The sequence below is a fragment of the Mesorhizobium sp. ES1-1 genome, from assembly GCF_020164785.1.
Classification (GTDB): Bacteria; Pseudomonadota; Alphaproteobacteria; order Rhizobiales; family Rhizobiaceae; genus Mesorhizobium.
On the sequence record NZ_JAIUGX010000001.1, the window covers coordinates 288,358 to 346,028 of the forward strand.

At 61.5% G+C, this 57,671-nt stretch carries 49 protein-coding genes (2 of these 49 only partly in view); 21 read left to right on the forward strand and 28 right to left on the reverse strand.

From position 1 onward, the window contains the following. Positions 1 to 1,184 carry the 5' portion of a nucleotide sugar dehydrogenase gene (locus LB513_RS01250; RefSeq protein ID WP_224661627.1) on the reverse strand. 130 nt of this gene lie to the left of the window's left edge, so the window shows 1,184 of its 1,314 coding nt (coding positions 1-1,184); it begins with the start codon at positions 1,182 to 1,184; its stop codon lies beyond the left edge, outside the window. A gap of 91 nt (positions 1,185 to 1,275) precedes the next feature. After that, complete coding sequence (locus LB513_RS01255; RefSeq protein ID WP_224661628.1) at positions 1,276 to 3,240, reverse strand: heparinase II/III family protein; 1,965 nt, start codon at positions 3,238 to 3,240, stop codon at positions 1,276 to 1,278. Positions 3,241 to 3,543: 303 nt separating this feature from the next. On the opposite strand from LB513_RS01255, the gene LB513_RS01260 reads away from it, so the two are divergent. Further along, positions 3,544 to 4,686: a glycoside hydrolase family 5 protein gene (locus tag LB513_RS01260; RefSeq protein ID WP_224661629.1), complete on the forward strand. Its 1,143-nt coding sequence runs from the start codon at positions 3,544 to 3,546 to the stop codon at positions 4,684 to 4,686. A gap of 46 nt (positions 4,687 to 4,732) precedes the next feature. Here LB513_RS01260 and LB513_RS01265 read toward each other — a convergent pair whose 3' ends face one another. Then, positions 4,733 to 5,953 carry a GNAT family N-acetyltransferase gene (locus LB513_RS01265; protein ID WP_224661630.1) on the reverse strand — a complete coding sequence of 407 codons (1,221 nt, stop codon included), beginning with the start codon at positions 5,951 to 5,953 and terminating at the stop codon, positions 4,733 to 4,735. A gap of 338 nt (positions 5,954 to 6,291) precedes the next feature. Here LB513_RS01265 and LB513_RS01270 point away from each other — a divergent pair, with 338 nt between their 5' ends. Together LB513_RS01270 and LB513_RS01275 are read left to right on the forward strand one after the other, a co-directional pair. Then, on the forward strand, positions 6,292 to 8,274 hold the full coding sequence (locus LB513_RS01270; RefSeq protein ID WP_224661631.1) for an acyltransferase family protein: 1,983 nt from the start codon (positions 6,292 to 6,294) through the stop codon (positions 8,272 to 8,274). 569 nt (positions 8,275 to 8,843) lie between these two features. Then, entirely contained in the window at positions 8,844 to 11,189 is a 2,346-nt protein-coding gene (locus LB513_RS01275; RefSeq protein ID WP_224661632.1) for a DUF2793 domain-containing protein, read from the forward strand. Between the two features lie 209 nt (positions 11,190 to 11,398). Here the strand turns inward: LB513_RS01275 and LB513_RS01280 are convergent, their stop codons facing one another. After that, entirely contained in the window at positions 11,399 to 12,481 is a 1,083-nt protein-coding gene (locus LB513_RS01280; protein ID WP_318011138.1) for an acyltransferase, read from the reverse strand. 141 nt (positions 12,482 to 12,622) lie between these two features. Then, positions 12,623 to 14,014, reverse strand: coding sequence for a VpsF family polysaccharide biosynthesis protein (locus LB513_RS01285; protein WP_224661634.1), 1,392 nt, complete (start codon positions 14,012 to 14,014; stop codon positions 12,623 to 12,625). Between the two features lie 141 nt (positions 14,015 to 14,155). On the opposite strand from LB513_RS01285, the gene LB513_RS01290 reads away from it, so the two are divergent. The 11 genes from LB513_RS01290 (at position 14,156) to LB513_RS01340 (ending at position 29,058) form a co-directional block, all read left to right on the forward strand. Beyond that, the gene (locus LB513_RS01290; RefSeq protein WP_224661635.1) at positions 14,156 to 15,481 is read left to right on the forward strand and encodes an oligosaccharide flippase family protein; all 1,326 of its coding nucleotides are present in this window, start codon (positions 14,156 to 14,158) and stop codon (positions 15,479 to 15,481) included. A 243-nt stretch (positions 15,482 to 15,724) separates the two neighbouring features. Continuing rightward, entirely contained in the window at positions 15,725 to 16,894 is a 1,170-nt protein-coding gene (locus tag LB513_RS01295; protein ID WP_224661636.1) for a GNAT family N-acetyltransferase, read from the forward strand. A 16-nt stretch (positions 16,895 to 16,910) separates the two neighbouring features. After that, positions 16,911 to 18,242 (forward strand): glycosyltransferase, encoded by a 1,332-nt coding sequence (locus tag LB513_RS01300; protein WP_224661637.1) that lies wholly within the window; start codon positions 16,911 to 16,913, stop codon positions 18,240 to 18,242. 166 nt (positions 18,243 to 18,408) lie between these two features. Next, positions 18,409 to 18,654 carry an acyl carrier protein gene (locus LB513_RS01305; RefSeq protein WP_224661638.1) on the forward strand — a complete coding sequence of 82 codons (246 nt, stop codon included), beginning with the start codon at positions 18,409 to 18,411 and terminating at the stop codon, positions 18,652 to 18,654. 1 nt (position 18,655) lies between these two features. Continuing rightward, positions 18,656 to 19,852 carry an acyl-CoA dehydrogenase family protein gene (locus tag LB513_RS01310; RefSeq protein ID WP_224661639.1) on the forward strand — a complete coding sequence of 399 codons (1,197 nt, stop codon included), beginning with the start codon at positions 18,656 to 18,658 and terminating at the stop codon, positions 19,850 to 19,852. 2 nt (positions 19,853 to 19,854) lie between these two features. After that, positions 19,855 to 20,778: an amino acid--[acyl-carrier-protein] ligase gene (locus tag LB513_RS01315; protein ID WP_224661640.1), complete on the forward strand. Its 924-nt coding sequence runs from the start codon at positions 19,855 to 19,857 to the stop codon at positions 20,776 to 20,778. Between the two features lies 1 nt (position 20,779). After that, positions 20,780 to 21,775, forward strand: a complete 996-nt coding sequence (locus LB513_RS01320; RefSeq protein ID WP_224661641.1) for a DUF1839 family protein — start codon at positions 20,780 to 20,782, stop codon at positions 21,773 to 21,775. A 25-nt stretch (positions 21,776 to 21,800) separates the two neighbouring features. Beyond that, entirely contained in the window at positions 21,801 to 24,314 is a 2,514-nt protein-coding gene (locus LB513_RS01325) for a glycoside hydrolase family 2 protein (protein WP_224661642.1), read from the forward strand. Further along, the gene (locus LB513_RS25210; RefSeq protein ID WP_224661643.1) at positions 24,311 to 26,041 is read left to right on the forward strand and encodes an alpha/beta fold hydrolase; all 1,731 of its coding nucleotides are present in this window, start codon (positions 24,311 to 24,313) and stop codon (positions 26,039 to 26,041) included. The genes LB513_RS01325 and LB513_RS25210 overlap by 4 nt, the downstream gene beginning before the upstream one ends. A 298-nt stretch (positions 26,042 to 26,339) precedes the next feature. Continuing rightward, positions 26,340 to 26,888 carry a hypothetical protein gene (locus tag LB513_RS01335; RefSeq protein WP_224661644.1) on the forward strand — a complete coding sequence of 183 codons (549 nt, stop codon included), beginning with the start codon at positions 26,340 to 26,342 and terminating at the stop codon, positions 26,886 to 26,888. 244 nt (positions 26,889 to 27,132) lie between these two features. Next, positions 27,133 to 29,058, forward strand: a complete 1,926-nt coding sequence (locus LB513_RS01340; protein ID WP_224661645.1) for a GumC family protein — start codon at positions 27,133 to 27,135, stop codon at positions 29,056 to 29,058. 75 nt (positions 29,059 to 29,133) lie between these two features. On the opposite strand, the gene LB513_RS01345 is transcribed toward LB513_RS01340, so the two are convergent. The 9 genes from LB513_RS01345 to LB513_RS01385 all read right to left on the reverse strand — a co-directional run bounded on the left by LB513_RS01345 (position 29,134) and on the right by LB513_RS01385 (position 38,025). Beyond that, positions 29,134 to 29,658 (reverse strand): GNAT family N-acetyltransferase, encoded by a 525-nt coding sequence (locus tag LB513_RS01345; protein WP_224661646.1) that lies wholly within the window; start codon positions 29,656 to 29,658, stop codon positions 29,134 to 29,136. Positions 29,659 to 29,668: 10 nt separating this feature from the next. Then, positions 29,669 to 30,223, reverse strand: a complete 555-nt coding sequence (locus LB513_RS01350; RefSeq protein WP_224661647.1) for a helix-turn-helix domain-containing protein — start codon at positions 30,221 to 30,223, stop codon at positions 29,669 to 29,671. A 308-nt stretch (positions 30,224 to 30,531) separates the two neighbouring features. After that, a complete protein-coding gene (gene pldH / locus LB513_RS01355; protein ID WP_224661648.1) occupies positions 30,532 to 31,278 on the reverse strand; it encodes a pyridoxal 4-dehydrogenase, SDR-type in 747 nt (248 codons plus the stop codon). A 43-nt stretch (positions 31,279 to 31,321) separates the two neighbouring features. After that, a complete protein-coding gene (gene ppaT, locus LB513_RS01360; RefSeq protein ID WP_224661649.1) occupies positions 31,322 to 32,500 on the reverse strand; it encodes a pyridoxamine--pyruvate transaminase in 1,179 nt (392 codons plus the stop codon). Positions 32,501 to 32,525: 25 nt separating this feature from the next. Then, positions 32,526 to 33,332, reverse strand: coding sequence for a 4-pyridoxolactonase (pldA, locus tag LB513_RS01365; RefSeq protein WP_224661650.1), 807 nt, complete (start codon positions 33,330 to 33,332; stop codon positions 32,526 to 32,528). 44 nt (positions 33,333 to 33,376) lie between these two features. Then, positions 33,377 to 34,312, reverse strand: coding sequence for a putative B6 ABC transporter permease subunit 1 (locus LB513_RS01370; RefSeq protein ID WP_224661651.1), 936 nt, complete (start codon positions 34,310 to 34,312; stop codon positions 33,377 to 33,379). Positions 34,313 to 34,315: 3 nt separating this feature from the next. Then, positions 34,316 to 35,413, reverse strand: a complete 1,098-nt coding sequence (locus tag LB513_RS01375) for a putative B6 ABC transporter permease subunit 2 (RefSeq protein WP_224661652.1) — start codon at positions 35,411 to 35,413, stop codon at positions 34,316 to 34,318. Further along, positions 35,410 to 36,978, reverse strand: a complete 1,569-nt coding sequence (locus tag LB513_RS01380; protein ID WP_224661653.1) for a putative B6 ABC transporter ATP-binding protein — start codon at positions 36,976 to 36,978, stop codon at positions 35,410 to 35,412. The genes LB513_RS01375 and LB513_RS01380 overlap by 4 nt, the downstream gene beginning before the upstream one ends. Before the next feature lie 72 nt (positions 36,979 to 37,050). Next, positions 37,051 to 38,025: a putative B6 ABC transporter substrate-binding protein gene (locus LB513_RS01385; protein ID WP_224661654.1), complete on the reverse strand. Its 975-nt coding sequence runs from the start codon at positions 38,023 to 38,025 to the stop codon at positions 37,051 to 37,053. A 151-nt stretch (positions 38,026 to 38,176) separates the two neighbouring features. Here LB513_RS01385 and LB513_RS01390 point away from each other — a divergent pair, with 151 nt between their 5' ends. Then, the gene (locus LB513_RS01390) at positions 38,177 to 38,602 is read left to right on the forward strand and encodes a hypothetical protein (protein ID WP_224661655.1); all 426 of its coding nucleotides are present in this window, start codon (positions 38,177 to 38,179) and stop codon (positions 38,600 to 38,602) included. Between the two features lie 37 nt (positions 38,603 to 38,639). Here LB513_RS01390 and LB513_RS01395 read toward each other — a convergent pair whose 3' ends face one another. The 10 genes from LB513_RS01395 to LB513_RS01440 all read right to left on the reverse strand — a co-directional run bounded on the left by LB513_RS01395 (position 38,640) and on the right by LB513_RS01440 (position 48,088). Beyond that, positions 38,640 to 39,650, reverse strand: a complete 1,011-nt coding sequence (locus LB513_RS01395) for an ABC transporter substrate-binding protein (RefSeq protein WP_224661656.1) — start codon at positions 39,648 to 39,650, stop codon at positions 38,640 to 38,642. A gap of 37 nt (positions 39,651 to 39,687) precedes the next feature. Next, positions 39,688 to 40,503: an ABC transporter permease gene (locus LB513_RS01400; protein WP_224661657.1), complete on the reverse strand. Its 816-nt coding sequence runs from the start codon at positions 40,501 to 40,503 to the stop codon at positions 39,688 to 39,690. Then, positions 40,500 to 41,330, reverse strand: coding sequence for an ABC transporter ATP-binding protein (locus LB513_RS01405; RefSeq protein ID WP_224661658.1), 831 nt, complete (start codon positions 41,328 to 41,330; stop codon positions 40,500 to 40,502). Before LB513_RS01405 ends, LB513_RS01400 begins: the two co-directional genes overlap by 4 nt. 112 nt (positions 41,331 to 41,442) lie before the next feature. Next, positions 41,443 to 42,372 (reverse strand): 5-formyl-3-hydroxy-2-methylpyridine 4-carboxylate 5-dehydrogenase, encoded by a 930-nt coding sequence (gene fhmpcd1, locus LB513_RS01410; protein ID WP_224661659.1) that lies wholly within the window; start codon positions 42,370 to 42,372, stop codon positions 41,443 to 41,445. Next, positions 42,369 to 43,997: a GMC family oxidoreductase gene (locus LB513_RS01415; protein WP_224661660.1), complete on the reverse strand. Its 1,629-nt coding sequence runs from the start codon at positions 43,995 to 43,997 to the stop codon at positions 42,369 to 42,371. Before LB513_RS01415 ends, fhmpcd1 begins: the two co-directional genes overlap by 4 nt. A 111-nt stretch (positions 43,998 to 44,108) precedes the next feature. After that, positions 44,109 to 44,831, reverse strand: coding sequence for a class II aldolase/adducin family protein (locus LB513_RS01420; RefSeq protein ID WP_224661661.1), 723 nt, complete (start codon positions 44,829 to 44,831; stop codon positions 44,109 to 44,111). Positions 44,832 to 44,904: 73 nt separating this feature from the next. Beyond that, on the reverse strand, positions 44,905 to 45,363 hold the full coding sequence (locus LB513_RS01425) for a YbhB/YbcL family Raf kinase inhibitor-like protein (RefSeq protein ID WP_224661662.1): 459 nt from the start codon (positions 45,361 to 45,363) through the stop codon (positions 44,905 to 44,907). A gap of 28 nt (positions 45,364 to 45,391) precedes the next feature. Beyond that, positions 45,392 to 46,021, reverse strand: coding sequence for an amino acid synthesis family protein (locus tag LB513_RS01430; protein ID WP_224661663.1), 630 nt, complete (start codon positions 46,019 to 46,021; stop codon positions 45,392 to 45,394). Between the two features lie 31 nt (positions 46,022 to 46,052). Beyond that, positions 46,053 to 47,192 carry an FAD-dependent oxidoreductase gene (locus tag LB513_RS01435; RefSeq protein ID WP_224661664.1) on the reverse strand — a complete coding sequence of 380 codons (1,140 nt, stop codon included), beginning with the start codon at positions 47,190 to 47,192 and terminating at the stop codon, positions 46,053 to 46,055. 71 nt (positions 47,193 to 47,263) lie between these two features. Further along, positions 47,264 to 48,088 (reverse strand): alpha/beta fold hydrolase, encoded by an 825-nt coding sequence (locus LB513_RS01440; RefSeq protein ID WP_224661665.1) that lies wholly within the window; start codon positions 48,086 to 48,088, stop codon positions 47,264 to 47,266. Positions 48,089 to 48,298: 210 nt separating this feature from the next. Here LB513_RS01440 and LB513_RS01445 point away from each other — a divergent pair, with 210 nt between their 5' ends. From LB513_RS01445 to LB513_RS01470, 6 genes are all read left to right on the forward strand, one after another. Continuing rightward, positions 48,299 to 48,931, forward strand: coding sequence for a GntR family transcriptional regulator (locus LB513_RS01445; protein WP_224661666.1), 633 nt, complete (start codon positions 48,299 to 48,301; stop codon positions 48,929 to 48,931). 113 nt (positions 48,932 to 49,044) lie between these two features. Continuing rightward, positions 49,045 to 50,619 (forward strand): GMC family oxidoreductase, encoded by a 1,575-nt coding sequence (locus LB513_RS01450; RefSeq protein WP_224661667.1) that lies wholly within the window; start codon positions 49,045 to 49,047, stop codon positions 50,617 to 50,619. Positions 50,620 to 51,031: 412 nt separating this feature from the next. Continuing rightward, positions 51,032 to 52,081, forward strand: coding sequence for a glycosyltransferase family 2 protein (locus LB513_RS01455; RefSeq protein ID WP_224661668.1), 1,050 nt, complete (start codon positions 51,032 to 51,034; stop codon positions 52,079 to 52,081). Next, a complete protein-coding gene (locus LB513_RS01460) occupies positions 52,068 to 52,499 on the forward strand; it encodes a GtrA family protein (protein ID WP_224661669.1) in 432 nt (143 codons plus the stop codon). The genes LB513_RS01455 and LB513_RS01460 overlap by 14 nt, the downstream gene beginning before the upstream one ends. A 247-nt stretch (positions 52,500 to 52,746) precedes the next feature. Continuing rightward, positions 52,747 to 53,721, forward strand: a complete 975-nt coding sequence (locus LB513_RS01465) for a sulfotransferase family protein (RefSeq protein ID WP_224661670.1) — start codon at positions 52,747 to 52,749, stop codon at positions 53,719 to 53,721. Further along, positions 53,718 to 54,503 carry a sulfotransferase family protein gene (locus LB513_RS01470; protein WP_224661671.1) on the forward strand — a complete coding sequence of 262 codons (786 nt, stop codon included), beginning with the start codon at positions 53,718 to 53,720 and terminating at the stop codon, positions 54,501 to 54,503. The genes LB513_RS01465 and LB513_RS01470 overlap by 4 nt, the downstream gene beginning before the upstream one ends. Here LB513_RS01470 and LB513_RS01475 read toward each other — a convergent pair. The 4 genes from LB513_RS01475 to LB513_RS01490 all read right to left on the reverse strand — a co-directional run. After that, the gene (locus tag LB513_RS01475; RefSeq protein ID WP_224661672.1) at positions 54,449 to 55,693 is read right to left on the reverse strand and encodes a hypothetical protein; all 1,245 of its coding nucleotides are present in this window, start codon (positions 55,691 to 55,693) and stop codon (positions 54,449 to 54,451) included. The genes LB513_RS01470 and LB513_RS01475 overlap by 55 nt on opposite strands. Before the next feature lie 379 nt (positions 55,694 to 56,072). Next, positions 56,073 to 56,408: a DUF6270 domain-containing protein gene (locus tag LB513_RS01480; protein WP_224661673.1), complete on the reverse strand. Its 336-nt coding sequence runs from the start codon at positions 56,406 to 56,408 to the stop codon at positions 56,073 to 56,075. A 158-nt stretch (positions 56,409 to 56,566) separates the two neighbouring features. Then, on the reverse strand, positions 56,567 to 57,595 hold the full coding sequence (locus LB513_RS01485; protein WP_224661674.1) for a hypothetical protein: 1,029 nt from the start codon (positions 57,593 to 57,595) through the stop codon (positions 56,567 to 56,569). Beyond that, positions 57,588 to 57,671: the end of a rhamnan synthesis F family protein gene (locus LB513_RS01490; protein WP_224661675.1), read on the reverse strand. Its footprint extends 2,481 nt past the window's final position; only the last 84 of its 2,565 coding nucleotides appear in the window; its start codon lies beyond the right edge, outside the window; the stop codon is at positions 57,588 to 57,590. The genes LB513_RS01485 and LB513_RS01490 overlap by 8 nt, the downstream gene beginning before the upstream one ends.

The following is a 57,671-nucleotide window of genomic DNA, read 5'->3' on the forward strand; positions in this document are numbered from 1 at the left end:
ACGACAACTTCGGAATGCTCTATCAGGTCCTCGATCGCCGGGACCATCAGTTGCGTGACATGCGGTATGGCGTTCATCAAATACTGCTTGTTCGCGCCGACGAGCCTGGCCAGCGAGACGTTCTGATCGAACACGCGGATATCGCAGCCTTTGCCGATGAGACGCTCGATCAACTCCAGATATGGGCTTTCGCGCAAATCGTCGGTGCCGGCCTTGAAGGAGAAGCCGAGAAACCCGATGCTGCGCTTGTTTTGCGACAGAACCCAGTCGAGAGCGCGTTCGATCTGCTGCTTGTTCGAGGGTATCAGGGATTTGAGCAGCGGCGCCTCGACGTCGTTGAGAGCCGCATAGGCATTGATGGCCCGCACGTCCTTGGGCAGGCACGAACCACCGAACGCATAGCCGGGAAGCAGATAGGCTTCGGAAATATTCAACTTGGTGTCGGCGAAAAAGACCCGCATCAGCTCATGGCTGTCGACGCCGGCGGCCTTGCAGATGTTGCCGATCTCGTTGCCGAAAGCGACCTTGAGAGCATGCCAGGTGTTGTCGGTATACTTGACCAGTTCGGACAGCCTTGGCTCGGTCACGATCAATCGCCCGGGCAGGCCCCTGTAGAGTTCGATCAGGCGCTCGCGGGTCAAATCGTCATTGGTCCCGATAACCGTTTTGGCTGGACTGTTATAGTCGGCGACGGCCGAGCCTTCGCGCATGAATTCCGGATTGGAAGCCGTCCCGAAGCCCTCGCCGGCCTTTTTGCCCGAGGTTTCCTGCAATGCCGGCACGACGATATCCGAGAGAGTGCCCGGAAGCACCGTCGAGCGCAGGACCACAGAATGGAAACTGTTCTTGGCCGCAAGCGCGGCGCCGATCTGGCGCGCCACGGCTTCCACCGCCGACAGGTCGAGCGAGCCGTTTGGACGCGATGGCGTGCCGACGCACAGAAGCGATACATCGCTGCCCATCACCGCCTCTTCGGTCGAAAGCGTGGCTTTCAAGCGGCCCGATGCCACATTGGCGGCAATGAGTTCGGCGATGTCTTTCTCGACGATCGGGCTCTTGCCCGAATTGATCAGATCGACCTTGGACGCGTTGACGTCGCAGCCGATGACCTCATGGCCGGACTCGGCCAGACAGGCCGCGCAGACGGCGCCAACATACCCAAGTCCGAAAACGGAAACCCTCATGACCGATCAACCGCCCTGTTGCGTTGTTCGCCAGATAACCGAGGTTTCCGGCTTTATGATTGGGGGGCAACCTAGGCGTGACAGGTAAAGTTCAGGTTAGCGGATTGATGAGGATTGAGCTTCGCCAAAGCGTCTCGCTGGCCGGCGCGCGAAACACCACGGTCGTGGTTTCCTGCAGAACCCCAAAGCCCGGCGAATGCAAGCCGCGTCCCGTTACGGCATCCGCCCGCACAGCTTCGATCCGGGCGCCGTTCGGGGCAAGGAGGGTGACCACCGGCCGATCCTGCCGGCACACGACCGCGCTTTGGCCCTCGATGGTTACAGTGAGGTCCGGGGCAAGCAGGAAGGCGATCTCGACGTTGCCCGAAGGGGATGCTCCCTTCAGACTATCCGTGATCTCGAAGCCATTGGATGTTTCGGTCAAGGCTCGATGATGCACGACGCCGAAGCGACGCGCATACCCATCGTGCGACGCCGCAACATTCAACTGTGGCGAGGCCGAGGCGGACTCCAGCGTCGCGCGGGCGCGCCTCGGCATCCAGTTGAAGGCGCCCGACGGTTCACTCTGGCTGACGCCGTCGATCGTGAGCGTGTTGTGAACGGCGCTGACGCGGAAGCGTCCCCGGTTTGCGCCCTCGCCATTGTAAAGATAGGTTCCTGCGTCGACGATGACCGGCAACCCGTCGAGCGACAGCCAGATGGCAAGCGCGTCGGCATGGCCATGCGCGGCCAGGGCGCCAAAGCCCAATGGTCCGTGATCGAAGACCATGTGCACGGTGCGGCCGGCGATCGCACCCCGCCTGACGCTATAGCCGCCATGAGGGAATGTGACGGTGCCTTCAGCCGGCGTTTTGCCGTTGGCCGGCGAGGCAAACACCACGTCACGCCAATGCGGATCGCGTATCGGCGGCGACAGGTCCGGCCGGTCCACGGCACCGGCCACGGCCGCGGCGATCGAGGCCGTGTAACGCGGCTCCTCGGAACCGAACGCCAACAGAACCCGGCTTTGATCGTCGTCTCCGATCGATGGCGTGTTGCCTTCCTTGTCCAGAAAGGCACAGAGCGCCTCGGCCGCCTTTGCCAGGCGGTCGCGTATTTCTGGTCCGAGCGAGTCTTGTCCCAGGGCGCCGAACCCGACAAGCAGCATTTCCAGCGTGAAGGCGCTGTAGGCGGGGGACTGCTCGCGTCCAATGCCATCTTCGTGGAAGAGAGCGAGGGCCCGGTCCTCCAGGTGCATCTTGCCGCTGGCAAGCCACGCAGATGCATCGGCATGACCGGGCAGCATCCGAGCGGCCAGAACGAGTCCCATGGCCTCCGCGACAAGATGATTGTTGGCCGAGGAATAAAGCGACGGAAACCGCGCCAGCCAGGTGGCGTGGAAATTGACGAAAGCTCCCAGCCGCTCGGCTGTCGTCGCATCGACCCATGGATCGAGAGCCGCGACGATGCACGAGAGCGACGCCAGCCTGTATCCCAGCTCGATGCCGGAATACCAGTTTATGCCTCGGCCGGGCAGGTTTGCATCCATCCATGAATGGAGTGAACCGATGATGTTGGCGGCGAGCTCCGCGTCGAGCGTCCTGCGGGCATTGATCGCGGGAGCGACAAGGAAATGCAGCCGGTTTGCCTCGGCCACGTATTTGAAGTCCCCTTTCGCGGTGTCGAACCGAAAATCGGTATCGAATGCCGATCGCTCCGTGCCCGGCCAGTTTGCGCCGGATACGGGATCGAGGCGCCAGATCACCGGATCCACGGACCCCGAAGCATCCAGCATGGATGCCGGCCATTGACGGTTCAGCAGGGTCAGCTTGCCGGAACGGAACGTGTCCGCGGCGACCTGAAGCTGGCGCGCGATGGCCGGGGGCAAATCCGCCTGGAACAGCGGCTCGAACATTGGCAGCACCGCGGGTCGCGTCCCGGCCATGACAAAATCAGGCCAGCCGCGATGCTCCCGGCCGGCGCGCATGCGCGCCAGTTGCTCGCGAATTCGATGCCGGATCTCGCCGCGTTCCATCACGGCGAGCCGTCGCGCATACCAGACTAATCGGTCCAACATGCCAGCGCTTTAGCAAGACGCCATTTCGTTGTGATTAACGGCGATGCCGATCAAAACGCGCTCCTCGATCTATCCGCCGCTAACCTTAATGCGCATCTCCGCGCGCGTCTGGTCGTCGCCAGGCAGGCCGTGCCCTATGCTATGAAGCATACTATCGATGTTGAAAGCTCGCCCGTCATGCCTCTATCGCGCCGTCAATTTCTCGCAGCCTCGGCCACGGTGCTCGGGACAGCCCCAGCCCGCGCCGCGGCTCTACCGGCGCCGAACGCGCCGGCGTTTCGCCGCGGCGGAGCCATACACAGAATGATGAATTGGGGCGCGCTGCGCGAGGATGATCCGCAGCGCTATCTGTCGCGCCCTTTCGAACAGCCGCGCAACGCTTTTCCCGCCGCGCTGATGCGCGATTTCGCTGCATCCGGTTTCGACTTCGTCCGCCTCACTTTGGATGTCGGTCCTTTCATCCAGTTGCAAGGCGGCGACAAGCAGGCGCTCGAGCAGAAACTGCTCGACAATATCGGCCTGTTTCACGAACTGGGGCTCGGCGTGATTGTGGATTGCCACCCCGTGGAACAGGTGCCGCTCTATTCGGCGCAGTCGATCCTTGAGAACCTGGAATCTCCGCTGTTTGACCAATACACCGCCATGATCTCGCGGCTGGCATCCCTGCTTGCAGGCGTCCGCTCAGGCCGGGTGGCCTTGGAGCTGATGAACGAGCCGGTGGTGAGGGACGCCAGCCACCGAACCCAGGTCTTCGTATGGGGAGCAGCGCAGTTGGTGCTCCACGACGCGGCGCGGCGGGCGGCCGCGGATCTTCCTCTCCTTCTGACGGGCGCCGATTATGGCGGGGTCAGCGGGCTAGACGATCTCGATCCCTCGCCTTTCCTTGACAGCAACACACTGTTTTCTTTCCACTATTATTTGCCGCTCGCCTTCACGCATCAGGGTCTCGACCTCGGCATGGAGGACGCTCCGGCCGCGCCCTATGTGGTGGACCTTCCCTATCCCTATGACGCGGTTCCACCCGACGAACTTGCCGCGAGGATAGATGCCCGCATCGCTTCCGACACCGCTCTCGATGCCTCCGCCAGGGCGAAAGCCCGTGCCCACGCGCATCGCATCCTGGATGGCTTCCTATCGGATGGCTGGGACCGCGACCTGGTTCAACGGGACATGGATCGGGTGGCAGGCTGGGCCGACAGCAACAAGATCGACCGACATCGCATCGTAATGGGCGAATGCGGTGCGACCGGGCGAAACGCTCGCTTCACCGGTGCGGAACCCGTCTACCGCCGCCGCTGGCTGTCCGATGTGACAGGACTGGCGCAGGCGCGGGGCTTCGGCTGGTCGGTCTGGGAGATCAACACTCCCGAATTCGGAATCCAGCGTTCCGACGACCCGGATCGGATCGATCCCGAGATTGCAACGGCATTGGGAATGTCGGCCTGACCGTCGACCTTTCCGGATTCGGCAACATCCGGTCAAAATCAGGAGTTCACTCGGCGCTCACGGGCACACGGCGCGACAGTGTGTCTTGCGCCGCTTTCAGGTGCCGCCAAAGCGCCGGGTTCTGGCGCGCCAGGTCCATTGTGGCCCTGCACAGCCGGATCGCTGCGACCGTGGCGGTCCCAAGCGGCGACAGCGCCAGGTAAGAATCCTGCAGCTCATGCACGACATCACACCAGCGCGATTTGAAATCTTCCCGGCCCACTCCCAAATCGTAGGCGGTCATGCCACGCTCGCAGCTCTCCTCGACATGACGGTAGGTGAGCAACTGACCGGGGCTGAATTGCGCCAGTTCGTCCTTGGCGAAGGTGATGAAATAGACATTCATGCGGCCGCGATAAATGGCCGAGCCCGCAACCGCGCGCGTCTTGCCGCCGACGGAAAGCTCGGCCAGCTCCAGCAGGGGCTCAGGCATGTGCCTTGAGCGCTTCAGCAGTTCGCGGAAGAAATCCCTAACGCCGGGCGCGGCGAAGCTGTTGGGACGGCCCTGCTCGGCGAGCCGCAAGGCTTTCTGCTCGGCAAAGAAATCGAGCGCGGCTTCGGCGCGGACGGGATCGCTGAGTGTCCCGGATTGCAGGACGCCAGCCTCGCTCATTTTGCGCTGTTTGGACTTGAGCTTGCGCCGGCATGCGCTACGCGTGCTGCGATCCAGGACAGGTTCGAAGCCGTTTGCGAGGCTGAACGAGTACCCCTCCGTGGGCGAAGGGCTGTGCGTCAGCGCCGCCAATGGCTGGCCCACGCCGTCGTGGCATTTCGGCATTCTTCTCAGCACTGCGCAATCCGCGCCGCCGAGGGCCGGGCGAAGCAGGTTTTCGATCCCGGCGCGGCCCAGGCCGGCCACCACCGCGGCGGCTTCATGGCTCCACAGGCCGAAATTGTAGGCGGAGTGCTTTCCACCGATCCAGGTTGCAACACGCACAAGTCCGATCGTCCTGACCGCCAGGGGCAGGATGAAGGCAGGAGCGCCCCCGAGCCGGCCCAGCACGAGGACCGGCGAGGCTTTCTCATGCGGCAGGACATGCTGGATATAGGCATCGACCCAGTCGAAGCGCTGAAACACCGTTCCCACGCCGCTCGCCTCGAGATGGCGCCATTCCGCCTCGATATCCGCAGCTCTGGCGAACGCCTTGACCTCGAAACACGCAGCCGGCAGTTCGAACCGGACCGGCTGCGACATTGCACCGGTCGCGATGTTGGGCTGTGAGTTCATTCAACTGGCCTTCGGGGGCTCACACGGAATGTAGCAAGGAAATCTGGTGCGTGATGAAGCGGCTTCCTGATCGAACTTAATTCAACATGGCTTAAGGAAAGGTCTAGCGATCCCTTACAATTGGAATCTGACGCATCATAAGGGCCGAGAAGAGACCCTCATGGATCGGTCTCTGCATGTCACACTGCCGTGGTGTGTCGCCAATGGCGCACGATTGCTTTTCCGCAGAACTCTACAGGGCACATCTAACGTGAGGCGCTCCTTGTTCTGACCGGATGGCACGTATTTTGCGTAACCTGCCTCGGACCAGCCAATTCAATCATAACGAGGCTCACGCCGTGAATTTCCGCGAAGATATCAACGGCCTGCGCGCGATTGCAGTACTTTTTGTATTGTTGTTCCATTTTGGTGCACCGGGTTTCGGCGCGGGGTTCATAGGGGTCGACATCTTCTTCGTCATCTCAGGTTTCCTGATGACGCGGATAATCGTATCGGGCCTTGAGGCGGGAAGCTTCTCGATCCTGGGTTTTTATCGCGCGCGGCTCGTCCGTCTCTATCCTGCCCTCCTCGCAGTCGTCGTCGCCACCCTGGCGTTCGCTCTGGTGTTCGTCGAACCGAACGCGCTGGAAGGCATTGCGCGGGATGGCATTTCAGCCCTGCTCTTCGTTTCGAACATCGTCTTCTGGAAACAAGCCGGCTATTTCGGCGCGCCGGCCAGCACCATGTGGATGCTGCACACATGGTCGCTCTCGGTCGAATGGCAGTTCTACCTGATATACCCAATCGTGCTCGCGCTGGTTTTTCGCTTCGTGCCGAGCCGCGGAGGCCGTTTCGCAGTTCTGCTCGCCGGCTTCCTCCTCTCTCTGGTGTGTTCGGCAGCGCTGGGCATGTTCTTTCCCAACGACCGCCTGGTCTCCGCCGGATTTTACATGCTGCCGCCACGGGCTTGGGAAATGCTGGCAGGCGGGCTCATCCTGCTTTGGCCTGCGCGCATTGCTCAACACTCGGCCGGCGCAGCCAGGATCTTGGAGATCACCGGCATTGCCGCAGTCTTTTCGGGTCTCCTGTTGTTTTCGAAAGACACTCCGTGGCCTTCTTGTGCTGCATTGCTGCCCGTCACGGGTACCATGCTCGTGCTGATTGCCCGCACGCCTCGCTCCATTCTCGCCTTTGCGCCGCTGCAGTGGATCGGAACCTGGTCCTATTCGGTCTATCTCTGGCATTGGCCGATCGTCGCGGCCGTGGCTTACTTCGAAGCGTCGAGCTCGATGGTCGCTGCGACAGCGTTCATTCTCTCCCTGGTGGCCGGCTGGCTCTCCTATCGATGGATAGAACAACCTTGCCGCGCCTGGCTAAGTCGCCCGAACGGCGCGGCCCCAAAGCTCGGGAGGCCGATGGCTGCATTGGGTGCGGTCGCATTCGCTGTCATCGCTGCCGCGGCCGTGGTGATGGTCGACCATGGCATCCCGCAACGGGCAAATGTCGCGGCTGCCGCATACCAGGAGACATTGGCTGCGGCCGCCGACACCAAATTTCCCCGCGGCTGCGACGGGACCACGATCTTCGGAACCGCGTTGCGTCAATGCGAGTTGGGCAAGGCATCAGACCATTCCGACGTGCTGGTCATGGGCGATTCCTTCGCCCAGCCCTGGTATTCGCACGTGCTCATGTTGGATGCGGAACTCACCGACCATGCGGTGGTGTTTGTTACCAAGGGCGGATGCCCGCCAATCGCCGGCCTTGACCGCAAATCTCCGGGCTTCGGATGCTCGTCCTTCCATCGTCTGGCAATGGAGCAGGCACGCAGCAACCGGTATCACACTATCATCCTCGCAGGCATGTGGACTGCATATTTCACCAGGAGCGAGCCGAACTCGGTGATCTGCGGCAAGGACGGACGATGCCTGTCGACAGGTACCGACCCTGGCCTGTCGGCTGCGCTTGGCAGCATGGCGGATGAGATCGATGGCTTGCGTGCCTTGGGCAAGACGGTGGTCGTCTTGACGACAAGCCCCTACCCGAATTTCGACGTCCCTGTGGGACTGCGCCGGCGCATCTTCGCGGGAAACCCTCCTGCCGGCGACTGGCCGTTCAATTTCGGCGCCATCGTGGCCGGGTCGGAACCGGTCGACGCGGGTTTGCAGACATTTTCCAAGCTGGGCGCGAAAGTTGTCAACCTGGCAGACCTGCTTTGCCGCAACATGATCTGTCCAGCAATACGAGAAGGGGCGCCTTTATACAGAGATGCTGCCCACCTGCGCTCTAACTACACCGCCCTCGTCGGCGGCTTTCTCGATCCGCTGATCGGTGTCGCGCAGTAGATACGTCCTCTACTGGCGGGTTACGATCAAAGCCGACTTGAGGCCCCGGTCCTCCACAATGGCGAGGATCATAATCCCTGCAACGCCGAGCATGGTGGTTTGCCGCAGGGCCGAGACTGGCCAAGTGGAAGGATAGCCTCTTTCCAGGCCTCACGCACATGGCCTGTCCGAGACACTGCGTTGGCCGGCGTCCGCAAGATCCGCGAACGCAGAAGCCAGTTTGCAAAGGTCTATGAGAGCTCATTGATAGGAATTTATTCTTAGCTGGGTTGACTCCACACGGCTGCGGATGAGAATATATGCCTATGGCGCGCTGATTTGCGCCAACAACACCCGCCACTCCTTGGGGGTGTCCGACGATGGCCAATAGCGACTGTGAAGCCGCGAGCGCGTCATTAGCCATCGGCGGAATCGAAGGTGCCGCGGCGAAGCTACGGCACTGGATTTCCATCTCGCGGCTGACAGCCGACCACATACCGAAGCACTCTTGCCCCTCCACGAGGGTTGCTTGGTGCTTCGTGATCCTTCGCGACTACCACTGTTGAAACCCCTTTCGGAGATATCCCAACATGGCCACTCTCGCTTTCGCCAATCCGGCAATTTCGGTGATTTCCTCGCCGCCCGGGTCGCCCGTGGACGGCAATCGCTATCTGATCGCTCATTCCGGCACGAGCGGCGTTTTCGTCGGCAAGGAAGATCAGGTCGTCGAGCGTACGGCCGGTGCCTGGGTCTATTCCGGCCTGCCCGCCGCCGGGCAGCAGCTCGTGGTGGCGCAGCTCCTGCTGCAGTACAATGCAGGTTGGAAGCTGGCGCCGGCCAATGTGTTCGACACGGTGACGGCGCTGCTTGCCGCGACGGCGGTCTATGGCCTCACCGACGGCGCGTCCTGGCGCACCGCCGGGCGGACGAACGCCAAGGATGGCGGCGGCTGTATTTTCCAGTTCGATTCATCCGACACGACATCAGCCGACAATGGCGGCACCGTCCGGGTTGACGGCGCCGGCCACCGTCTCAAGGCCAAGGCTCCCGATCCCGTGCAACTGCCAGCGATTTTCGGCATGGTGGCTAACGGCACCACAGACGACAAGGCCGCCCTCGAGTCGATGCTGACATGGGCCTATGGCCAGAAAATCCGCGATGTCTATCTGCCGGCCGGCGATATTGCGCTGGGATCTTCCGTCTTCATTCCTTACGGCATCATGGTGCATGGACAGTTGAGCGGCACAGATCCGTCGCGGCCGGGCACGCGCATCGTCACCAGGCCAGGCGCATCCTACCTCAATGGCTTCATGATTGGATTCAATACGCAGAACAATTCCACCCAAGACCAGAACGCCAATTACTACGGCGGTGGGGTAGAAAACATCCAGTTCAGCGACGAAAATGCAGGCCTGAATACCGCCAAGGGAATTCTTGCCTTCGGCAACAATCTTGAATTCAAGAATGTCGGCGGACGTTTCATGCTACAGATTCTGAAACGTGCAGACAGTCCTGCATACAGCGATAACCTGCATATCTTCAATCCATACTACAGTAATTCTGTCAATCCAACGGTGGCCCAATTCGAGATTTCTGGCTCGGGCGATGGCCTCATCATTGAGGGAGGCAACTTTCCGCCGGACCAGTCCTTAGCTATCTCGCTTGTCTTCTACACACAAGGCGCTTGTTTCGGTGGCGTCATAAGACAATGCATCAATGGTTCGATGTACATAGACGCCCGCAATATCACCATCGAGAATTGGCACGCAGAGAACTCGACACTCAAAGTTGGAGCAGATGCCGATGTCAAGATAATCAACTCAAACATCGGCGAGGATATTCAATTAACTAAGCCGGTGATCCAAATGGTCGATAGCATTGAAGGGGGTAATTCGGGCTGCTTAGAGTTGGACTATGTCTCTTTTAGATGGGCTGGGGTAGATCAATTTACCTCTACATGCCCATTCGACATCTCTATCGGTCAACAGAGCCGTCTGGTAATTCGTAATAGTCGTCGAGTGGTCAACGGCGTATATGGCCTCACCACTGACTGCGGTCTACGCATTGGCCAAGATGATAATATTACCCCGATTCCTGGCTGGGCGAGCTATGCCGACTTGTTAAGTCGCGATGGCGAGATCATGCCGGGCTATAACATAGTGCTCGACCATGTCATTCCAGCGGCTGCAAATACCTATCTCGGCCTTTTTAGTGCTGAGACGAGCGCGGCCTCGGCGGGAGTATGGAAACTCGCGACCGGCACCTATTACTATCGGGCAGTTCGTATGTACGATGTCACCAAGCGTATCGGGAAGACCGGAACTACTGGCGAGGTAAGCGTGACTGTAGCCAACACGTCTTCCTTTGTGATCATTTCGGCGTATAGCGCGCAGCGCAGCGCCGGTGCTGGGCCTGTCCAAGGCATGACGCGTTTCTATCGCGGCACGGCTAGTGGTTCCTACAATGCTTATGCCGACGTACCGATGATAGCGCCTGATCCGGCTCTTGTGATGGACGATGGCGTATATATTGGAGGCGTGCCATGGATCAGCCGGTCAGCCTCAGGGATAGATACGATCTATCCACCGGATATGACGGTGCCGTGGCGCGTACAGGGTGTCGGGCTACTGACCAACAGTGCGCTCGTTACCACCCAACCAGGCAATGCCGCAGCGGTTTTGGGTGTCGCATCCGATCAGCAGGTCACCTACAGCGCGGCGCTCACGGCGGCGCGATCTGTTACGCTTCCGGCCCTTGGCCGAAAAGGTGACCGGGTTCGGGTTACCCGCGCGGCCACCGCAACGGGCGCCTTCAACGTGACGATTGCTTACGGTTCCGGTTCGACTGCGACACTCGCCGCCCCGTCGACGGTCGCTTTCGCGGATTTCGAGTATAACGGAACCCTTTGGGATCTGGTGGCCAAATCCACGATTTGAAGCGCAAAGATGGGCAGGCGCCTCAAATCAGGAGCGCGCTTGCCTGCCTTGGCGAACATGTTGGCAAGACCCCCAAAGCTGGCCGGCGTAGGAAAACGACAGCCTCAGGCGGCCAGAAAGGAATTGGCGGCCCGTCAGCGGGACTCGCGGGTGGAGTTCAAGGCAAGCAATCCGTAGCCGTCAGCCTAAAAGCGTGGCGCTGCCGGCGATCACCCCGCCTTCGAGGTCATGAAAGAGGGCTTGGGTCTGCCACCCAGGCACTTGCGGCAGGCCGCGATAAGCGGGCGCTCGACGAACAGGTGAAGCAGGCAACCGCAGGCGATCGTGCCAGCAAAGACTACGGCATAGACAAGCTCCGGAGGCAACGGAACGTACCCAGCAAGCTTTATCATGATCTTGGCCAGCAGGCCGAGAAAGGCCAGATGCGTCAAGTAGATGGAATAGGACGCATCGCCAATCAAATTCAGTAGCCGTGCGTTGGAGGGCCATTGTCCCGCTGATTCAAGCGCAGCGGCGCCAGTGATGATCATACCAAAAGCGACTGCATAGGGAATCTGCAGCAAATTGTAGGATATGCCCCTGCTTTCGAGCCCATAAACGGTCGCCAGCAGCGTAAGGCCGATTGGGAAGGCGAGTTTGACGACAATTGGCTTGCCGTGCATCCACGCGTAGAAGGCCAGCATGCCGACAAGAAAGTTGAGATTGAGCGGCGAGAAGTAAGTCGTCCATGCCGAAAAGTTATCGTAGTCGGGATATTGATGCATCAGCAGGCAGGCCAGCATCCAGAGTCCAAAGACCGCGATGCCTACGCGCTTTTCAACGATCAAGAGCGCGAAAACGACATAGAAGGCCAGTTCATGAACAAGAGTCCACGCCGGCGCGATGGGAAAGATGAAACCGTCGAGGCGAATAAGGAATACCGTCGAAATCCAATGCCCGACCGTGTCCGGTAACGTAACCGCCGTTCCAACGCCCATTGCCACCAGTGCGCAGAAGACGGCCAGACAGACCCAATAGACCGGAAACAGCCGGATAAAGCGGCGCACCAGATAGTTGCCCAGGCGATCAGGCCTGCCAACATCACGACTGTGGGCGAAGGCGATAATGAAGCCCGAAAGCACGAAAAAGAAGTCGACTCCCAGATTGCCGCGCCGCGTGAAGTCGACGAACACATCCTGTCCGAGATAGCGCGGTAGCGAAAGGGTGATCGAAAGATGAAAGGCCGCCACGGCCATTGCAGCAAGGCCTCTGCCTTGCTGCAATGCTTGCAATTGCACCTGCCCACGCATCATCCGCCCCTGATCGCGCTGCCAGAAAGGCTGCTGCTTTTCGCGACAGTGCCCTAGGGCGGCGACCGATCGCGCAAAGCTTGCCGACAGTTACCGCAGTCTGCACTTGGTCCGCAGTAATGATGAGGAATTGCTAAGTTCGACTTAATAAGGATCCGGGGCTTGGATGGCGCCTGGCCCCGCAACCCTGATTCTGCGCTCGATGCAATCCAACGCATTGGAGCGCTCCGACCGAACGGCTTGCGATCCTGCCCCGTTCTTCTTGATGACAAGAGCCAAAATCAAGATGGAAGGGATGCTGATCATGGTGGTCTTACCGCTGATGCCGACACTTGTGGAGATCACCAAAAATACAAAAGCGAGCGGTAGAATGCCACCCTTCCCGGCGGTGCGCAGCATGTCGACGAACCAGCCCGCAATGCCAAACCACAGCACCACCGACATGACGACGCCATAGCGCAGCACATGGCCGGGCCAAGAGCTCTCGATGCCTTCCTCTAGGCCACTCAGCCGCACATTCGTATCCAGGCGCAGGCTGCTCTCTCCCATAAAGAAATCGGCAAGGCCAAAATCCTTGAACAGGCTGAAGAGCTTGACGCGTGACTGGGCGCTTCCGCTGTCATTGCTGAAGCGGTCGAGGAAATTGTCAAACAGGCCGAATTGAAACATTGCTGCAATCACAACAATGCCGAAGGGGACAGCCACCATCAACCAGACCAGCGTCCGGACGCTGCTGGTGCCGCCGCGCAGGAAGCGCAACGCCCCCAACCCTGCCACCGCTGCAGCTGTTGCGTAGACGACGGTGAAGGATGTCCTCGAGCCAAGAGACGGCATGGTCGCCATGCACAGAAGCACGATCGGCAACCGCCAGCGTTCGTTCAGCCCTCGCAGGTCACGAACTGTCATCAAAATGACGGCGTAGACACCGGTGACGAGGGAACCGATCAGGGGATGGCCAAGCAGCGCGGTCGCCCGATATTCCCACGTTTGTTGGCGACCGTCATTGATAAATGGAAACAGGCGCCAGCCGGTCTGGCCCTCGACTATGGCGATGAAGCAATTGAGCACCATGATGATATGCACCAGTCGAGCAATCATCAGACGTGTACGGTCGTCCGCATCACGGAAGAGCATAAAAATCAGGCCCGCGGCCATTATGGAATCGATAAGGAAAGAGGCTGCGTAATCCGGCTTGTAGCGAGAGATGAAGTACCACAGAAGCAAGCACGAAATGAGAAGGAACGTTGATCCCAGGCACCGCAGGAGCAAGCTTGTCAGATAGACTACCGGATTACGGTTGGCGATCACAGCAATGCATAGCGCCAAGGAAAACAGGTAGGTGGCGGGATGGATTTTTGTCAGAATGGAGCCGCCCAGAGTGCTGTAGGAATAGCCGAGAAAATCGAGCGCATAGCTCGACAGCCCCATCAGGGCGACCACCCCGATTGTAAGCAATAGATCGACGATGCCACGCGTTTTCGCGCGCGGCAGAACCGACGCGGGATACGGTTGTTCGTCAGTGATATTTGCAGCCATCGTAACTCCGCGCAGGGGCCGTCGCGCTCGGCGCCATGCTAAGCCGTTAACCTTTCCAAGGAATGAAACGCCTGGTAATCGCCCACTCATGATTTGCTGCTAGGCAGGCTGCGAATAGCCCTATCGGCAGGAATGACAGCGATGCGGTCCCTCAGGACATTGATCAACCAGTCGGCGGACCTGCGGATCTTCGGCCTTGGCCTGATCTGGTCGACATTCGGCACGGTGATCCTGCGGCTCACCCCCATGCTCACCACGATCCTCATCTCGCACTGGTTCGGCATCGAATCCGTCGGTAGGTTCGGCGTCGTCTACAGCACGCTGGTCTCGGCCAGCTTCCTCGCCGCCACCGGGCTGAGCCTCATGGCGACGCGCAACATCGCCGCCTATGCCACGACGGATCCGGCTACGGCGGGGCGCCTGGCCGGCATGGCGCTGTTTCTGACGGCTTGTGCCAGCACCCTGATCGGCCTTGCGGTCTACTCTTTCTCCGATGCGATTGCCGTCCGGCTTCTGAAGCAGCCCGAACTCGCCTTCTATCTCAGGGTCATCTCGCCGATCATCGTCGTCAGCGCGCTCAACAACGTCCAGGTCGCCATCCTCAACGGCCTGCAGCAATTCAAGACGATCGCGCGGCTCAACATGGCCATGGGCAGCCTGATGATCGCCTCCGTGCCCGTCGGGCTTTATTTTCATGGCCTCACCGGCAGCTTCGCCGCGCTCGGCTGCGCCTATCTTGGCGGCTGCCTGATCGCCCTGCCCGCCATGCTGAGCGCCCTGAAGGCGCGCGGCGTTCCGCTGGCGTTTCGCGGCACGCTGTCGCAATGGCCGATGATTACCCGCTATGCCATACCGGCGCTGCTGGCCAGCCTTCTGTATGAACCGGTCAACTGGATCTGCACGGCTATCGTCGTCAACCACCCCGACGGGCTCCAGCAGGTGGGTCTGTACTTCATCGCCATGCAGTTGGAGACGCTGCTGCTTTTCGTGCCGCAGATCGTCGTTCAAGTGACAATCCCGATGTTGTCGACGGGCTTCGGCGAGGCCGATCGCCGCCGCGTCCTGAACGTGCTGGGCATGGGCATCGGCACCAACATAGCCATAGCGATAGGCTTCGTGGCGGTGATGATGCTGTTCGGAAACTGGTTCCTGCTACTATTCAAGCTAGAGCCGGTGCGGGACTGGCCGATCTTCCTGGTGGTCGTTCTGGCCTCGGCAATGATGGCTGCCGCCCTGCCGCTTGGGCAAGTCCCGGTTTCGTCCGGCCATATGTGGACCGGGCTATCGATCACTGCCGGCTGGGCGCTCACATTCATCGTCGGAACATGGTTCCTGCAGGATCTCGGGGCTTTCGGAATGGTTGTCGCCCGCGCGATTGCATGGGGGCTGCAGACATTGGTGTATATCGGCTTCACCCGCTTCGTGATCGCCCGCGCGCGCCCTGCACCGGTGCCGCTGCCCATGTGACGGGAAGGCGATCGACAACTCCGCCCGATGGGCATCCGGGCCAGGATGGTCCACCTGAACCGTGAACTCTTCCAGCGCGCATCGACCGAAAGCAAGGTGAAGCTCCATCTTTCATTAAGTCGCCCGGGCTATGGTCCAAGCCGATCATGGCGCGCGGCGCACAGCTCGCCAGGCATGATCCATTCTTCCATGTCGGGGTCAGGGAGCCCTGGAGTGATGCAGTTCAAGGCGGTTTGAAGCACGATGGCGCCATCCGCTCCCTTGGACCAAGGCTCTAGCCGTTTCGACGTGAAGACAGTCGAGCGACCGTCCGACGTCGAGCAGGAATGGCGTCAGCTGGAGGGGAACGGCGTCACAACCGTCTTCCAGCGCTACGACTGGATCGATGCCTATATCAGACACGTCCTGCCGCATGAGAAGGCGAGGCCCGCCATAGTGCTGGGCCGCCTTCATGGCCGTCCGGCCTTCATCCTGCCGCTCGCGATTTCAAGGACGGGGCCGGTGCGCATCGCCACATGGATAGGTGGCAAGCATTCCGGCTACAATTTCGGCCTTTGGAGCGCGGAAGCGATAGCGGCCATGGCGCCCCTGACGCGCCGCGACGTCGAAACGATGCTGGCCTCCGCGCTCGATGCGGACTGCGCGGTGCTGACGAGAACGCCGCAGCTCCATGACGGCGTGGCCCATCCGCTCGGCAGGCTGCCGCGCAGCCCTTCGTCCACGGAAGGCTACGCGTTTGAACTCACCGGCGGCTTTCAGGCCGTACTGAAAAGAACCGACGGCGCCGGCCGCAGGCGCGGTGTGCGCACCAAGGAGCGCAGGTTGGGCGAGGCCGGCGGCGTGGAATATCTGACCTCGCTGGACCCGGCGCATGGTCATGCCGCGCTCGAATTCTTCTTTGAACAGAAGGCGCTGAGGCTTGCCGAGCAAGGCAAACCCAACAGTTTCGACGAGCCGGGCGTGAAAGACTTCTTCCGAGACCTGGTCGGGCGCTCCCAGGCCATGGACGAACCGCTTCTGGAAATGACGGCGCTCTCCGTCGGCGGCAAGATGCGGGCCGTCCGCGGCGCCGGCATTCATCGCGGCCGCCTGAACGGCTATTTCATGACCTTCGCCAGGGACGAACTCGTTTCCCATAGTCCAGGCCATGTGCTGCTGTTCAGGCATATCGAGGCGTGTTGCGAGCGCGGCATGGCGGTCTACGATTGTGGAGTGGGCTATGAAGACTACAAGATGTCGTGGTGTGACATCGTCATCGAGCTGGATGACGCCTATGCCGCCTTTACGCCCCTCGGTTCGGCCATGATCGCGACGATCCGGCTCAGCCATGCGATGAAGGCACGCGCGCGGCAAAACAACTTCCTGTGGCGGCGGCTGAAAACGATGCAGGCCCTGTTGCGCCGTTCCGCGTGAGGTTTCGATGGTGAGCATGGCCGCAAGGGAACCGCAGACGAATCCGAGCCCGGTGCCGGCGCAGAAATCGCTGGCCGGCGTGCGGGTGCTCTTTGTGGCTCCGGATGATTATCCGGCCTTCCGCGTCGACCTCACCGAGCTGTTTTCCAATCATCTCGTCGCCCGCGGGTTGGAGATCGATTGGAGCCTGCGCCCCTATCAAGACGGGCCGGCCCGCATCGACCACCATGGCGCTGAACGGTTCTATGTCGCGCACCGTGACCGGTCGGCGAGATTCGGCGGGCTTCGCTACAGGATGGCGGAAAATTGGCTCCGGCTGAAGCTCGCATGGAAGGCTGCCCGCGGGCGGTATGATCTCATCCAGGTTCGCGACCAGCCGCTCTGGGCGATCACATACGCCGTGGCCGGCAAGATTTCCGGTACGCCTTGCCTGTTCTGGATGAGCTATCCCGTGCTCGAGGCAAGACTGCGAAACGCCCTGCGCAACCTGGTTCCGATGAGCTGGCCCAGCCGGCTGATCCGCATGGGTTACGCCATCGTCGGCAGCTTTCTCTTCTACAAAGTAGCGTTGCCGCTCTGCGGCCACGTCATCGTGCAGTCGAAGCGGATGCGCGACCGGGTCGGCTTCCACGGCATACCGATGGAGAAGATGACGCCGGTGCCCATGGGGGTATCGACCGAGCGCTTCAATCCCGACCTTGTCCAACCCGTCGACGACCCCCGCCTGGCCGGCAAGAAAAGTATGGCCTATATGGCGGCCGATGTCCTGAGCATGATGACCAGGCTTACCATCGATGCGCTTGCCGCACTCGTCGCCGACGGCCATGATGCCGTCCTGGTGCTTATAGGCGCGGTTTCCGACACCGAGCGCGAAAAGCTGAATGCTCAGTTGCGAGAGCTTGGCTTGTTCGATCGCGTCATTCTTACCGGCCGTCTGCCTTTGCCGGAAGCGCTGGCTTGGGTGAAGCGGGTCGATGTTTGCCTGTCGCCCTTCATGATGGACTGGGCCGAGCAGGTTGCCACTCCCACCAAGCTTGTCGAATACCTGGCCATGGGACGCCCCGTCGTCGGTACCGTGCACTACGACCAGAACGAGGTTATCAACGGCAGCGGCGCCGGCTTCGTTACCGCCTATTCGGGCGAGGCCATCGCCGAGGGTGTCGCGCGCCTGTTCGACGATCCGGCACGGGCCGAAGCCATGGGGGCCAAGGGCATCCTGTGGATCAGGGCGAACCGCGACTATGCCCGTCTGGCCGACATTGTGGAGGAGGTCTACTCGCGCTTTCTGCGCAAGCGGCCCATCGTAGCAATTGAAGACGACGCTGCCGAGCGAGCGCCTCCGTCTTGAGGCCTCGATCGGCGGCTCTGCCGGTCGCGTTTAGCCAGATATCCGGCATTGCAGCGATTTAGGACTCTATTGGTTAATCATAACCGCAACGGTCGTTCCGCGTTAACCGACCGCACTATTCCGCGAGTTATAAATGCGGCTCGTAAAGCTTGAGGCCCGGCGGAAAATGATTGATCGAATTCGTTCACTGTTCGCGCGCAACGATGCGCTCCCCTTCGATATCGAAAAGCTCTCGGATCAAGACAACCTCTATGATGCGGGAATGACCTCGTTCGCTTCCGTCCAGATCATGCTGGCGATCGAGGAGGAGTTCGACACCGAATTTCCCGAGCGGATGTTGACCCGGCGCACATTCGCGTCGGTGGCCAACATCGCCGAAGCCGTTTCCCAACTTACCGAACAGTCGAACTGAGATGAACCTCGTGGACTCAACAGGCGCCAAGCTCGCCGGCGACGATGCCAGCGCACGCATGGCCCGTGTCGTGGAGATCGCGGCCAAGGCCGCGGAGACCGTCGACCGCGAAGGCCGCTTCCCTCGGGAGGTTTTCGACGCGCTCAAGAGCGAGCGCCTGCTCGGCATCGCCGTGCCGGCCGAACTGGGCGGCGAGGGTGTCTCGACGGCGGCAATTGCCGATCTGATCGTGAAGTTGGCGCAGGCATGCGGTTCCAGCGCGATGATCTATGCCATGCACCAGATCCAGATTTCGAGCCTGGTCAGCCATGGCATCGGCAATGAGTGGCATAGGGCCTTTATGCGACGGATCGCTTCCGAACAGCTGTTGCTGGCCTCGGCCACCTCGGAGGCGGGCATCGGCGGCAACCTTCGGAATTCGATCTGCGCCGTCGAGGTTGCGGATGGACGATTCTCGCTGACCAAGGACGCCACGGTGATTTCCTATGGTTCGTTTGCCGACGCCATCCTGGCGACGGCACGACGCGCCCCCGACGCCCCCAGCACGGACCAGGTCATGGTGGTCATTCCGGCCGATGGCAGCCGCGTGCTGGAGCGCAAAACCGTCTGGGATACGCTGGGCATGCGCGGCACATGTTCCGACGGCTTCCTGTTGACCGCCACCGGCGACGCCGGGCAGATCTTCCCGAAGCCGTTTTCCGAGATCGCAGCACAGTCGATGCTGGCCAGTTCGCACATCTATTGGGCGGCTACGTGGTTCGGCATCGCGGCCGATGCCTTCGCGCGCGCTCAGAGCTTCGTCAAGCAGGCCGCCAGGAAGCAGCCCAATATGGTGCCGCCGGGCGCGCTACGCCTGTCGGAGGCTGCCGCGAAGCTGCAGGCCATGAAAGGCCATCTCGTCGCCGCGATCCGCCGCTTCGACGCGGCAGAGCGCGATGAGGACGATCTGTCCTCGATCAGCTTCGCCGCCGAGATCAATGCGCTGAAGGTGGCCGCGAGCGAGAAGGCCGACGAGATCGTGCGGATGGCCATGCTGATCACGGGCATCCTCGGCTACAAGAACGGCACGCCGTTCAGCGTCGGCCGGCATTTGCGCGATGTCACATCCGCGGTCGTGATGATTTCGAACGACCGCATTCATGCGAACACGTCGACACTGCTCCTGATGAGCCGTTTCGATACGAGGCTGGGAGGCTGAAAATGGACACCGCGACAATTACCGCGAAAAGCCTGCTCGACAGCCTTTTCGACAATGACATCCTGTTCGAGACTGGCGTTGACGGTCTGTACGGCCGCTCCGGCGTGTTCGAGGAGGTGATTGAAAGGTTCCAGCGTCTGGTGACGCGGCTGGGCGCGCCCGACAAGGCGACCGCGATCCACTTCCCGCCGGGCATGAGCCGCGCCACGCTCGAAAAGAGCGGCTACATGAAAAGCTTCCCGCAGCTCGCCGGCTGCGTGCATTCCTTTTCCGGCAATGAGCGTGACCACGCCAAACTGCTTGGAATGATGGCCGCAGGCGAGGACTGGACCGAGCTGCAGCAGGCGACCGAGGTGGCGCTGACGCCGGCGGCTTGCTATCCGCTCTATCCGACGGTGGCGGCGCGCGGACCTGTTCCCGATGAGGGGCTTCTGTTCGAACTGTCATCCTATTGCTTCAGGCACGAGCCGTCGCAGGATCCGGCGCGGATGCAGCTTTTCCGCATGCGCGAATTCGTCCGCATCGGCACCTCGGACCAGGTGCGCGCCTTTCGCGAAAGCTGGCTCGAACGCGGCAAGGCGATGATCGAATCGCTCGGACTGCCCTGCGAGGTGGATGTCGCCAACGACCCGTTCTTCGGCCGCGGCGGCAAGATGATGGCAAACAATCAACGCGACCAGGGGCTGAAGTTCGAGCTGCTCATTCCGGTGAGCAGTGTGGAAAAGCCGACAGCCTGCCTGAGCTTCAACTACCATCAGGACCATTTCGGCCAGACCTGGGGCCTGAAATTCGCCGATGGCAGCCTCTGCCATTCGGCCTGCGTCGGTTTCGGTCTCGAGCGAGTGGCGCTGGCGCTGTTTCGCCATCATGGACCCGACGTTGCGGCTTGGCCGGCAGCTGCGCGCGCGGTGCTCTGGGAAGCCTGAGATGAAGGACGCTATACCCGGTCTCGATCCGGCGACCTACAGGTCGCACGCGTTGCATGATCCGGAACGGCGCTGGCCGCAGACCAATTGCTATGTCGATCTCCTGATCGAGGTGCTGCATGCGACCGGCCACGACCCCGTCGCTGCGTTGGGCTTTACCGTGGCGCAGGATTTCGAGGGCGACCAGTTCACCTTCTTCAAGTTTCCGACAGCCGATTTGCAGCAGCTTGCAGGGCTCGACGTCCAGGAATTGGCGATCTTCGACAGGCTGGTGAGCCATGTCTCCACGCAGGTCGAACTCGGCCGCCTGCCCATGGTGGAAGTCGACGCCTTCTACCTTCCGGACACGAAGGGCATCAGCTACCGCACAACCCATTCCAAGACGACCATCGGAATAAATGGGATCGATACGCGGTCGCGACGCATCGTCTATTTCCACAATGACGGGCTGTTTGCGCTGGAAGGCCAGGATTATGACGGGATTTTTGGTCCGGCAGACCGTTTGCCCGGCGACGGGCTGCCGCTGTTTCCCTATGCGGAATTTGTCAAGTTCGAAGCCAGGAGCGCGGCGCTAGATATACCGGCACTGGCCGCGTCGCTGCTTTCGCATCATCTGTCAAGGCGCCCGAAGCTCAATCCAATCCGCGCCTACTCGGCCGCCTTTGGCCGCCATGTCGAGGCGCTGTCGCAGCGGCCGCCGGAGTATTTCCATACCTACGCGTTCAACACGCTGCGGCAGGTCGGCGCGAATTTCGAGCTTCTTTCCAGCCATCTCGAATGGCTGGACAAGCATGGTCGCGAGGGGCTCCGGGACGCGGTGCAGGCGGCCGGCGCTATAGCCGAAGGCGCCAAGGTCATGCAATTCAAGCTCGCCCGCGCAATGGCACGGCAGCGTTTTACCGGCCTGGAAACGACATTGGAGCCAATGGCCGAAGCGTATGATGTGGTCATGAGTGTGCTTGATACCCGCATCACCACCAGCGCGAAGGCGGCGTGAGCGCAGGCTGGCCTGGAGCAGACCGATGACGACAGCGACATCCGCCGCCGCCGTCGAGCGGCTGGACAAAGGATGGCAGCTTGCGCTGTCGGCCTCGCGTGCATGGCACCGGCCGGCGGACATCGACGCCTCGGCCAGATGGCTGGATGCGGCATGTCCCGGCACTGCCGCTGCGACCCTCGAAAACCACGGGCTGTGGAGCCGGGGGCACCCAACCCCGCTGCACGACAAAGACATCTGGTATCGTTGCCGCCTCGAAACCGCCGGTTCTGTGCGGCTGGTCTTCGAAGGACTGGCGACGGTGGCGGAAGTCTATCTCGACGACCGGCAGATCCTGGTCTCGACCTCCATGTTCACACCCCGCGAAGCGGCTGTGACGTTGCAAGGCGGCGAGATGCTGGCCATCGTCTTCCGTGGCCTTGATGATTACCTCGACGATATCAAGGGGCCGCGAGCCCGTTGGAAGCCGCGCATGATCGACGACCAGCGCCTGCGGCTCGTCCGGACCACGCTGATCGGACACATGCCGGGTTGGTGCCCGGCCTTCGACGTGGTCGGTCCCTGGCGCCCCGTCTCGCTGATACGCGAGACTCCAATTTCGCGGATCGCCCGCGTCGATATGCGTTCCGATCTGGAGGGGGCGATCGGCGTGCTCGACGTCGAGTTGACGCTCGCCGTGCCGTTGGCCGCAGGCGACTCAGCCTCGGTAACCTGCGCCGGCACGAGCGCTATGCTGACCGGCGACGGCGCGACGCTGAAGGCGCGTCTCGAGATCGCGAATGTCGCCGCATGGTGGCCGCACAGCCACGGAACGCCCAGCCTTCACGCCGTGACAGCGACAATCGGCAATGAGGATGTCGCGCTCGGGCGGGTTGGATTCCGGCGCCTGGAACTCGACCGGGGCGAAAGCGGCCGCGATTTTCGCCTTGTCGTCAACGGGGTTCCAATTTTCTGCCGCGGCGCTGTATGGACGCCCGGAGACATCGTGTCCTTGAACGAAGAAGCCGTAACGCTTGGCGAGAGTCTTGCCCTGGCGCGCGAGGCCGGCGTGAACATGCTCCGCGTCGCCGGCACCTTCGTCTACGAATCCGGCGCCTTCCACGCTATGTGCGATGAGCTCGGCATCCTTGTCTGGCAGGACCTCATGCTGGCCAACTTCGACTATCCGGCGCGCGATGCCGGGTGGTGCGCCGACCTGGCGGCGGAGGTCGAGGCCTTGCTTGGCCGGCTGCACCACTCTCCTTCCCTAGTCGTGCTTTGCGGGGGCAGTGAAATCGCCCAGCAGGCAATGATGATGGGCTTGCCAGGCGCCACCGATCCAACGCCGTGGTTTGCGACCGTGGTGACCCCGATCGCACTGCGTTTGCGGCCGGATCTCGTCCTGGTTCCGTCCTCGCCGCATGGTGGCAGCCTGCCCTTCACGGCGGATGCCGGCCCGGTGCATTATTACGGCGTCGGCGCCTATTGCCGACCCCTGGAGGATGCGCGCCGTGCCGAAGTTCGCTTCGCCAGCGAATGCCTCGCCTTCGCCAACGTGCCGGATCAGGAGACGCTGAACGCTTACCTCCCGGTGCCGCCCGTTCATGACCCTCGCTGGAAAGCCACGACGCCGAGGGACGTTGGAGCATCCTGGGATTTCGAGGACGTGCGCGATCATTATCTGGAAACGGTCTTTGGCGTCGATGCCCGCCAGCTGAGGCTGGAGGACGGTGCGCGCTATCTGGACCTGTCGCGCGCGGTCACCGCGGAAGTCGTCGAGCGTACGATCGACGAATGGCGGCGGCCGGCGTCGCCGACCGCCGGAGCGATTATTCTGTTCTGGAAAGACCTGGTCGTCGGCGCCGGCTGGGGCGCGGTGGATGCGACCGGCCGGCCCAAATCGGTCTGGCATGCCCTGAAGCGGGCCTTCCAGCCATTGCGGCTCATGCTCACCGATGAGGGGATCAACGGTCTTCATGTCCATCTGATCAATGAGGGGCCGCAGCATGTCGACGGCACCCTCACCTTGGCCTGCCTGCGCGATGGCGTGAACCCCGTCGTCACCGGCAAACGGGAACTCACCGTTCCCGCGCATGGCGCGCAAACGATTTCCGCCTATGAGCTGTTCGGCGCCTTCTTCGATATTTCCCGCGCATACCGCTTCGGGCCGGCTGCACATGAACTGAGCGTGGCACGGTTCGTCGATTCGAATGGCCGGGAGCGCGAAGCCTTTCATGTGCTGCCGGGCGCGCTGACCGCACGGCGGGATGTAGATCTGCGCGTCAAGGTCGAGGAGGGCCGGGAGGGCTGGCGCCTGCGGCTGTCCTGCCGCAAGGCGGCTTATTATGCCCACATAAGCGCAGGCCCCTATCGGCCCGTAGCAGATTATTTCCATCTGCTGCCGGGCCGCGAAGAGACAGTGGAACTGGTAGGACCCGCGGCGGCACTCCCTCCGTCGGGAAACGTCACCGCGCTCAACGCCGCCAACCCTGTCGCCTTCGACGCAGCCGGCGATGTCCTGGAGACCGGCGAACCCTTGTCACGCGGAGAAAACTCGTGATCCCGATCGTCTTCGACAGGACGGTGGGCTGGCTGCATCCGGCGCAGGGCAGTCGCGGCGTGGTGATAGCGGGCGCGCATGGGTTCGAGGATCTCTGCTCCCGGCGGTTTCTGACATTGATGGCGAGGGGGATCGCCGAGGCCGGTCTGCCCGTGCTGCAATTCGACTATCCCGGATGCGGCGACGCCGCGGACGATCAAGACGCGGGCGATCTGATCCCTGCCTGGATAGCCAGCATCGCGAGTGCCATCGATCAGCTCAAGGCGAGAACCGGGGTCGCGGACGTGCTGGTCATCGGGTTTCGGCTGGGGACGCTTCTGGTGCCCGCCGCGATCAGCGGTCGGGCCGATATAGCTGGTGTGGCCCTGCTCGCACCGCCCTCATCGGGCAAGGCATATGTCCGCGAAATGATCGGCCTTTCGCGCATGATCGACGCGACACTGCCGACATATGCGGATGCCGTGGCCGAGCCGTTCGAAGGCATCGAGGCGGCCGGTTTCAGGATCAGCGCGGAGACTGCGGCCGGCTTGCGCGGGCTGGAATGGCGGGGGCTCTTGGCGGACAACCGCTGCCCCGATCTTCTATTGATGTCGTCGCAGCCCCACGCGAAGGACCTGGAGTCGCCCGAGGGCTTGAAAGACAATGGCGGCAGAATGCGCATTGAGCCGTTCGCCGACCTCACTCGTTTGATGAGCAGTCCGACAGCCAACGATATTCCGCTGGCGGCCTTGAATACGGTGGTGGGCTGGACTGCCGAGCGCGGAAAGACTGCGCACGTCCTGCCGAGGCAGGCAGGCGACACGCGCCCGACGCTGGAAGGCGACGGATATACGGAGTTTCCCCTGGTGCTCGGTCCGGAACCGGAGATGTGTTGCGTTCTTTGCACTCCGGCCAATGTCCCGGCGGGGGGCGAGGTCGTGCTGATCGTCAATGCGGGCGCGATACCGCATATCGGGTGGGCGCGCGGCGCCGTCGAGATGGCGCGGACGCTGGCCCGTCGCGGCATAGCATCGATGAGGCTCGACCTTCCGGGCCTTGGACAAAGCGGGACACCGCCGGAAAACCGCTTGTTCCTTTATGACGAACGGGGTCGTGACGATGTTATCCGCACTGTCGACTGGCTCCAGCACCATGGCTTCGGTCAGGTCTGTGCGGTCGGTCTTTGTGCCGGGGCCTACCAGGCCTTCCACGCCGCCAGACACGATCCCCGAATTGCACACCTTGCCATGGTCAACCCGCTCTGCTTCGCATGGAACGGTTCTTACGCCCTGGACATGGGCCTGTCGAAAGTCAGGGACAATGCGCGCAGCGCGGCCAGGCACGAAGAGGTTAGACAAGTTGTCGAAAACACAGCCATTGGGCCTCGTACGCTGAAATCTCGGCTATCGAAACTGGGCCGCAGCACCTTGCGAAGCGGCGTCGAGCTTCTCAAATCCGTGTCGTCCTATTCGAGGCGAAAATCGCCCGTTGGAGGCCAGCCCGTCGAACGTTGGATGAGACACTTGACGGCCGGTGGAACCCGCGTTCTGGTCGTCAGCGCCGACGACGATTTGAGCCTTGTGGAGATCGCTAGGCATTTCGGTCCTGACGGTCGGCGGTTGAGCGACATGGAAGGCGTGACGGTCGCTCGCCTGCCCGCGTCCGACCATACGCTCACACCCCGTCATGCCCGCGGTCAACTCATAGAGCACATCGCGCGCCTGCTGAGCCCTACCGCCGCGCAATGAGATAAGATCGGCGCTTTCAGATCTGGACGCCCGCTAAACCGTTGATCGTAACCGCGGACGGACCAGGCGGTCGCGTTCTGCCGCCGCATGACAGCGCAGACCGGGGCGCACCTCATACGTCTTCAACGGGTCAAGCCGGCCCCGTGCTGATTGAGTCGAGGATCACAGTTCATTAACCCTCTTCTCCTTACTCTGCGATTATTTACGGAAGGCTAAGTCACTCGCCTAGTCCAAATTCCAACAATGCCTCTTCCTCAATGCCTATCGCTGGTCAGGTCGATTCAACTTGAAAACGTCCGTGAAGCGTAACAACATTTCTTCCCTTCATGAGGAAAGCGAAGACGTCGAGCCCGGCGGCGATCCACCGCCGCGGAGACCGACGACAGGGACATTATCATCAGTATCGCAGTGGTTTAGGGCCGGCTTCGGCCGTAAAGGCCGAAAACTTCCGGCGATGGAAGACGCGAACGAGCCGTCGCCTGCACTGGGTGGCGACGGCTATTGGGATGACGATGCTGTCGGCCCGGACATCACGCTGCGATTGATGGATGCTTCTTCGATACCGCCAGATCGGTTTCGATATGAAGATGATCCCTATCAGCCCGGCGCCGGGCGTGCTCTCGATACAATCGAAAGCGCCCGTGCCGAGATCGCCAAATTGCAGGCCAGCCTGATCGAGTTGATCCAAGCTTCCAGCGAAGAGAACATGCCAAGCGCAGAGACAGTTCGCGATGCGACAGAGGTGTTCGATACCGCTTCCACTGATCCCTTCGACGAAGCACAGTCGGCCCTTCGGCGCCTGAGAATCAAGATTCTCGAGCTTTATGGCCGTGCGGACGGCGCGTGATCCGCCAGGCTGCTCTGAGATCGCGCGGTCGACCGGCTATGACGTCCCTGCTAATCCAGAGACGGCGTGGCTAAGCCGAAGATCATAGGATATATTTCGACTTTACTTGCGACGAGCGGCTGTGCAGCTCTCCGCAGGGGATCCATGCAGGGTCACGACTGCCGATGCCGTAACTCGATCTTAAGCATGTTCGCGCATGGATTCCATGATCGGGACGACGAACCCAGTTCCGCGGAGAAATGCCATGCAAACGCCTCAGGCAGCGAGGTCACAAGGCCGGTCTGCGGCAGCGGGAACGCGCGTCGACACCTCTGTGGATCTTCCCGGTCTGATCGACACACTGATCCGCCGCCGCAAGATCATTGCGTTCTGCACGGTTTTGTTCGCAGGACTGGGATTTCTGGGCCTTTTCCTTATTTCTCCCCGATACACCGCAACCGCCCGCATACTGATCGACCCGCGCGAGCAGCGCGTGATGCAAAACGAAGTCGTGCAGCAGGGCTTCGGCACGGACATGGCCTTGGTCGAAAGCCAGGGTGAAGTGATCACGTCCGAAGCAGTTCTCAAGCGCGTCGTCAAAAACACCGGACTTGCCACCGACCGGGAGTTCGCCGGTTCTGCGGCCTCCACACAAGATCCTTCGGTCAACGCAATCGAAGCTCTTGCCGCCGCAACCAAGGTTGCGCGGCCAGAGAACACCTATGTTTTGGAGATCAGCGTTACAACCAAGGAGGCCATCAAATCAGCGCGCCTGGCCAATGCCGTGGCGGCGGCCTATCTGGAATACCAAGCCGATACAACGGCCGGCACGGCGCGAGATGTCAGTACTTCCATCCGCGATCGTCTGTCGCAGCTTCAGACAGAGCTGCGCAAATCGGAGGAAGAAGTAGAGGCGTTCAAACGCGAACACAACGTTTCGCAGTCGGAAGGGCAATTGCTCGGTGATCGCAGCCTCACCGATCTCGCAACACGCCAATCCGCGGCTCAAGCGCGAGCCAATGAAGCCAAAGCCCGTCTCGATGTGATGCAAGCTGCGCTCAAGAGCCGTGGTGACGTCGCCGCTGTCGTCGCCGACACGGATGCCACCATGGTAGCGCTGCGCACGCAGCTCGCCGAAGCTCAGCGCAATCTGGCCGAGTTGCAGCAGGTCCTGGGGCCCCGCCATCCACAAGTCGCCGCCGCGAGGGGGCAGATTGCCCAGGCTCAAGCATCGATCCGCGCGGAAAGCGCGCGGCTGGTGAGGTCCGCCCAGGACGATTATCGCGCGTCGATGGATGCGTTGGACGGCATCAACAGCAGCCTCGCTTCCGCAAAGACAAATTCATTCGATACCAACAAAGATCTCATCAAGCTGCGTGAACTTCAGCGCAAGGCGGATTCGGACAAGGTGGTCTATGAGGCTTTCCTGGTGCGTGCCAAAGAGACCGCCGAGCAGGAGAATCTTTCCACCCCGAACGCGAGGGTCATAGGAGCTGCCGCAGTTCCAAGCGCGCCGGCATTTCCGCCGCGAGCGCCAATGCTTCTCGCTGCCATTGTGCTGGGTCTGTTTATCGGCATTCTTGTGGCCATTTTGCGCGACTTGGCGGCTGGCCGGTCAAATGTTCCCCTCGCGACGGCAACGGCTCCTGCCGGCAAGGCGGAAATGGCCATAGCCAGCGGGCTGGTGACGGTGGCCTCCCTGCGTGATCCTCTCCTATCCCGCCAAGCGGCGTTGGCGCTGGCCCGGGACGCGCTCTCGTCAGGCCGTAATGTCATATTGGTCGACCTTGCAGCCGATGCGCCGGCCGACGTGGCTGGATTTGCGGAATTGGCGACTGGCAGAATGCCGGCTTCTGACGTGATCAAGATCGGCCGGACGTCGGGTGTGCAGATGTTGGGAGCAGGCCGCAAGGATGCGCTGGCGGAATTCCCGCTGGAGCGGGTCGGACCGGTCCTAACCGCCATATCGGACGAGTATGACGATGTCGTCGTCAACTTGGGCGCCTTTAACAGCGGCCTGAGCACGCTTGCCGAGGCCTCAACTCGATATTCGCAGCACCTGATCATGGCGGTAAACGAGGGCGAGTTCGGCCCACGCGAAGAGCACGCTGCAAAAATGCTTGCCGCCAATAGCGATACTGCCTTGTCTGTCGTTTCAGTGGAGGACGGGGATATCGTTCAGGCCGCGTGATGCGGCGCCGCACGGCGGCCGCAACGTTGCGAGGCGCGGCGGCAAGTCCGGCCAACAGCGGCCCATGCTCACCATCTACAGCCGCCGATACATGTAGGTGGTCGCGTGCCGCGCCTTTCCGTCGGGATCCCAGGCAAAGTCCGGAATAACGCCCGCGACTTCGAAGCCCACCGAAGAATATAGTGGCTCCGCAATGTCGCCAGTGCGTGTATCCAGCGTGACAAGGGTCTTTCCAAGCACGCCTGCCCGATCAAGAGCATGGTTCATCAGCGCTCTGCCTATGCCCAATCTGCGCGCCGTAGGATGGACCATCATTTTCGCAATCTCACAACGGTGCGGCTGATTTTGCGGCATGGACGTAAGAATCTGAACCGTGCCGACCAACTCGTTCTCACGCTCAGCGGCGAAGAGAAGGCGACGGCCAGCGGCCACCTCCGGACGGACGTCCGCCATCCAGTAATTGGCGGCCTCCTTGCGCGACAAGGGAGCCATGAAGCTAACCGCCGCACCGTCATTCACACTGGCCGCCAAGATTTCTGAGAGACCAGCGAGCCTCGCCTCGATTGCGGGCTCATTCAGTTCGGTAATGATGGTGTTCATTCAGTGGTCCTCAGGCCATGGCAATTAGATAGCGGGCAGGCTGATCACCTGTTTCGAATGAAGACGCGCCGCTCAGCCGATAGCGCAGGCAATCTCCAGCACTCAGGTCGTATCGAACCTCTCCAAGCGTCAGGACGAGTGACCCGCTGAGCATTACGAGGTGATGTTCGTGCCCGATAAACGCAGGTCGCTCGTAAGAGATATGCTGGTGGGGAGCGAGTTCGGCCTCAATGATCTCGAGTTTCAATCGCCCGCTCGGCGGTGAAACACTGCGCCGGGTAAAACCCTTCTCACGATCAGCCCAAACGCCTTGATCCGCATGACGCAGCAGGGGCAGGAAATCGGGTTCGAGGGGTGCGATCAGTTGAGAGAGCGGTAACGCAAATGCTGTCGCGAGCCGCCCCAGAGTTTCGGCTGTCGGACTGACTTCACCGTTCTCGATCCGCGATAGAGTTGCCCGGCTGATCCCGCTTGCTTCCGCCAAATAGGCAAGCGTGACAGCCCGCTCCATCCTGAGACGGCGCAAGTGCTGGGCGAGAGAAGCGTGTGGGTCTCGTGATTCCATATCTGGGATGTTATCTCAGATATGGAACAATGCAACCGGAGCATCATCGTACGACTGCATCTGTCTGCCGGCGGGTCGATTGCACGTGAACTCGCAAGCTTTGACCAGCACCGCGCTTCGAGCTTCTCCGGGGCATGCCGGTGACCGTCTGATCAGCCATCGCGACCAATGGGGAAATCTTGGAAAGGCGCGGTCGCGGAACGTCGAGGCTGGGGCTTTCCCCGGCCTGCAGGACCCCGCCAGCGTGGTTCGCCAACCCGTTTCCTTTGTATGTACGGTCTGGCGAACCTAAGGATCAGAAGGAGGACCTAGTGCCTGACCATCCCGGCGTCGACATTCAGCGTCTGGCCAGTGATCCAGCGGGCGTCCTCGCTCGCCAGGAACGACACGACATCGGCGATGTGTTCGGGCTGGCCCTTGCCCTTCATTGCCTGCAGCATCTCGACGAAGCCGAACGCTTCGTTGTGCGGGCTCGCCTTGACGCCGTCGCTCTCGATCAGGCCGGGCGTCACCGCATTCGCGGTGATGTTGTATTTGCCAAGCTCCGTGGCCAGCGCCCGGGTGAAGCCAATGACGCCGCCCTTGGCCGCGACATAGGCCGCCATATTCGGCGTGCCGGCAAAGAAGGTGTTGGATGCGATGCTGATCACCCGCCCGGCCTTGCCTGCGGCACGCATCTGGTCCGTCCCGGCCCGGCTGACAAGGAAGGTCCCGGTCAGATTGACGTCGATGATCTTGCGCCAATGGTCGAGGTCGACATCATCCCAGGCAATGAACGGCACGATGCTGGCATTGTTGACCAGGATGTCGATGCCTCTGGTCAGCGCCTGAATTTCAGCGAACAAGGCATTGACGGATTCCGGATCGGAAATGTCGGCGGCGATCGCCCGTGCCTTGCCGCCGATCGCCGCTGCGGCCGACTTCGCGCCCTCGGCATTTATATCGCTGACAATGACGGTTGCCCCGTCGGCGGCAAGCCGCGTCGCGATGGCCTTGCCGATGCCTTGTGCGGCGCCTGTAACCAGCGCTATCTTCCCCTCGAGCCGTTCAGCCATTTTGCAGTTCTCCCTCGATACGTGATCTGGTTTTGGTTTTGGTTCAGGCGTCGGCGTCGATCACGGCCATGGCCGCGTCGAAACCCCTGCCGATCGCTAGCTTCTGGCCTGCCGTGTTCATGGCGCCGCCGAGGGCAGCCAATGCAGCAATGGCATAGATCGGCTGCGCGGTTGGGCCCATATGGCCGATGCGGGTCAGCTTGCCCAATGTCTCGCCGCGGCCGGATGAAAACACCACGCCATAGCGGGCGCGAGCGGCTTGGCGCAGGGCCTTTTCGTCGACTCCCTCGGGCGTCCGCACGGCGGTCGTCGTTGGAGAGGCGATCTTGTCGCTGGCCGCCCAGATCGACAGTCCCATGGCCGCAACGCCCGCGCGCATGGCCCTGGCGGTGAGTGCGTGGCGCGCCCAAACCGCCTCCGGCCCCTCATCGAGATAGAGGTCGAGGGCAACGTCGAGCCCGTTGATCTCTGAGACTGACGGCGTGAATGGAAACGGCCTGTCGCGCGACCAGGCATGCTCCCAGTCGACGATGCTCAGCATCGATGCGCGCGGCGCAAGCGGATTTGCCTTCATCTTGGCCCAGGCCCGGTCGCTGACCCCCATCATCGTGAGGCCTGGAGGCGCACCGAGGCATTTGTTCGGTCCGGTGACGTAGATGTCGGCCTTGCAATCTTCGGGATGCGTCTTCATGCCGCCGAAGGACGAGACGGCATCGACGATCAGATAGCCGCCATGGGCAGAAACCAGCGCCCCGATGGCGTCGATTGGATTGATGGTACCGGAGGGGGTGTCGTGGTGGCAGACGGAAACGACTTTTATCTCCGGATGCGCCTTCAGCATTGCCTCGACGGCCTGCGGGTCGATCGCCTCGTTGTAGGGCACCTCGATCTCAAGCAGATGTGGCGAATAGCGTTTGGCCCAATAGCCAAAACCCTTGCCGTAGACGCCCGATGCAAGATTGAGCACGACGTCGTTTGGCTCGATCAGCGAGGCGGCGGCGGCCTCCAGGCCGAGCACCGGTTCTCCATGCAGGATGAGCGGCTTGTTGGACAGCCGCATCGCCTTCTGCGCCTTGTCGACCACCTTTTCGTAGAAAAGCTGGAACGCGGGGTCATAGTCGTAGAGCACGGTGCGAGACAGGCCGCGCAGCACTTCCGGATAGGCATTGACCGGCCCCGCGGTCAGGGTGATGACCGGATCGGTATTGTCGAGATAGCGCATCGTCTTGTCTCCCGATTGACGGCTCTCAGCCGTAGAATTGCGTGCCGGTCCGGTAGGTCTTGAAGTTGTCCATGTCGTGCGAGTACATCAGCTCGGCGCCATGGTCCTCGGCCATCTTCTTCACTTTGCGCATCGAATTGACGCCCGCCACCGGGTCGATGTGGAAAGCCGCCTGGCACAATGTTTCAAGGCTCTTCTGGGTGTAGGCGGCGTCGATCGTGAACATGATCGGCTTGCGCTGGGGGAACTCGACCAGCAGGCTGTAATGGCCGATCGAATGACCGGGCGTCGAAATCAGCCGTACCCCCTTGGCGAGTTCGACGTCACCCTCGATGCCTTCGAATGTCGAGTTGGCGCGCGTCGTGCCTTCCAGCAATTGCGCGGTCGCGCCACGCGCTTCCGCGGCCTCCGCCGAGAAGCTCAGGTCCGAATATCCCAGATGTTCGAAAGGCTGCGGATTGCAGGCCTGCGGCACTTCCGAGCGATGGCAGATCTTCTTTGCGTGTGGGAAATACTTGTTGCCGCCGCAGTGGTCGAAATGGAAATGCGAATTGACGACGACGTCAATGTCCTTGGGCTCGAGCCCGAGCAGCGCAAGCGCACCGGGAATGGTCTGGTGCTTTTCCTGGATTGGCTTCTCGAAGGGCAGCACCTTCATGACATGATCGTAGTCATAGCCCGTATCGATGAGGAAGCGACCCTCGGCATGCTCGATCAGGATCGAATAGACCGGGAAGCGCACTTCGCCGCCAGGGCCACGATTCCAGAACACATGATAGCCGTCGAGAACGAGCGAGCCGCCATCGAGCAGGTAAACCTTGGTATCCGACATTGTCGCCTCCTGTTTGGCGCGGGTCCCTTCCGCGCATCTGATTGTCAGCGCGCGCCGCGCTCGTATGGAATGCCAAGTGCCGCCGGCAGGCTCTCCCGCCGACCGAACAACACCAGCATGATCATCACCGCCAGGAATGGCAGCATCTGGATGACGTCGGTTGGTATGTTGATGCCCGCCACTTGCATGGCCGTCGTCAGCGACAGGCAGACGCCGAACAGAAGAGCACCGAACAGCACCCAGACCGGACGTCCGCGCGCCAGCATGGCCAGCACGATGCCGAGAAAGCCTGCGCCGTTGGTGATGAACGGGATAAACAGGCCCGCCCCGACATTGGCGAGATAGGCGCCGCCGAGCCCGGCCAGCGCGCCGGTCGTCAGCACGGCGATGGTCCGGGTCCTGATGACGTCGATACCTGCGACGTCGAGCGCGGCCGGCTTGTCGCCCGCCGCCTGCAGGTTGAGGCCGAGTTGCGTGCGCCGATAGAGGTAGGTCATGGCGAACACCAGCGCTACCGCCAGATAAACGATCAGGTGATGCTTGAAGAAGGCGGGCCCGATGACAGGAATATCCGACAGCAGCGGAACGACGGTGGCGTCCGCCGCCGGCAGGCGGGGATAGCTGCGCGAGAATTGGAAATGATGAAGCAGCGCCGTCAGCCCTTCGAGACCGAGCGTCAGCGCGATGCCGATGACGATCTGGTTCAGCCCGATGCGCACGCAGAGCAGCGCCATGATCAACGCCACCGCGACGCCGCCGGCGGCCCCGGCGAGGAACCCCAGCCACAGCGACCCGGAATAGAAGGCGCCGACGAAGCCAAGATAAGCACCGGCCAGCATCATGCCTTCGATACCAATATTGAGCACGCCGGCTTTTTCCGACATTTGCTCGCCGAGACCGGCCAGTAGCAGCGGGATGGCTGCGGTGACGGCACCGAACAAGAGCGCGCTGAGAAAGACTTCGCTGAATAGGCCGGTCATGCCCTAGGCCCTCCGCGATTGGTTGTAGCGATGATCGAAATATTCGGCGAGCGCGAGCACGATCAGCACGATCGACACCAGCACCAGGGTGAAATGATTGGGCACGCCAAGCCGCCGTGCAGCACTTTCGCCGCCGATCGACAGCACCGAAAGCAGGAATACGAAACCTATCGCGGCAAAACCGTTCATGCGGGCGAGGAACACGGCCGGAATGACCGCCAGCCCGTAGGCGGGATTCCAGTCGGCGCGGACATTGCCCTGCACGCCGATGATGTCGACGGCGCCGGCAAGGCCCGCGAGCCCGGCGGAGATGGCGAAGACGGCAATCGTCAGACCGGGCACGCCCAGCCCCGCATGAACCGCCGCGCGCGGATTGGCGCCGACGATCCGCAGCTTCAGCCCGAACGCCGTGCGGGTCATTACCAGATGCACGATGATGATTGCCGCCAGGCCAAGCAGCAAGCCGCTGGTGATGGTCGTATCGAACAGGCGCGGCAGCCGGCCTTCCACCGGTAGCGTGCGCGTCTGGGGAACGGTCGTACCGGGATCGCGAAACACCAGCTTGACCAAAACATTCGCGAGCGAGGTGCCCAGGAACGTCATCATCAGCGTGGTGATAATCTCGTTGACGCCTTGATAGGCCCGCAGCAGCGCCGGCACCAGCGACCAGATCATCGCTACCACCGCGGCGATCAGAAACGAACAGATGAGAGCCAGCCAGGCCGGCATCAACTGGACGAAAACCGGGGCGCTGGCGGCGGCCGTGACGGCACCGAGCAGGAACTGGCCGTCGCCGCCCAGATTCCACATGCCGGCGCGAAAGGCCACGATCAGGCCGGCGGCAAGAAACAGCAGCGGCGCCATGCGCGTTAGCGTCTGCTGGATGCCAAGCGGCGAGAACAGTCCCTTCTCCAGCACGTAGCCATAGTACGCAAGCGGATCGACGCCGACCGCAAGCAGGATACAGCCGGCCAGGACGAGCGCGATGAGGATCGGGCCAAGCGTCATCAGCAGCCGATGCAGGATGTCACGGCGCGTCGCCGCCGCGCTCGTCGCATCGAGCGCGGTGGCACCGGCTGCGGGGGCGGTATCGATGCTCATGCGGCAAGTCCGATCATCAGGCGGCCGATCTTGGTGCGGGCGTCGTCTGTGTTTTCCACTGTGCCGACCAGCGCTCCATTGGCGATGACGGCGACGCGGTCGCACATGCTCAGCAATTCCTCTAGGTCTGTGGAGATGAGCAGCACGGCAAGGCCGCGGGCCGCCGTATCGCGGATGCGCTGGCGCGACGCCAATGTGTTGGCGAGATCGAGCCCATAGGTCGGCTTGTTGAATATCACCACCTTGGCACCCTCCGCCAGTTCGCGCGCCAGCAGGACCTTTTGGATATTGCCGCCGGAAAGCCGGGCGACCGGCGTCTTCAGGCTTGGCGTGCGCACATCGTAGTCGCGCACCAATTGGGTCGCGCGCTTGTCGATCTCGGCGCGCTGCTCGACGCCGCTGCGCCAGAACGGAGCCGCGCCGATCTGCTTGAGGAAGAAATTGATCGAGACCGGGAAGGTACCGACCGTGCCCTCGCCCAGCCGGTCGTCCGTCAGGTAGCGAAGGCCGCGTTGACGGCGTCCACCAACGTTGAGCGCGTCGATGGCAGAGCCTTCCAGCCGCACCGAACCGCCGGTCGCCGCGCGCTGGCCTGCCAAGGCTTCCGCCAATTGTTTCTGGCCGTTGCCATCAATGCCGGCGATGCCAAGGATCTCGCCTGGACGAATGTCGAAGGAGATCGATGACAGGCCCGGCGCATCGTCCGTCGGGGCGACCGTCAGATTCGTGACCTCGAGCAAGGGAGCGGCTTCGGCGTCGACAGCACGCACCTGACGCGCCACCGCTTCCGGATCATCCTTCTGCTTGCCGAACATCAGTTCCACGATCTCGGAAATGATCTCCTGTTCACCCAGCGCGCGAAACCGCTCGGGCGGGATCTCGCCAACCTTGCGGCCGAGCTTCAGCACCGAGATGCGGTCGCCGAAGGCAGCTGCTTCCTTGAGCTTGTGCGTTATAAAGACGATCGCCAGACCCTGCTCGACGAGGCGGCGCATCAGCGCGCCCAGTTCGTCGATGCCCTTGGGAGTGAGCATCGAGGTGGATTCGTCAAGGATCAGCAGCCGGCTGTTGCGCAGCATTGCGCGCAGGATCTCGACCTGCTGCTGTTCGCCGAGCGAGAGTTCCGACACCTTTGCGTGCAGCTTCACGGTGATGCCGAGACTGCGGGTGATCTCGGCGACGCGCGCCACCACTTCTTCGGTCCTGGGGCGCTGCCACCACGGTCCACCTAGCAACAGGTTTTCCACCACCGTCAGTGTCGGCACCAGCATCATGTGCTGGAAAACGGTGCCGATGCCGAGCGCCAGCGCATGGCGCGGCGAAGTGATTGGTGTCGGCTTGCCGTCGACCAGTATGCGTCCTTCATCCGGCTGCTGCAGGCCGGACAACATGCCGATCAAAGTGGATTTTCCGGCCCCGTTCTCACCGAGCAGCACATGCACCTCGCCGGGACGGATCGACAGGTCGATACTGTCATTAGCGACAATGCCGGGAAAGCGCTTGGTAACGCCTTCGAGCGCCACGATGTCACGCTTGTCGCCGGAAGATGAGGAAAGACTGCTCATAGGTCGAGCCCTGGTAAGCGGGATAGGGCCGGAGGGACGACCGATCGCCCCTCCGGCAGACGATGTACGCCTCTACTGGGCGACGCTTGTCATCAGTGCCCTGACGGCGGTGGCGTCGTAGACCGGATCGACCTTGATCTTGCCGGAAATGACGTCTTCCCGAAGCGCCTGAATTTCGGCCCAGACATTGTCCGGGATCGCGGCCGTCTTCAGCAACTTGACCGAGTCGTCCTTCAGCCCGATCGTGTAGTGCCTGGTCCCGAACGTGTCGGCCTTGAGATCGGCGATCATCGCCGCGTAGACCGGCTCAATGTTCCACACCACCGACGACAGCAGGAAGCCCTTGTCGATCGGGGATTTGTCGCCGATGACGTCGATGAAATAGACTTTGCCACCATCGGCCGCCTTGGTGGTCTCGACGGCCTGCAGCATGCCGAAGCTCGAGCCGTTGCCCTGGCCGAAGATGATGTCCGCACCCGAGGCGATCACGCTTTCGGTGACGCGCTTGCCGCCGGCCGCATCGCTGTAGGCGGCCGGCCCTATCACCGCATAGGTGATCTTGACCGCCGAGTTCTCGGCCTTCACGCCCTGCGCGAACGCCGCCGACTGCGAATTCCACGATGGCGGTTCACCCGACACGACGATGCCGACCGATTTGGAACGCGACATCTTGGCGGCGAGACGGCCGGCAAGATAGGCGCCCTGGTGCCCGCTCAGCGTGTAGTCGGCGACGAGGCCCTTCTCCAAGCCGTTGGGCGTGTCGACGATGGCCACGGGAACCTTCAACTCCTTGGCGATTTCAGGCGCCGAGGTGTTGTAACCGCTGGCGTGCGCGATCAGCAGGCTGGCGCCGTCGGACGCAAGTTCCCGCAGGGTCGGGCGAACATCGCCATAACCGAGGCCCTGGGCCACGACCACTTCGACGCCGGCGGCCTTGCCCGCCGCCTTAGCGGCATCGATGCCCTGCTGATTCCAGCCGAAATCGGTGCCTTCCTCGGGGGTGAGGATGGCGATCGACTTGACTTCGCCTGCAATCGCGCTGCCCATGAGCACGGTTCCAAGTATAACTGCACTTACACTACTCTTAAGAAGCTTTAGCATGTTACCCTCTCTGTTGATTACCAACCAATATTCTTATTGTTATTGCGCGGAAGCGAGGTAGACTGCCTGATAAAATCATCCTTGGAGCTCAGGCAAAGTGAAGATCCGTTACATTCTCCCCATCGCGATGGCGTTCACGTCTTTCGCCGACGCTGTCGAGTTGCACCATGTGATCGTTCGCAAAGGCACGGACGGGCTCGACATGGTGCCGTTGACGATTGCCAATGCGGGCGATGAAGGCCTGTCCTGCAATGCCGACTTCGCGCACTGGTATTCGGCCGGGATAGCGACGGTGGACCCAGGCAAGAGCGTTCGCATCGAACTCTGGTTCGACCCCAAGAGCGCCACGTTCACGATCCTCAACGACAAGCGTGAGAACCTGCCCGTCGAGCGGCTGTGGTGCGGCCTGTCGGGTCGAGCATATGCCACGCGCGGGCAGATCACGCTCGACCGCACCGACGCCGCCAAAGGCGAACGAGCCGTGTCCTGCGCGATGGGCCAGGACAGTCTGGTCTGCCGGTAGGCTTTCGTCGGTCGGCTGGCCCGCGACATCGCTCGACCTACTCCTTGGCCAGGAACTTGTCGGTGAAGACATCCTCGGCCGAGAGAGCCGTCTTGAGCACGCCCTGGTCGGTCAAAGTCTTCAGCGTTTCCTCCCACTGGGTCTTCGTCATCCAGCCGAGACCATGCTCCTTGGTGTCCGCGCTGGTGAATGTCGACGCAATGTCGGCGTTGATTTGCGCCAGCAGCACATCCTTCTTGTCGGCGTAGCCGGGCGCAGCCTTGGCCGTGATCTCGGCTGCCTCCTCGGGGTGCGCCACGACATAGTCGAATGCCTCCTTGTACGCCTTGACGAAGCGGCCAACGATCTCCGGCTTGTCCTTGATCATCGCCTGCGAGGTGAACAGGCCTGAGCCGTATGCCTTCCAGCCGTGGTCGGCGCCCATCATGATGCTGAGCGAGCCTGGACCGCCGGCCTTGGCCTCGAGTTCGGGAACCTCGGCGTCGACATAGCCGACCACAGTCTGCACGCGGCCAAGAAGCAGGTAGCTTTCATAGGGCGGCGAGACGCTGTTCAGCGTCATGTCCTTTTCGGTCAGGCCGTTCGCCGCCAGGAAACCCTTGAAGAAGATGTAGGTTGATCCGGCGGGATGAATGCCAATCGTGAGGCCCTTGAGATCGGCGGGTTTCGTAAGCTTCATCGTCTTGGCAAGCGCGATGATGGCCAGCGGCGAATGCTGGTTGACGGCCGCCAGCGCCACGACCGGCACATTCTGCGACCGCGCTACGGCGAGCGTTGGAAGATCGCCGAAGCCGAAATCAGCGTTGCCATTGCCGACCAGGCGCATGGCGTCCGGGGAGCCGGAACCCTTGCGGATCTCGGCGACGTCGATGTCGTTCTTGGCGAAGAAGCCCTTCTCCTTGCCGACGAAGAACATGGCGTGATTGCCGCGCACAACCCAGTCGAGCTGGACGTTGACCTTGTCCGCCGCCGTGGCGACGCCGGACAGGCCGACAGCGCCGGCGAAGGCTACAAACGTGGCTGCCTTGATTAGTGAGCGTCTCAGCATTTGATCGTTCCTTCCTGACTTGAACCGTCCCGGGTAACTAGGACTGACTGAATTTCGGTGCCCATGGCACCACGATGCGTTCGAGTATTTCGGCGGCGTAGTAGAACGCGATGCCGAGCACCGAGACGAGGAGCAGGGCCGCAAAGACCAGCGCGGTGTCGAGCTGGGTCGAAGCGAACTGGATGACGTAGCCGAGCCCATCCGACGCGCCGGCGAATTCGCCGACGATGGCGCCGATGACACTGAGCGTCGCGGCGATCTTGGTCCCTGCCATCAGGCTGGGCAACGAGTGAGGCACACGGATCCTGAACAGGATCTGCGTCTGGCTGGCGCCCACGGAATTCATCAGCGAGAGAAGGGAGCGGTCGACGGACTGCATGCCCGCGAGCATGGACAAGGTCACCGGGAAGAAGGCGATGACGAGGATCAGGCCGATCTTGGGCGCGAGCCCGTAGCCGAACCAGAGGATGAAGATCGGCGCCAGCGCCACCTTCGGTACATTCTGGAACAGCACGACCAGCGGATAGAGCGCTCGCCCAAGCCAGTCGAAGCGCACGATGACCAGCGCGATGGCGACGCCAACCACGACCGAGACGAGGAAGCCGAACAAGATCTCGCCCGCTGTCACCAGTGTCGCCTGCATCAGCGTGTCCCACTGGGCCACCAGCGATCGCGCGATCTCGGACGGTGCGGGAATGATGAACGCTGATATGGCGAAAATTCTGACCGTGGCTTCCCACACCAGCACCGTCGCCAGCAGAAGGATGGCAGCCGGAAGCCAGCTTGCCGTCGCGCGGCTCCAGTTCGACGCCAGCCGCGTCTCGGCGAGTTGGGTGGTCGACTGATCGCTCACGACACGCCTCCCGGCTTATGGCTGGCGCGCAGCATCGCCCGCAGCTGGACCGCGAGCCTCACGAATTCCGGATCCTCCGCCACGGCCAGATCGCGCGGATAGGGAAGGCCGATGTCGAGGCTCTCGGTAATCCGTCCCGGCTTGATGCCCATGACATGGACATGGCGGGACAGATGAATGGCTTCGTCGATGGAGTGAGTGACAAGCACGATGGTCTTGCCGGTGCGCTGCCAGATCTCCAGCAGCGACTGGCCCATGGAATCCCGCGTGATGGCGTCGAGCGCGCCGAACGGCTCGTCCATCAGCAGAACCGCCGGATCGAGGGCCAGTGCGCGGGCGATGGCGACGCGTTGGCGCATGCCCCCGGACAGTTCGTGCGGACGCTTGTGGGCGCTATCGCCCAGGCCGACGAGGTCCAGCATTTCCTGGCCACGCGCCCTCAATGCGGCGCGCGAAAGCGATTTGTCAGCGATCCCAAGCAGCATCGATGCGTTGTCGACCGCGTTCTTCCAGGGCAGCAGATTTGCGTCCTGGAAGACGAGGCCGATCATGCGCTTGCGCGCCGCCTCCACCGGCGAAAGCCCGGCTATCGAAACACCGCCGCTGGTCGGCTCCACGAGACCAGCCAGGACCTTGAGCAAGGTACTCTTGCCACAGCCGGATGGACCGATAAGCGACACGAAAGACCCTTCCGGTATCGAGAGATTTATGTCGCGCAGCACCTGCTGCCTTGCCAGGACCACCGAGACGCCCTTGGCGGAGATCAAATCGTCGGGATGCAAATGGGCCGGGCGGGCGCCCTCTTCCCGGATGGTCTCAATGCGCATGGCTTGCCGCTCCATTCGCTGCGTTCGGCCGCGGCAGGTAAGGCATGGCAAGGATCGCAGCCGCAGCGAACTCCGCAACCCTGCAGCCCCTGTGACCATGATGCGCCATCGGCTACTCCCGGCCCTCCAGAATTCGCCGCACCGCAACGAGCTTTCGTGCCCTTTCGCCCTGCAAGGCTTTGGTCTGCTCGGGCGTGTAGGAAAACATCCCTTCGCCCGACTTGATGCCGAATTTCGACGCGTTCGTCTTTTCCAGCACCAACGGCGCCACATCGTCCCGCGTGGAGAGATCGGCATTGAGGAAGGACGAAACCGATTTGTAGATGTCCAGGCCGGCCATATCGAGCAGCGCCATCGGCCCGATTACGGCTATCTTGTAGCCGATGCCCCACGACACGCAGGTATCCAGATCTTCGGGATCAATGACGCCGCGTTCGACGAGGTCGACGGCCTCGCGCAGCAGCGCATAAAGGACACGGTTCTCGACGAAGCCGGGCACGTCCTTCTTCACCACCACCGGCAGCAAGCCGATCGAGCGGATCAGGTCGCGGATGGCAGCCACGGTTTGCGGGGCGGTCTTCTCGCCGGCGATCACCTCGATCATCGGAATGATGTGCGGCGGGTTCGACCAGTGCATGCCGACCATCCGCTCGGGATGCGAGATGTGTTCCTGGAGCTTGGTGATCGGGATGCCGGACGTGTCGGACGCAACGATCGTGTCGGATGCAATCAGAGTGTCGATCGCGCGATAAACTTCGGCCTTGATCGAAATGTTTTCAGGCACGTTCTCGATGATGAGGTCGGCTCCGGAAACCGCATCGCTGAGGTCATTGGTGAAGCGCACCGTGCCAACACCGGACGGCGGCGGTGCGATATCCAGGGAATCGAGAACGGTCTCGGCCACGCCCAACATGGTCTGCGCGCGCTCGATTGCCGCGGGGGCAACGTCGTAGGCGCTGACCTGCAGGCCGCCCCTGGCGAGCCGGGCCGCCATGCCAGGCCCCATCGTACCCAGGCCGATGATGGCGATACGCTGGATCATTGCAGTATCCCGCTTTCTCTTGAGCTGGCGATGAGGTCGGCGGCTTTCTCGGCAATCATGATCACCGCCGCATTGATGTTCCCGCAGACGAGGTCGGGCATGACGGAAGCGTCGACCACTCTCAGGCCGGCGACGCCGCGAACGCGCAGTTGCGGGTCCACGACCGAGGCTTCATCGGCGCCCATGCGGCAGGTACCGGCCGGATGGTGCACCGTGATCGAGGTCCGCCGGATGTGTTCGTCGATCTCGTCGTCGCTCTGGCACTTCGGGCCCGGGAAGAACTCTGCCTCGATGAATGGCTGCATGGACGGCTGTGCGGCGAGATCGCGTGCCACCCGGAAGCCTGCCCTTAGAGACTCCCAATCCTTCGGCGAGGCGAGGAAGTTCTGATGGATCAGCGGCGCCGAAACCGGATCGGCCGACGCCAGTTTTACCGTCCCACGGCTTTCAGGCTGCGTGGCCACAACCCGCGTCGCGAAGCCATCCTGGAAAGGCGCCTTGAACGGCTTAAAGTAGGGCCAGGCGGCGAGCGGAGCGGCAGTGAACAGGAGCTGCACGTCCGGCAAAGGCCGACCCGGACCGCTCTTCAGGAAGGCGACGACGCCGCCGGGCACGTCGGCCGAAAACCCTCGACCGGTTAGGTACGTCTTGAGAAAGTCAAGTCCGATCCGGTCGGCGCGCATGTTGCGCAGGAACGGCCCGGGAGTGCGGCGCCGGTACATCAGGATGACCGACACATGATCCTGCAGGTTCTTGCCTACGCCCGGCAGGTTGACCCTGGTCTGGATCCCGTGAGCGGCAAGCTCCTCCTGCGCTCCGATGCCCGACAGCATCATGAGTTGCGGCGTGTTGATCACGCCGCCGGCAAGCAGCACTTCGTTGCGGGCGAAGACCGTGCGTTCGCTGCCTTTGTGAGCGACCACGACGGCGGTGGCGCGCGCGCCCTCCAGCACGATCCTGGTTGCATTTGCTTCGGTGAGGACCGTCAGGTTCGGCCGCTTCAGGACCGGCCGCAGATAAGCCGACGCGGTCGATGAACGGCGGCCTTTCGCGATTGTCATCTGGAGGCGGCCAAAGCCTTCCTGCCGCTCGCCATTGTAGTCATCCGTCTGACCATAGCCTGCCTGCACGCTGGCTTGCCTGAAGGCGTCGATCAACTTGTCCTTGTAGCGGCAGAACTGAGTGCTGACCGGACCACTGCCGCCACGATAGGCGTCTTCGCCGCCTTCCCAGGTTTCCTGCTTGCGGAAATACGGCAGGACCTTGTCGTAGGACCAGTCGCTCAGGCCGCTTTCCGCCCAACGGTCGTAATCGCCGCGATTGCCACGCACATAGGCCATGGCGTTCGTGGATGACGATCCGCCGACCACCTTGCCGCGCGCGCACTCGACCCTGCGCCCGCCGACATTGTCTTCAGGTTCGCAGAAATACATCCAGTCATGACGACGCTCGGTCAGGATCTTGCCCCAGCCGAGCGGTATGTGGATCATTGGGTCCCGATCCCAGCCCCCGGCCTCGAGCAAGAGCACCGTGCACTTGGGATCAGCGCTCAGCCGGTTGGCGAGAACGCAACCGGCCGAACCGGCCCCAACGATGATGTAATCGTAATTTTCCGCGTGCGGCATGGTTTCATTGCTTTCGTCTGACGCTCCGGCGCCAGAGAACTCTTGAGATTGAGGCTGGAAAATCCTGGCAGGCACCAGCTCTTCCAGCTGAAGTTCAAAGACCCGTAGACATCACGCCAAACCTGCCTGCCTAAGACGCTGCGACCAGTGATCCCATCCCCGGTCGATCTGCGCGCCGACTAGCTTTCCCGCCGCATTGATCTCGCCCGGCGACAGGTACTTGATCGTGCCGATCCGCAGGCCGGCCGTAAGGGCAGCCGCCTCCTGCTCAAGGTAGAAGGCGCGGAAGACAACCTCCCTGACGGAATTGCCCACATTAACGACGCCGTGACGCGCCATGAGCACGACAGGATAGCTTCCGAGGCTTTCGGCGATGTCCCGACAGACGCTCGGGCTGCCGCCGAAGAGATCAGTGTCGTCACCGTGCTTGTCGCGGATCTCGTAGACAGGGACGGCATCGCCGAGAAAAGCGCCCATATGGGTGACCGGCCGAAGCGGCTGGTCGACGAAACAGTAAGGCAGGACAGCGGGAGAATGGGTATGGAGCACGCATTGAACGTCGGGACGCGCCTTGTAGATTTCGCTGTGGATATAGCGTTCCAGATAGGAAGGGCGATTGTCCGACGTCTCACCGTCAAGGTTGAAACGCTGGATATCATCGACCGTTATCACGCTTGGAGCAAGCTTCTGTGCGAGGAAGAAGCTTTGTGGATCGTCCGGAAGACGGGCACTGATGTGGCCGAATGTATCCATGATCCCTTCGTTTATGAGGATTTTGGTGGCCGTAACCAGCTCCTCAAAAATCTTCTGATGATCGGCTTTTCTGTCTGTCATTCCTGAAATCTCCCATCAATGCTGCTGCGGCGATCATTCTTATTCTTGTTATCGATCGCCGAGACCGCACGTTTCACTTGTTTTCGTATATGCCGACGATCCGGTTCTGCTCGATGATGTTTCCGGCATATTTCTCGAGGAACTCTTCCCTGGTCGGCGCTCCATCGACCTTGGTGTCCAAAGCATAGACCCAGAAGTAATAGTGATGCTGGCCATGGCCTGCGGGCGGCTGGGGACCGTAATACTGCATGCCGCCGGCACCATTGGGGCCAACGCGGTACTTTTCCTGCGCGTCCGACAGGTCAGTGGCCGAGGGATCGATGCCGTAGACGACCCAGTGCGTGAAGCCATTGGGCAGCGGCGCGTCCGGGTCGTGGCAGATGAGGGCGAGCTCCTTGGTTCCGTCCGGCACGCCGCTGACCGTGAGCCTGGGCAACACATTGCCCTTGTCGCCAGCATGCTCGTCGCGGAGTTTGCCGAGCGGCTGGAAATCAGCCGAGGTGATTTTCAGGTCCTTGATATTAAGCGGCATAGGAATTCGTCCTTTCAGATTCGATCGACTAGACGGCGGTTGCCTTGAGGTCGGCCACGGTTTTGCCGCCGACGCGTTGATGCACGCGTGCACCGGATGCCACGGCTACGCAGATCAGCAGCTCGTCCGGGCGCGGGCCGTCCGGGACGGAAAAGGTGATCGCATCGTAGTGGGACCGGATGTAGAGCTCGTCCTTGTGGGCGAGCGGAATATCGATGGCCGTCCCCGCAACGGCCACCTTGCTGACCGACGAGATCCAGGCCTTGCCGCCGCCGACCTGCTGCCTCAGCGGATCGCCGAACACAGTGGTGATGCAAGCAACGACATGTTCCTGCTCGCCAGCCGTTCCCGCAATGCCGCCTTTGCCATAGCTTTCAACAGGCCTGTTGCCGAGCAGCGCGACGGCACGCTCTCCCAGCGCATGACCGATCGCTGCACTCGGATCGGTCAGATCGGACAATTCGGCGACAAACTTCCCGGCGTACGGATTGCGGATCACGACGCCGGTCGCGACCTTGACGAGGGTTTCGCCGGGCGCGCCGCCGTCGTGCCGGCATTCCTGCACAGAGGAATACCAGCCCCTAACATCATAATCCCGCTCGACTTGACTGGAATAGTGCATCTTCATCTCCTGAAGGGGAACGCGCAGCTTCTGCACGCCCGAGGACTGGCGACCGGCTTCCCCGGCATCATTGCGGCCATGAGTAGACACGGCGCAGCGGGTCGTACCGGGCTGCTTCCAGTGCAGCCGGCGTGAACATGTTTCCCTTCGACAGGGAACGGTTTGCCGCATAGTCGCCGGACAGGGCCTGGCAGCGATCGGTGATCGGGCGGATACGCTTCTCCCACGCGACCAGCGCATCCTCTACCGAGGAGTCTTCCACTAGGTTCTGGGACAGGCTGAACGCGTTGACCATCGCACAGCCGGCGCCTTGCGCGAGAGCCGGACACATAGCGTGCGCGGCATCGCCCACGAGCGCAACCTTGCCTCTCGTCCAGCTGTCCAGCTTGGTCGTTTCGTACTTGTCGTACCTGGCCGTCTGAAGCTTCGCCGCCTCGATCAGGCATGGCTCGAGGAAAGGAAACATCTCGACCCATACTTCGAGATCGATTGGAACGCGGGAGCCACGAGGGTCTGCGGCCGGAGCCATCAGCCCCAGGTAAAGCTCGTTCTCGTTGCAGGGCGAGTAGAGGATGCGCTGGACGCGCGGCCAGAAGTTCCACATGTCGATGGTGTTGTCCCATTCGCCATGACCGAGCTCCTTTTTCATGCGCGGGACGATCAGCCGGATAAGGCCGTCCTTGGACACCCAGCGGTCCTGGACGAAACCGATCGAGTCCCTGACCTTGGAACCGACGCCATCCGCGCCGACGATCAAGTCCGCTTCGAGAACCTCGCCGCTCTGCAGTGTCACGCGTCCCGCCGGATCGGCAGCGACGGCTTCGGAATTGACCCTTATATCGACACCAACGGCACGGGCGCGGTTGACGAGTGCGTTGTGGAGGTGGCTGCGCGTCATGATCCGCCAGGGCAGGCCATTGAACGTTTCCTTGGAAACCGACTTGTTATGCATCCAGGTCTCGTAGGTGGGAGGCGTGTGTGAGCCTTCGAGAACCTCGTCCAGCGCGCCTAGCCCTTCCAGCACGCGCAAGCCGTTATGCCAGAGGTAGATGCCTGCGCCGAACGCCCGCAGTTCCGCGCTCTTTTCATGCAAGCGGACATCCCATCCGTTCTGCTTCAGGGCGATGGCCGTGGTCAGACCGGCGAAGCCGCCGCCGGCGACCTCAGCCCGACGCGTTCTGCCGGAAGTTGTGTTCACGTTGGCCATGTTTTGATCCTGCTGCATTCAATGGATGACTTGGCTAGGGAAGGCACTTGGCAAGGGACGGCGTTCGGCCGTCAGGCGTCTATGAAATTCGTGATCGCTTTCAGCGTGGTCTCAGGAGAGACCTCGTTGACGTAATGGTCGGCGCCAGGGACGACGACGACAGGCAGGTCGGGGCGCAGCCGGCTTGTCTTGGCAAGCGCCGCCGGCGAAACCAGCTTGCTGGCCTCGCCTCGAACGATGAGAACAGGTCTGCTGACGTCCCGATAGGCACCCGCCAGGTCGGCCCGAAGGCCCCTTGCGGTCTGCGCCATGGCGGTCGGGGACGCGAGCGGCCGCAACCCGCCTTCGGTCGGCTGATAGCCGCTTGCAGCCCTGACCTTGATCGCGTCTGCGGGAATGTTCGGATAACGGGCTGCCAGATAGGCTTCGATTGCCGCTATGTCTTTGAAAAGCTGGTCACCGGCGTTCACGCGCGCTTCGAGCGCATCGAAGGCCTCGGCTTCGATGAACGGCGTGAAATCGATGGCGACCACGGACCGCACAAGATCCGGATATCTGGCGGCGGCCGTAACCGAATTCCTGGCACCAAGCGAGTGTCCCACAAGGATGGCGCGGCCACGGTCGAGCGTCCGGATCAGGCCGGCGATATCATCGGCGTAGTCACCAGCCTCATAGCCGACTTCCGGCTTATCGCTGCGGCCGTGTCCCCTTTGGTCAACCGCAACGGTCGTGAAACGATCGGACAATTTTTCCATCAACGGCCCGAAGACCGCCGAGTTGGACGTGATTCCATGGAAGAACAGCATCAGCGGGCCGCTGCCCGACTCTCGGACGTTCAGGCTGATGTGCCCGATGTCGATGCGTCGCGATTGCGAATGGCCGGAAAGCCCATCCATGTTTACGATCCTTGCCGCTGCCGGTCTGCTGCAAAAGGATCATAGGAGGCCGATGGTCGTCAAGCGGATTGTCAGACAATCTTGAAATTTGACAATTTGACCATCCGGCTGTCAAAGTCGGACACCAGGGCGTACCATTCAACGAGTCGAACGAGCCCGCGAGACCGATCCATGCCAGTCGATATGAATTTGCGAATCTCGCCCCGAACCGTGCAGCAGGAAACCGTAGACAAGTTGCGTCTGGCTATCTTCTCCGGCTTGTTCCAGCCGGGAAGCCGGTTGATCGAGAGCCAGCTATGCACACAGCTCGGCATCAGCCGCCCGTCCCTGAGAGAAGCTCTGCGCAGCCTGGAGGCGGAGCGCCTGATCGAGATCGTTCCCAACCGCGGGCCCTCGATACCGGCGCTATCGTGGGAGGTGGCGACCGCCATCTATGAAGTTCGCGAATTATTGGAAGTCGAGGCAGCGGGACGATGTGCCTTGAGGATTTCCGCCGAACGGCTGCGTGAGCTGGAGCGATCCCTGTCGGCATTCGAATTGGCGGCATCCAGCAACGACAGTCTGGCACAGGTCACGACGGCGGCGGATTTCTATTCGATCATACTCGCCAACTGCGGGAATCCGGTGCTGGAAGAAGTGCATCGCGGCTTGGTAGCCAGGATAAGTTTCTTTCGAGGACGGTCGATGTCCCTTGACGGCAGGGCGCAGAGCAGCCTGACCGAGATGAGAGAGATTTACGAGGCCATTGCCGCCGGCGACGAGAAAGCCGCACGCAAGGCCTCCAGGCAGCACGTCCTGAAGGCAAAGGCCGCCGCGAAGAGATCCATGGACAGCGCAACCTGACTCGTCGAACACCGATCCGCGTCTGACGGCGCGTCCCCGCGCAGATCGATACGCAAGGCCTTGGTCCCGCTGAGGCCGGCAATGAAGAACGCAAGCTCCCGGATGGAGGGATGATGACCACTGCCAACGATGGCCTTCGTTCGAGCTACGATCTTGTCATTGTCGGTGGCGGCTCCGCCGGAGCATTGCTCGCGGCACGTTTGAGCGAGGAGCCGGGCCGGCATGTCCTGCTGATCGAGGCCGGCGGAGAAGCGACGGATCCCGACATCTGGAACCCTGCCGCATGGCCGATGCTGCAAGGTCGCGACTACGATTGGGACTACCGCACCGAGCCGCAAGCCGGAACCGCGGGACGGGTGCATCGCTGGGCGCGCGGGCGTTTGATCGGCGGCTCGAGTTGCCTGCACGCGATGGGCTACATGCGCGGCCATCCTTCGGACTACGAGGCTTGGGCCGACGCGGCCGGCGATCGCCGGTGGAGTTGGGAGGGCCTTCTTCCGGCCTTCCGGGCGATCGAAGACCATCCGCTCGGTGGTGACGGCATCCAGGGCAAGGGAGGCCCGCTACCTGTCTATTTGCCCGCGGAAGAAGTCAGCCCGGTCGCTCGCGCCTTTATCGAGGCAGGTGCGTCCTTGGGCCTGCCCCGGCTCCAGGGCCATAACAGCGGCGAGATGATTGGCGTTACCCCCAATTCGCTGAACATCCGGGCGGGCCGCCGGGTGACGGTGGCGGACGCATGGCTCACCCCGGTCGTCCGCGGGCGGGCAAACCTGACCATCGTCACGGGTTCGCGGGTGCGACGGCTGACACTCGAAGGCAATCAGGTCCGCGGCTTGGAAATCGTGGGGCGACAGGGCCCGGCCGAAGCCTGTGCTGATCAGGTGATCCTTTGCGCGGGAGCGCTGGAAAGCCCGGCTCTGCTGATGCGCTCCGGTATAGGTCCGCGAGACGTTCTCAACGCAGCGGGTGTCGATTGCCTGCTCGACATTGCCGGGGTCGGTCGAAACCTCCAGGACCACCTGCTTGGCGCCGGCAACCTTTACGCCGCGCGCAAGCCGGTCCCTCCATCGCGGCTGCAGCATTCCGAATCAATGGCCTACATGCGCGCCGGCGACTTCGCCGCCGGCGGCCAGCCTGAAATCGTTGTCGGTTGCGGCATCGCCCCGATCGTGTCCGAACGCTTCCAAGCGCCTGCAGCCGGCACGGCCTACACGCTGCTGTTCGGAATCACCCATCCGACGAGCCGCGGCAGCGTTCGCATAAGCGGGCCTGAGTTCGGGGATCGATTGATCATCGACCCGGCATACTTGCAAACTGGCCGGGACCGCGAGCTGTTTCGCCAAGCTCTCGAGGCAGCACGGGCAATCGGGCATAGAGATGAACTCGCCAGTTGGCGAGAGCGCGAACTCCTGCCAAGCGCCCTGAACAGTGCGGCCGAGATGGACGACTTCATCGCGCAGTCGGTCATCACACACCATCATCCCTGCGGTACTTGCAGGATGGGAAAGGACGCGGACGCCGTTGTCGATGCAGATCTACGGCTCAAAGCGCTCGACAATCTTTTTGTGGTGGACGCGTCGATCATGCCCAACCTTACCGCAGGGCCGATTCATGCTGCGGTCCTCGCGATCGCCGAGACCTTCGCTCGACGGTACCGGGACCCGGACAATGTTGGCCCGAGGGGCTGATGTTCTGGACCGGTCAGTTCATCATTCCCCGCACTGAACTGATCCTTCGCGACAAGGAAACGGACGACGACCTTCGACTCATCTTCGCCCCCCCGGCTCCTCCTCGGCGGAGCCCGGCCGAAGCATCGGCGACCGCAAAATACTGTACGCTCAAGAGAAGCTAACCCGATGTTGAAGGCCCATTCTGTCAGGCGCCGATCGGCGTGACGAAACAAGGTGTCGCCGCAAGAAACTAACACGACAGTTCGGATGCCCGCACCGGAAATCAACTGGCTTGAGCCTCATCGGAGACAGCCCCATTCCCTTGCCTATAATTCATCAGCTGTTTATCGGTATAGGTAGTGCCTCTGGAGGTCTGCCCGGACCTCTCGTTTGCAATGCTAGGCGCATATCCTTTGTGACTAGGCATCCGATGAAAAAAGCGTATTTGCCTGCGGCAGCGACCGTGAGGGTTGCGGTCGTTCTGCCCTGCTACCGTGTGAAAGCACGCGTTCTTTCGGTCCTTGAACAAATCGGGCCAGAAGTCGATAAGATCTACATAGTAGACGATGCATGCCCTGAGGGATCAGGAGCATTTGTTGCGGAACAGACGAGAGACGCGCGCGTCAAGGTGTTGGCTCATCCCCACAACTTGGGAGTTGGTGGCGCAACGCTGACGGGAATGCGTGCGGCTGTGGCCGACGGCGCCGACATTGTCGTAAAGATGGACGCGGATGGGCAGATGGACCCAGCGCTGATCCCGAACTTCGTGGGCGTCATTGCCGCCGGCGAAGCCGACTACGCCAAGGGCAATCGGTTCTTCGAAACGGAAAGCGTGGCTGCTATGCCGATCGTCCGTCTGATCGGCAACGCGGGGCTTTCCTTCCTTGGCAAGTTCTCGACCGGCTACTGGCAAACCATGGATCCTACGAACGGATTTCTGGCCATCCATGCGAGCGTGGTGGAGCTGTTACCGATGAAGAAGATTGCTACACGCTATTTTTTTGAATCCGACCTTCTGTTCCGGCTTTCTGTCCTTGGCGCCAAAGTGGTCGACGTGCCTATGATAGCGAAGTACGGCGATGAGATCAGTGGGCTCGTTCCCCATCGCGAGATATTGCCGTTCGCGGCGGGCCATCTGCGAAATTTCGGCAAGCGGATCCTCTACAATTATTTCATTCGTGGCTTCAGTGCCGCCTCGGTGGAATTAATCCTTGGATTTGGCCTACTCCTTTTTGGCACTGTGTTTGGCATTTCGAACTGGGGGGTGACGAGCCCGGCTTCGGCCGGCACGGTGATGCTCGCGGCACTGCCCGTTATCGTGGGTTGCCAATTGCTTTTGGCAGCGCTGAACTACGATATCCAGTCTGTGCCACGCACGGCACTTCATCCGCGCTTGCGCCGTCCGCCGCGCAAGACTTCTTTGCGTCAAGACGACGCGCATCAGACCGCTGTGGGCTGGCACTCTGATGCGGACCCGTAGGGAGCGGATATCGGCCAAACTGGGGCAAGACTTGGATTCTCTCCTCGGTCGACGTGCACTCCGCTATCTCGTATCATCTGGAGGGACTTGGGTCGTAGATCTCGCCATCTTCTTGATGGCCTACCGCGCCATGCCGGTGCCTTTGGCTCTCCTACTCTCACGGCTTGCGGCCGCAGTTTTTGGATTTGGGGCGCACAAGTCCTTCTCGTTTCGGCGAACCGGCCGCCCCTCCTCGCTAGAGGTAGTAGGCTATGCCACGCTCGCGATTCTCAACTTTGCCATCGTTGCCACCGCTCTTTCCGTCTTCGCGTCCGAGGGCGAACTGTTCGTCTCCGCGCTCAAACTGGCGCTCGAGATGGCGCTGTTCGTGGTCAATTTTTTCCTGCTGCGCCGCCTTTTCCTTGGTAGCCAGAAATAGGCACTGAGGCGCGGATGATGGACCTTTGAGGAATCGGATCGTAGCATGCCATCATGTTAGAGCCTGTTTGGAATGCGTCAGGATGCGGCGAAAATGGTGATTTCGAGAACCGGAGCGGAGCGTACGTTTGGGTAGGTGAGCGCCGGAAGCGCAGAAATCGCCATTTGCAGCCCGCCCTGGCGCAATTTCCAAACAGGCTCTTAGAGCAAGGTGGCGGGCTTTCTCTCTGTACGCAATGGAGGTGTGATTGTTGGGTTCGTTGCGAAGGCGCCAAGCCTGTGTTGTGCTCGGAATGCATCGCAGCGGGACATCGGCGCTGGCCAATTTGCTCGCCTGCCTGGGGGCTGATTTGCCAATTGGCCTCAATCCGCCCGCGCCTGACAATCCAGAAGGATATTTCGAGTCGGCCGCGCTCGTCGCAATCCATGACGAGTTGCTGCGAGCCGGTGGCAGCGTTTGGTTCGACGTCAAGCCTTTCACGGTTAGTGCGGTGCCAGGAAATGCTGCCCGCGCGCTGATGCAGTCGATGGCCAAGGCGCTGGAGGCAGACTACTCGACGGCTGCCCTGCCGCTCATCAAGGATCCCCGCATGTGCCGCTTCTTCCCCTTATCCCGCGAGGTCCTCGCTGCGTCGGGGATGGAGTGTTCGGTGGTTTTGGCTTTGCGCCATCCCGCAGAAGTGGCCGCTTCCCTAGCAAGTCGCGACCAAATGTCGGCGACCTATTCCGGCCTCTTATGGGCACGCCATGTTATCAGTTCCGAGCGCGACAGCCGCGACCTGCCGAGGGTCACAATCTGTTATGACGACATGATGGCCGACTGGCGCTCGACAGCCGGGCTAATCAGGCGACTACCGGGATTGTGGCGGGCATCCGATCCAGAGCAACTGCCACTGAAGGCCAGCCTGCGGCACCACAACGGTCTTACAGCGATCGATACTTTCGGGCTCAGGCTGGGGCAGCCTTTGGAGGCTCTCTATTCGGCACTGAAGGCGCTTGCCGACAGTGACGGGGAGGAACAGCGTGCGCGCGTTGACGCTATCGCAGCCGACGTGCTGTCCGCCTCGGCCCGTGAGACTGCTCTCCTCGAAGCCGAATTCTTGCATAGACGTCTCTCGACAGCGAACCCGTTTTGGCGGTCGAGCGATCCTCGTGAAGATAGCGAGGCGCTTGCAGTGCTCTTCGACAGCCTGCATGCGAGCCCAGGACGTGACATTCGATGAACCAGAAGGTCGGCCTCTTTGTCGCCGGCGTCCAGAAGGCCGGGACGACAAGCCTCGACGCCTACCTGCGCATGCACCCCTCGTTGTGTGGCCCAATCATTAAGGAAACCCATTTCTTTGATGATGAATCTATAGCATGGAACTCCCCGCCTTATGAACGCCTGCACGGCTTCTATCCGTCGTCTGGGAAGAGGGCGCTACGTTTTGAGGCTACACCCGTGAGCAGTTTCTGGGGGCCGTCGATGGCGCGGATCCGTCGATACAACCCGGGCGCTAGGATCGTTATTCTGCTGCGTGATCCAATTGCCAGGGCCTGGTCGCATTGGTCTATGGAGGTTCATCGCGGCGCAGAGCGTTTCTCTTTTTCGGAAGCGATTACAGTTGGCCGAGGGCGTTTCGCGGCTGCCCCGCTCGGGCCGGAGTGGCGAGACTATTCGTATGTTGAGCGGGGATTCTATTTGGCCCAGATCCGTCGGGCGCTTCTGCTCTTTCCCCATTCGCAGTTGCTTTTTCTGGACTCGCGGTCGCTGGCGGAGGACGCAACTGGAACGCTGGCGCGAATCGCCGCGTTTGCAGGGATCGAGCCCTTTCCAAACGTCCCGGAAATGAGGGCTATGCCCAATCCACGGCCGGGGGGAGGTCCCAGCGCTCGGGATACCGCTCTGTTGCGGGCGCTATTCGCGGACGACACGCGGGAAGCAGTGGCACTCGCCGGCATCGATGCTCGTCACTGGCCAACGCTCGCTGACGGCGGCGATAGAGACATCTCGACCGAGCTATGACGGGGTCTCGCGTAAGCCAAATCTGCCAGCGCACCGCAACAGACAACTGGAAGAAGAAAAAGGTAGCGCACGTCACACGCGATGCCGATCAGCGCGAAGCTGGCAGCGAAGGTAAGACCTGAGGCCAGCATCGCCAAGACGACGATGTCTGTCTTAGCCCTCCTTTTGCGGATCAGGATTATTCCGGCAAGCGTCAGTGCCGCTAGCGCCCAAGCTCCGTTGACAAAGAGCGGGGTATCGAACCAGAGAGTGGAGTAGCGGTACAAGGCGGCATCCTGAGGCCGCAACTCTCGGTGGATCCCGAGTTCTGCCAATGTCGTATCGGGCCCGTCTACACCTACCCATACGGGCAGGCAAAGTCGAACATCGGGCGGCGCAACCATCCATCGGAACACCGCCGCGCGATGCTCCAGCCAGGCGAGCGGGTTTTTGCGCACCATCTGCCACCAGCGTTGCGTCACGCTCCCCGAGTCACGAAAATATCCCTCGAACTCCGCATTCTTCCCCATGGTATCGATGCGGCTGGGGTCGTAGTCGTGCCGAAAGGAAGCAACGATGCGCTCGGATTCCGGCGACGACGACGGGGTCGTTTCGAATGGTGGTGCACCCCGGACGATCATCCCTACAATGTCAAACCGGTGCAAGACTGTCAGTCCCCACGAAATCCCGCTACCGATCGGTCGGACGGCGGTCGCCTCGACCGAGACCTTGGCGGCGACAAAGATGCCGCTCGCCAACAAAGCCCAAGCCAGAGCGAAGGCAATGCGGGGGCCTCGGGAAGTATTGGTCGACTGAGCAAACGCAATCGAAATTGCAGCGAACAAACCCACAAAAAGCCCGTTCTGCCGAGTTGAGGCGGCCAAGCCGGCAAAGATCGAGGCCAAGGCAAGAAGACCGAGAGAAAAGAGGCGACGGTCGTCGTTGCGCCGCGCCAGCACGAGGGAGGCAAATGCGCTCAACGACAAGTTGGCGAAGAGCACGTCTTTCCAGATTACTCCCTGCGAGATCAAGACCAACGGGGTAGCGAGCAAGAAGAGCAGGAGCGATCCCGACAGCCAGTTTGCCCAACTTCGTTGATTGTCGCGGCCGGCCAGCGCCATCAATGGTAGATAGAATAGGGCAGACGCAAAGACGAGATAGAGTGCGGTGCCAGGAACGATGTGGTCGAAAATGCCGAGCAGTGCCGACATAAGTGGGGGGTGCGCTCCGGCATAGATACCGCTCCGGCCCTCCAGCAACTGAATAACCGAGTCAGTGGATAGTTGGCCTGGCGCATTGAGGGCGAGCGACACAAGCCATGTGAGAAGAATTAGGCAACGGAGCATTTTGTTTCCGCATCTCTCATCGATCGCAGCGGCACGCCATGGTCGGCGGCAGCCTGAGCCGGGAATCAATTGTACCGCAAGATAAAGTGGAAAGGTGAAGATCCCCAATGGTGGGCGGCATCCGCCACGCGAATCTGAGCTGGAGCTCGATCACAATGGCATCGGGAAACAGAGCTGCAAATTCCTTGTGTATCCGTTTGAGTTGGTCATTATGGGCGACCCGCGGGGCGAAGCGGTCCGGCAGTTATCTGGTAGCGGTTGCATTTCGGCGGCCGTCATCGAAAGCTATTCGCAATCGCAGCAGGCCGGCCATCCATAGCGACCATGCTTCGATCCAGAGTCGAGGGATGCCTCGCGCCCCACGGATTGCCGTGTCTGATATCATACCACTCTCGATCAATTCGAGACTTTCTGTCACCAGCACGTCCTCTTGGGCAAGAAGGTCGAAGCGCTCGTCTTTGAAATTGAGGACAAGGGTATCAGGCCTCGCTGCCGCCATCTGTTCAAGTGCCGTATTGTCGAAGTCCGTCAGCAACAGCGCGCGCGTGTAGAAGTGGCAGGTGGGCGGCACAAGAGCCATTAGCGGATCGAGGCTATTGAAGCGACCATCGGCAAGGACGCGCTCGCCAGTGAGGTTCTTCCTATGAAAAGCTCGGGTCGGCTCGTGGGGAGATCAAGAACCCACCAGACATCGCGGGGCACGCAACTACCGAGCACGGCTATTCTCTGCTTGGCCATCTACGTCGATCCGACCTGTTCGGCAAACTGGCGGGATGTTAGCGCAAATGGATCCGGGATAGCCGCATGTAGCGATGCCTTTTTGCGCCAGAGCAGCCGGTCGCCTCGTAAGATCGGCACCCCGTCCGCATAACGGCCATAGACCCACCATCCTGGAGGCAATCCGGTCGGAGCGCTGGTCGCGAGCGCGTTGGCATACCAGGCCATGATTTCGTCCAAGACGCTATTCGAGACGCTGTGACGTTCGAGCATGAGACGACCGACATCAGCGAATTTTGTGAAGTGAAAGAACCGCAGCGGCGCCCCATCTGCGCGAATGACACCATCACGGTCGATGCTTAGCGGTCGATGCTCCACATTCCAGCTGGCTACATTGCAACCGGGATCACGCAGGATGCACGTACTGGGGAAGAAGACCGGAACGTGGTCGCACCAACGCTGGTCGGTAAAGAGCCCCGAGGCGATGTCATCGATGCAGTGCGCATAAAGGCGGTCCGCCCACCAGCGCGCGAAACGACGTCCCTCCGTACGACCCGAAACGCCGATAAAGCCGAGGTTATAAATGCCGTGCTTAAGTGCGCCGATCTCGTTGTCCAAGACACCTGCTGCGGTCACTTCGGGTACGAGGAGATGCGGTGTCAGTAGAAGATCCGACCCATCAAGTCTCTCGGCCACCTCGGTCAACGGCGCAAACACAGCAATATCTGGATCGAGATAAAGCACCCGTTCTACGCCTTGATCCAGAATATGCTGAAGCATGGCGCCTTTGACGGCAGTGCAAGCCTCTACGACATCATGTTCAAACAACCACGCGCGCAAGTGGGGTATGTCTAACGCCTCGGCGGTGACCACGTGGTCGAACACACCCTCAATGACATGCATAGAAAAGTCAGATGGCGGAAGGTCGACGAGGCACAGCCACAACACCCAGTCGGGATGATGCCGACGCAGACTGCGAGCGAGTACGAGAGCCCTGTCTGCATAGGCGAGCGACGCCGATGTGAAGCAATGAACGCGGATTTCAGCCATTGCCCCTCAGGCTCCGCCTACGCGTCTCGGCGCTCGTTGAAAGCAACCATTCGGCGCTGGCGCCACCTAGCGTAAA

Bases quoted from the DNA above. Each gene is read 5' to 3' on its own strand.
- LB513_RS01395 (WP_224661656.1), bottom strand. From the start codon at position 39,650: ATGCTGAGACGCTCACTAATCAAGGCAGCCACGTTTGTAGCCTTCGCC.
- LB513_RS01350 (WP_224661647.1), bottom strand. From the start codon at position 30,223: ATGGAATCACGAGACCCACACGCTTCTCTCGCCCAGCACTTGCGCCGT.
- LB513_RS01345 (WP_224661646.1), bottom strand. From the start codon at position 29,658: ATGAACACCATCATTACCGAACTGAATGAGCCCGCAATCGAGGCGAGG.
- LB513_RS01450 (WP_224661667.1), top strand. From the start codon at position 49,045: ATGACCACTGCCAACGATGGCCTTCGTTCGAGCTACGATCTTGTCATT.
- pldA (WP_224661650.1), bottom strand. From the start codon at position 33,332: ATGTCGGATACCAAGGTTTACCTGCTCGATGGCGGCTCGCTCGTTCTC.
- LB513_RS01480 (WP_224661673.1), bottom strand. From the start codon at position 56,408: ATGGCTCTTGTGCCGCCCACCTGCCACTTCTACACGCGCGCGCTGTTG.
- LB513_RS01485 (WP_224661674.1), bottom strand. From the start codon at position 57,595: ATGGCTGAAATCCGCGTTCATTGCTTCACATCGGCGTCGCTCGCCTAT.
- LB513_RS01280 (WP_318011138.1), bottom strand. From the start codon at position 12,481: ATGATGCGTGGGCAGGTGCAATTGCAAGCATTGCAGCAAGGCAGAGGC.
- LB513_RS01260 (WP_224661629.1), top strand. From the start codon at position 3,544: ATGATGAATTGGGGCGCGCTGCGCGAGGATGATCCGCAGCGCTATCTG.
- LB513_RS01475 (WP_224661672.1), bottom strand. From the start codon at position 55,693: ATGTCGGCACTGCTCGGCATTTTCGACCACATCGTTCCTGGCACCGCA.
- LB513_RS01325 (WP_224661642.1), top strand. From the start codon at position 21,801: ATGACGACAGCGACATCCGCCGCCGCCGTCGAGCGGCTGGACAAAGGA.
- LB513_RS01420 (WP_224661661.1), bottom strand. From the start codon at position 44,831: ATGACAGACAGAAAAGCCGATCATCAGAAGATTTTTGAGGAGCTGGTT.
- LB513_RS01300 (WP_224661637.1), top strand. From the start codon at position 16,911: ATGGCCGCAAGGGAACCGCAGACGAATCCGAGCCCGGTGCCGGCGCAG.
- LB513_RS01255 (WP_224661628.1), bottom strand. From the start codon at position 3,240: ATGTTGGACCGATTAGTCTGGTATGCGCGACGGCTCGCCGTGATGGAA.
- LB513_RS01305 (WP_224661638.1), top strand. From the start codon at position 18,409: ATGATTGATCGAATTCGTTCACTGTTCGCGCGCAACGATGCGCTCCCC.
- LB513_RS01425 (WP_224661662.1), bottom strand. From the start codon at position 45,363: ATGCCGCTTAATATCAAGGACCTGAAAATCACCTCGGCTGATTTCCAG.
- LB513_RS01340 (WP_224661645.1), top strand. From the start codon at position 27,133: ATGCAAACGCCTCAGGCAGCGAGGTCACAAGGCCGGTCTGCGGCAGCG.
- LB513_RS01285 (WP_224661634.1), bottom strand. From the start codon at position 14,014: ATGGCTGCAAATATCACTGACGAACAACCGTATCCCGCGTCGGTTCTG.
- LB513_RS01380 (WP_224661653.1), bottom strand. From the start codon at position 36,978: ATGAGCAGTCTTTCCTCATCTTCCGGCGACAAGCGTGACATCGTGGCG.
- LB513_RS01265 (WP_224661630.1), bottom strand. From the start codon at position 5,953: ATGAACTCACAGCCCAACATCGCGACCGGTGCAATGTCGCAGCCGGTC.
- LB513_RS01385 (WP_224661654.1), bottom strand. From the start codon at position 38,025: ATGGGCAGCGCGATTGCAGGCGAAGTCAAGTCGATCGCCATCCTCACC.
- LB513_RS01370 (WP_224661651.1), bottom strand. From the start codon at position 34,312: ATGACCGGCCTATTCAGCGAAGTCTTTCTCAGCGCGCTCTTGTTCGGT.
- LB513_RS01275 (WP_224661632.1), top strand. From the start codon at position 8,844: ATGGCCACTCTCGCTTTCGCCAATCCGGCAATTTCGGTGATTTCCTCG.
- LB513_RS01295 (WP_224661636.1), top strand. From the start codon at position 15,725: ATGGCGCCATCCGCTCCCTTGGACCAAGGCTCTAGCCGTTTCGACGTG.
- LB513_RS01375 (WP_224661652.1), bottom strand. From the start codon at position 35,413: ATGAGCATCGATACCGCCCCCGCAGCCGGTGCCACCGCGCTCGATGCG.
- LB513_RS01460 (WP_224661669.1), top strand. From the start codon at position 52,068: ATGCGGACCCGTAGGGAGCGGATATCGGCCAAACTGGGGCAAGACTTG.
- LB513_RS01455 (WP_224661668.1), top strand. From the start codon at position 51,032: ATGAAAAAAGCGTATTTGCCTGCGGCAGCGACCGTGAGGGTTGCGGTC.
- LB513_RS01440 (WP_224661665.1), bottom strand. From the start codon at position 48,088: ATGGATGGGCTTTCCGGCCATTCGCAATCGCGACGCATCGACATCGGG.
- pldH (WP_224661648.1), bottom strand. From the start codon at position 31,278: ATGGCTGAACGGCTCGAGGGGAAGATAGCGCTGGTTACAGGCGCCGCA.
- LB513_RS01435 (WP_224661664.1), bottom strand. From the start codon at position 47,192: ATGGCCAACGTGAACACAACTTCCGGCAGAACGCGTCGGGCTGAGGTC.
- LB513_RS01315 (WP_224661640.1), top strand. From the start codon at position 19,855: ATGGACACCGCGACAATTACCGCGAAAAGCCTGCTCGACAGCCTTTTC.
- LB513_RS01405 (WP_224661658.1), bottom strand. From the start codon at position 41,330: ATGCGCATTGAGACCATCCGGGAAGAGGGCGCCCGCCCGGCCCATTTG.
- LB513_RS01290 (WP_224661635.1), top strand. From the start codon at position 14,156: ATGCGGTCCCTCAGGACATTGATCAACCAGTCGGCGGACCTGCGGATC.
- LB513_RS01310 (WP_224661639.1), top strand. From the start codon at position 18,656: ATGAACCTCGTGGACTCAACAGGCGCCAAGCTCGCCGGCGACGATGCC.
- LB513_RS01470 (WP_224661671.1), top strand. From the start codon at position 53,718: ATGAACCAGAAGGTCGGCCTCTTTGTCGCCGGCGTCCAGAAGGCCGGG.
- fhmpcd1 (WP_224661659.1), bottom strand. From the start codon at position 42,372: ATGATCCAGCGTATCGCCATCATCGGCCTGGGTACGATGGGGCCTGGC.
- ppaT (WP_224661649.1), bottom strand. From the start codon at position 32,500: ATGCGCTATCTCGACAATACCGATCCGGTCATCACCCTGACCGCGGGG.
- LB513_RS01415 (WP_224661660.1), bottom strand. From the start codon at position 43,997: ATGCCGCACGCGGAAAATTACGATTACATCATCGTTGGGGCCGGTTCG.
- LB513_RS01320 (WP_224661641.1), top strand. From the start codon at position 20,780: ATGAAGGACGCTATACCCGGTCTCGATCCGGCGACCTACAGGTCGCAC.